The following is a 57,671-nucleotide window of genomic DNA, read 5'->3' as shown; positions in this document are numbered from 1 at the left end:
GGGCTTATACTATTACGGTATCGCATAAAGGAAGCTTGTCATCCGGGTCGCAGGCATACTCGCTTATTGTTACCGGGGTTGGGGGAACTGCTTACTGCGCTTCGGCTCCGCTCTCAAATGCCGACTCAAAGGTTGATAATTTAAAACTCGCTAATATTGATAATACCGCGGCTGCAGGCTGCACAGGCTATTCGGACTATACCAACCTTACCGTACAGCTTGAGCAGGCTAAAACGTATCCTTTGAGCATCACCCTTGGTACTTGCGGCAACAATTTTAATAAAGCTGCAAAAGTGTTTATAGACTGGAATGCTAACGGTGTGTTTGAAGATAATGAACTGGCAGCAACAACCGGGATCATTAATGGAACCGGTACCTATAATACCAACATTACCGTGCCGGGAACAGTAACTGCCGGGGCTTATAGCCTGATGCGGGTTGTGCTTACTGAAACCGGCGATGCATCAAGCATTAAAGCTTGCGGCAGCTATACCAAAGGCGAAACCCAGGATTACCGGGTGCAATTTCTGCAAACCAGTATTGACGCGGGCGTTATTTCCATTGTTAGCCCTGGTAGCAGTGGTTCGTGCTCGGCGAGTACACCTGTTACGGTGAGGCTTAAAAATTTTGGCAACGCGGCCATAAACAATATCCCGGTAACAGTTACCATTACCAATGCCAATAATGTTACAACTACTTACAACGAGATCTACAAGGCATCATTGCCCGCATTGGCCGAGGATAACTTTACCTTTAGCCAGGAGTTTAATGCGGTTGCAGGGGCATCCTATACTATTACCGCTACCAGTAAACTCACCGGCGATCCGGTTAGTAGCAATAATTCGGTTACAGCCAATATCACCATTAATTCGCCGGCAACTATTGGCGATCTGAGTGCTTATTATTGTACCACTACCAATCAATACGAGTTATTTGGCACCGGTGACGGTACTGTATTATGGTATCAGAATGCAACTGATGAATTGCCCATAGCCGCCGGAAGCGAAGCGTTAACAACTCAGGCGCCGGTTAATAATACTTATTATGCAGGCGTTAATGATTTTAGCGGAACAATCGGTCCGGCTACTAAAAGTGTGTTTACGGCTGGTGGTTATAATCAGTTTACCCCTTATATAACCGTAAACACTAAGGTGCCGGTATTAATTAAGAGCGCGCGTCTTTACATCGGTAATTCGGGTAAAATAACATTTAATGTATCTAATGCTAACGGGCAAATTGTATCGTCGGTTACCATAAATGCTGTTGCAACCCGTACCACCCCCCTGGCAGGCGCACAGCCCGATGACCCTAACGATCAGGGACAGGTGTATGATTTAAACCTGTCGTTACCAGGTGCCGGCAATTACCAGATTTCGGTTGATTTTGCTGATCAGGCTACAATATATCGTAACAACGGAGGGGTAACAGGTTATCCGTTTAAGATTGGTAATATATTTAGCATTACCGGTAACAGCGCCACTGCAACCAATGGCGATACAACCGCCTACAAAGGTTACTACTATTATTTTTACGATATGAAGGTGCAAAGCCTGGGCTGTGCATCGGCCGCACGTAAAGCGGTAACGTTAAGCAAGCCGCTTATTACCCAAACCAATAACACGCTTAACTCAAACTTTACCGATGGCAATCAGTGGCTGTTAAATGGTAATGTAATAAGCGGGGCTACCGCTGCAACTTACAACCCTGTACAAAGTGGAAAATACCAGGTGCAGGTTACACTGGCCAATGGCTGCGTGGCGCAATCAGATAATTATGTTTACGCACGCGAAGGCAGGGCCGGAAATAAAAATGAAATTGGGTTGAGCGTGTTCCCGGTACCGGTAAGTACTGATTTAAACGTGGTATTTGCGGCCAAAGAAGCCACCACCATGAAATTATCCCTCATTAATGCTTTAGGTGAAGCGGTTTACCAGGGTGGGCAGCAAAACATTGATCAGGGTAATTACAGCACTATTTTGAATGTGAGCAGGCAAACGCCGGGGGTATATGTGCTTAGGGTATTGCTTGGACAGAAGGTCTATTCGCAAAAAGTTATCATCACCCGTTAGGCAGGTGATGATAATCTCTTTTATTTTTTAGAAGGTATACTTCAATCCCAGTCCGGGTGCGATATCAAAAAATGGCCCTCTTGCCAGTTCAAGTCGCGGATTAAGGTCAAGGCTAATCGCAATTGGCGCCGAAGGGATAACATATTCCAAACCGATAACAGCATCGGCACCTATCAGGATGTGTTTGCCGTTGTAGTATTCGTCGTCGCCGCCAAAACGTTTGTAGTAGCCATTGCCTACCGAACCAAGGTGACCGCCGAAGCCATAATAAAAGCTCAGTTTATCAACATTAAAAGCTTGTTGGTTTAATTCATACAAGCCGGTTAATACTACGCCGTGATCGCGGATACCCAGGATGCCTTCAAGCGCGGTGCCTTTATCCATAAAGTATTTAACAGAGGGGCCAACCTCGTATGCGCCAAATTTTAAACCTACTGCTGTTTTATAGTCTTGGGCCTGTGAGTTTTTGCTGATCAATAAAAAGGATACGGAAAATAATAAAAGGTACGTTAGTTTTTTCATGCAGATGAATTTAATGATTGACAATAATGTAGCTGTAACAAAAAAGTGACCAGCTTGTTTAGCCCAATTTTGAGCTTTTTTATTTCATGCAAATAAACGCCGGAATTGCTTTTTTATGCTATCTGTGTTTAAAAAACATTGTGCTTTGATTGGTATTGAATTGGTTTTCAATAGAAAAGAATGGCTCCGAATTGTTAAATTAAGTGTCCAAATAAGTTATTTTAGTGAAAATTAAATTGCTGTAATGACTATAAATCGCCTTAAAATAAATAATCCGAAATGCCAGATCCTGTTTTTATCCGTAATATTTTTTGTTTTGTCGGGATGTGCACCGGGGCAGCTCGGGCTCAATAACAGCGGTCAGTACCGTAACGGAATGGTAGTTTGCGCATATCCCGATGCCGCACAGGTGGGGCTTGATATATTGAAGCGAGGAGGTAATGCAGTTGATGCCGCGGTAGCGGTGCAATTTGCTTTGGCAGTCACTTTGCCCGAAGCCGGGAACATAGGTGGTGGCGGTTTCATGGTTTACCGTGCAGGTAACGGTAAAACAAGCACACTCGATTTTAGGGAAAAGGGCCCGGGTGCAGCTAATGTTAATATGTATCTTGATTCGGCCGGTAATGTAATCCCCAATATGAGTTTGTACACTCACAAAGCATCGGGCGTGCCGGGATCAGTTGATGGAATGATTGAGGCTCATCATAAGTACGGCAAACTGAAATGGGCCGATTTGATTGAACCGGCCATTAAACTTGCCCGCAATGGTTTTAAAATAACCAAACATTTGGCCAGCGACCTTAACCGTACCGCCCAACAATTTAAAAAATTAAATCCAGGTAAAAATTATTTGGTAAAGGAAGGGGAATGGAAGGAAGGCGATTTATTGATACAGGAAGATCTGGCCAAAACATTTGAACAGATCCGGGATAAAGGCCGTGACGGTTTTTATGACGGGCCTGTTGCGGATTTGATTGTTGATGAAATGAAACTTGGTAATGGCCTAATCACAAAAGCCGATCTCAAAAACTATCATGCTGTTTGGCGTGATGCACTTGTTGGTAAATACAAGGATTACAAGATTATTACCATGCCGCCGCCTTCAAGCGGGGGGATTGCTTTGTTGCAATTGCTGAAATCGGTTGAGCCTTATCCGCTGAAAAGATGGGGCTACAATCAGGATTCTACCATCAGGCTTATTGTGGAAGCCGAGCGCCGGGTATACGCAGACCGTTCCAAATATCTTGGCGACCCGGACTTTTATAAAGTACCGGTTGATAGCCTGCTCCAGGCGGCTTATATTACATCGCGCATGAAAAGCTTTAACTGGGGCGCTGCTACGCCAAGTGCCAGTATTCAACCAGGCTCATTTGTTGGTTATGAAAGCGACCAAACCACGCATTATTCCATTGTGGACAGAGAGGGCAACGCGGTATCTGTTACCACCACATTGAATGATAGTTTTGGCTCAAAGATCTTTGTTGGAGGGGCAGGCTTTTTGCTGAATAATGAAATGGATGATTTTAGTTCCAAGCCCGGTGTGCCAAACATGTACGGGTTGGTTGGCGGCAAGGCTAACAGCATCCAGCCTGGCAAGCGGATGTTATCATCCATGACACCCACCATTGTTGAAAAGGGCGGTAAACTGTTTATGGTAGTAGGAACCCCCGGCGGTTCAACTATTATTACTTCTGTTTTCCAAACCATACTCAATGTAATTGAATTTAATCAGAGCATGCAGCAGGCCGTTGCTTCAAAACGTTTCCACAGCCAGTGGCTGCCCGACGAAGTAACTATTGAAAAGGACGGTGTTGACAGTACTACAGTTGGTAAGCTACAAAGCAAAGGATATAAGATTGTAACCGCCAAATCCATTGGCCGTGTTGATGCTATCCTCAAAACCAAATGGGGCTACTACGAAGGCGGGGCCGACCCGAGAGGGGATGATACCAAGATGGGTTTTTAGTAGCAATAGCAGTTTTTAGTGGCAGGTATAATAGGCAGCAGCAGCAATTTTTAGTTGAAGGATAAATATCCAAAAGCATAATCGAAGCCTATAGTAAGAAGTCTCAACTATTACTGTCACTGCAACTATTAGTGACGCTGCAACTATCGCTGCTACTGCCAGTGCTACTGCAACTAAATTTGCGTAATCAATAAGCATTTCTTACGTTTGGTATGCATGCATAATAATGTAAAACACCAGGAAACTATTGACTATTTTATAAAGATAGTGTGGCAAACCATGGCTAACCGTTATAACCAGTTGGTTACGGAGTTTGGCTTTACACAATCAATAGGTTACCTGCTCATTAATATCGACGAAAAGGAAGGTACTACCGTATCGCAGGCTGCTGCCTTGCTGGGGCTTAAATCAACCAGCTTGTCGCGCATGCTTAGTCAGCTGGAAACCACCGGGCTGATATATCGAGAAAGCAACGAGGGCGATAAGCGTTCGGTTAAAATTTACCTTACTGCGTTAGGTAAAGAAAAACGGCACCAGGCCCGTGTAATAGTGCGCCAGTTCAATAATTACCTCGATGCCAACATCAGCGAAGCCGATAAACAACATCTCATCGAAACGCTTAAAAAGCTGAACAAGCTTACGGTTAACTATAAACCCTGATTGGTCATTTTGCTTCGCGTCATTGCGCTGCGCTGTCATTTACTCCGTGTCATTGCACTGTGTCGTCATTAAGTCATTTGCCCGATGTTATGGGGGAACAACAATGACTTAATGACATTAAATAAATGACTGTGCAGCAAAATGACATTAATACACTTTTACTTAAAATTGAACGTTTTACCTTCGAAATATCCTTTATGGGGTATTTTAAACGGTGCCTGCTTTTTATTAATTGTTAAAAAGTGTTAAGCTGCCGTTTTTCTCTTTTAAAAGAATAAATTTGCCTTTTGAATTGATGAACAGGATACTGATAGTTTTATTGCTTTTAGGCGTTATTGCAGGTGGTTGCGTAAAATCATCCGTCAGTCCCTTAGTTCAATACAACAAGCAAAAGGAAATTGACGATAAGATCATAAGCGACTACCTGGCTGCCAATACATCTTTAAATGCGAAGCGGGTGGATACAACAGGCGTTTATTACATAGTAAACGATGGAGAAGGGGGAACAGGTAATGTGCTTTATACCAGTTCGACACAGGTTACAGTTGGTTATACCGGCAAAATACTAACATCGGGCGTTGTATTTGCCCAAACGGATAAGTTTCATCCCACCTATGTATTGGGGAGTGTAATAAAAGGCTGGCAATTAGGCATCCCGCAGATCAAACCGGGAGGTAAAGTTCGGTTGCTGATCCCATCGCGTTATGCCTATGGGCCGTATGCGCAGGATTCGATACATTTGCCGGCTAATTCAGTGCTTGATTTTCAAATTCAGCTGTATAATGTAACCAATTAATAAAGCCAGATAAAAGGACAATATAGGCCGGCGAGCAAAAGCTTAGGCGGTTAAAAAAGACAAATTATAATAAATGAAACAAACTATTTTTACGCTCTTAGTACTTATCTCTATAGGCCTTATATCATGCCGGAAAGACAGGAACGATCCGGACATTAAGCAATATGACGAAACCCAGATCAAGAATTATATAGCGGCAAACAGCATCACAGGCATGTTACGTGATACCACCGACGGTGATACAACCGGTATTTACTACAAGATCCTTTCACAAGGCCGCGGTACACCGATGGATTACTCAGATCAGATCTCATTTGTATTTACCGTTCGCACGCTCGATGGTAAGTTTGTATCTGTTGACTCGCTTAACACGAACCATTTTTACGGTTATTTGGGACATGTTAGCAACTCACTGCCCAAAGGTTTACAGACAGCTATCCACAACCTCATAAAATATAAAGGTACGGCGGCAAGGGTGATCATCCCATCGCATTTGGCTTATGGCGTTAACGGTTACGGATCGGGCAGCTCAAGTAATGCAAATACTCATATCGGCGGTAACCAAAGTTTGGATTATTATATTAATGTGGTTTCAAACCAGGAGCTGTATGATGACGCTGTTATTAAAAATTATATCAAAACTAAAGGGCTTACCGGGTTTACCAAAACGGCTGACGGAGTATATATAAAAGTAGCTACACCTGGTACCGGTTCTGATTTAATAGACCTCGATTCATACATAACTTGCACCTATTCGGGCAAATATTTAAATGATACAGTGTTTGACAGTACCTCCCTGCAAGGGACAACCTCTTCATCTTTTACAGTTAGCGGTTTGGTTAAAGGTGCCCAGGAGGGTTTAACCGGGCAAACAGCCGGGTCTGCAGTATCTATTATAATACCTTCGAGATTTGGTTACGGCAACACTGGCAGTGGTTCATCAATAGCTGCAAATGTGGTGTTGTATTTTGACTTTACGGTAGCCACGGTTACTAATTGATGTAATTATTTAGCCAGCGCCTTTTTAAACGCTGCTAAACAACGGTCACGGGCTTTGCCATGATCAACAATGGGTTTTGGATATTTGCTGAAGTCGGCATATTCCGGAACCCATTTTTTTATATATTGAAGCTCCGGGTCGAATTTTTTGGTTTGGGCATCGGGGTTAAAGATCCTGAAGTACGGTGCCGCATCGGTACCTGAACCTGTAGCCCATTGCCAGCCGCCTACATTGCTTGCCATTTCATAATCCAACAATTTGCGGGCAAAATACCGCTCGCCCCATCGCCAGTCAATCAGCAGGTCTTTGCTTAAAAAGCTGGCTGTTATCATGCGCACGCGATTGTGCATAAAGCCGGTTGTATTCAGTTCGCGCATCCCTGCATCAATGATTGGGAAACCGGTTTCGCCTTTGCACCATGCATCAAACTGTTTTTCATCGTTTATCCAATGGATGCGGTCATATTCCGGCCTGAAAGCCTGGTCCATAGTATGAGGGAAATGATGTAATATCATCATATAAAATTCGCGCCAAATGAGCTCATTAAGCCAGGTTTTATCATCATGACTATAGGCCGTAGCCGCCAACTCCCGGATGCTTACCGTACCAAAGCGCAAGTGCATGCCGATATGTGAGGTGCCTTTAACGGCGGGGAAATCGCGTTTATCTTTATAGTTTTTAATTACGCTTTCGTAATTTTTATCCGGCAGGGGGATGTCGCTTTTTTCAAAGCCCAGTTCGCTTAGTGCGGGAATGGGTAATGCTTCTGTTTTATATAGGTTTTTAAGATACTTTTTTGTTGGGTAGGCTTTTAAATAGAACGGCTTCAATGTGCTATACCATTTGCGCTGATAAGGGGTGTAAACAGTATAGGGTTTGCCGTCGTCCTTCAGCACTTCGTCTTTTTCAAATATAACCTGGTCTTTGCAGGTTTTGAAGGGGATGCCGCGCTCTTCAAGTTTTGCGCGTACCTCATCATCGCGTTTAGTGGCATAAGGCTCGTAGTCATGGTTGGTATAAACTCCGGCAATATTATATGTTTTGATGAGCTTGTCCCAGGCATCTACGGCTTTGTGGTGCAATACCATCAGGCTGCTGCCGTGTTTATGCAGTTCGGCACTTAAGCTTGCTATGGTTTGATGAATGAACGTAACCCGTGCGTCGTCTTTGTCTTCAAGTTTTTCTAATATTTCTTTATCGAAAATAAAAACGGGCAAAATCGGGTTCCCGCTTTTGAGGGCATGATAAAATCCCGCATTATCATCAAGCCGCAAATCGCGGCGGAACCAAAATAAAGTTACCGGTATTTTATGATCCATATATCGCGCTTAAAGCGGCCTCCAGGTTAGTAAATTTAAATTTGAACCCGGCGTCCTCAATTTTTTGTGCCGATACTTTAGTGCTTCCTAATACTATACTGCTCATCTCGCCCAATAAAAGTTTGAGCACAAAGCCCGGCACATTTGGCGCCCACAATGGTTTATGTAATTGTTTGGCAACGGCCTGGGTTAATTGCTTATTGGTGACAGGATTTGGTGCAACCATATTGTAAACGCCGCTAAGGTTCTTATTTTCGATCCCTAAAAGGTACATATTCACAACATCCTGCCAATGGATCCAGGGCACCCATTGTTTACCGCTGCCAATTGGCGAGCCAATATATAGTTTTATAGGTTTTGCAAGGGTTGGTAGTGCACCGCCATCCTTATCCAGCACAACGCCGGTACGAAATTTCAAAACCCGCATGCCAAGCTTTTCGCCCTCATCAACAGCTGCTTCCCATAAAACGCAACATCGCGATATAAAGTCGCCGGTAGGTGCATTGGTTTCATACATCAACTCATCACCCCGGTCGCTATAGTATCCAACTCCCGATGCCGAGATTACTGATGTAACCTGGTGTTGTTGATGTCTCAGCACATCGTATATCATTCCGATTGATTTTACACGGCTGTCTATCAGGTCTTTTTTACGGGCATCGGTCCATCGTTTTTCGGCAATACCTGAGCCGGCCAGGTGCACGATGGTATCAACCCCATCAATGCAATGCTCATCGATAGTCCCTTTATTAATATCCCATATAAAGGTTTTTACCTTATCATTATTACCTGCCTTGCGGCTTAAATGACTTACGGTATAACCTTTAGCCAATAAAGCTTTGGTAAGGTGCCTGCCCAATAGGCCCGATCCGCCGGTTAGTAAGATACTTTTGCTCATAATTTCAGTCCATGGTCGATGGACGATAGTCCATAGTGATTTTATTTAATAAGCTATTGCTATGGACTATGGCCTATTGTCCATGGTCCTCGGTTTTTCCTGGTAATTTACAATTTCCCTTGCCATGCCCTTGAATATGAACAGGTGGAAGGGCCACATGGCGTACCAGTAAAGCCGGCCCCACAAGCCGCTGGGCCTAAAGGTAGCTACCTGGCTTAAACTTTGCTTACCGTGGCGTTCAATTATTTTAAATTCAAAGCCAGGCTTCGCCTGGTAGCTTCATTTCGGCGTATAACAGCAGACGTTTATTTTCGCGATCTGCTAATAAAACCCGCCAAAAATCAATTACATCACCAGGGCTTATACCAATATTGCTGGTGCGCCCCCTGCGTAAGCCAACACCACCGAAAATCTTATCCAGGAAACCCCGGATGTTCCAGATCCAGTCCCAATAATACCAGCCACGGTTGCCGCCTATAGAAAGTACGTTGGTAAAAACTTCGTTGGCAGGGCGTTCAAAAGGTATTTTTACTTTATACTGCTGTGTGCCGTTTTGGGGTACTTTGATCTGGTCCATAAAACCGGGATTAAGGTAACCCTGGTTAAAAGCATCCTTCCAACTGGATACGATGGAGTTTTGCTCTATCTTCACAAAGGCAAGCTCCAGGCACTCTTCATAAGTCAGGCATTTTCGTGGCACTACATCATCAATGCTATGATCATGCATTATCGTTTCGTTCTTCATGCTGTTCACCAGGTTTTGGGCAAGGGTATAGCTTGTTGAAGTAACAAAATAAAGCCAGTATGATGATAGTTTGGGCGACAGGAAAGGTATGGTGATCATGTACCTTTTCAACTTACGTACTTTGGCATAGGTAAGCATCATTTGTTTAAAAGAAAGAATATCAGGCCCGCCAATATCGAAAGTGCGGTTAAACGATTTTTCGTTCAGCATTACACCTTCCAGGTAACCCAGTACATCGCGAATGCCAATCGGCTGGCATTTGGTGTTCACCCAGCGCGGAACGGTCATAACAGGAAGCTTTTCGGTAAGATCACGAATGATCTCGAATGAGGCGCTGCCCGAACCAATGATAATTGCAGCTCGCAAAACAGTTAATGCGGCTTTGCCTTCTTTCAGCACATCCTCTACGTGCCGGCGGGATTCAAGATGGCGCGAAAGATTTTCGTCGTTGGTAATCCCGCTTAAAAAAATAACATGTTTACAATTGGTTTTATCGAGTGCCTGTACAAAGTTATGCGCCGAGAGGGCCTCGAGCGCTGCAAAATCCTGTGTTTGCGCCATGGAATGCACCAGGTAATAAGCTGCATCGAGATCTTCAGGAAAAGCTTCGATATTTGATTCTTTAAGCAGATCGCCAGTAATGAGGGTAACCTGCCCGCTGAAATCGCTGTGCTCATGAAAACGACGTTTATCACGTACTAGGCAAACTACGTCGTGACCGTTCTCCAGTAAAACCGGGATAAGCCGTGTACCTATATAGCCGTTAGCACCAGCAAGTAATACCTTCATGCATAGTGAAACAACAAAAAAGGCAGGCGGTTTTAAACAACAGTGCCTGCCTTATAATATGTTACCAATTAGTTAGAGCCTATATGTTTACGCTGTCGACAACCACTACTTTGCTGCATAGCGGTTTTGCATATTCTTCGGCAAAGATGATATGGGTAGGGTCAACCTGGTAAGCTTCCTGGGCTTCGGGCGAATCAAATAAGATCAATAGTGATAAATCATATGAACGGTCGATCACATCGCGGTTGGTATTGGCCGGTACGCCGATATGTATATCGCGGATGTGCGGAATAGGAAGGAGGATGTTAAGCCCTTCAATCAGTTTATCTTTATCGGCTTTGTTGTTAAGCCAAAAATGTACGTGGTGGACGAATGTGTTTTGAAGTATTGGCATGGAGAAATAATGTGTTAAGTTGTAAAATTATTTTTAATGCATGCAGCCGGCGTAAACTCTTCCTTTAAAAACAAAGGCTGTTTTAAGCTTATTAATAACTTGTAAAGCGCTGTCGGCGCTGTTTTTGCTTTCGTAAATCCCGGCTACCAGAGCAATAGTTTTCGGACTTGTGTTATATTGGTAGGTATCAAGATATTCAAGGCTTAATGTTTTGGACGGAAATCTTCGGGGATAATACTCGCCGGCATAAATTTCGTCTTCGTCTTTATCCGATAGCGCAATGAGGTCTTTAGCTTTATTGTATCCCCGTTCCATCGTATCAATAGGAATGTCGGATGATTTATTCAAGTCAAACATTATATCTCTGAGCGTATAATAATTGATACCGGTATCGGCAACTAAAATATAATAATTTGCATAAGCAGCCTCGTTATCGGTATTAGATGTATCAATAACCGTTGCTTTAATCTTAGTTGCACTTTTATAGGATGCCGGCAAAACTTTAAGTTTTTTGATTTTAGAAGAATCGATATCTGGTTTTGTATGCTTTGACTTGCAGGCAACTAATAAACACGCTATTAAAAGCAGGTATTGCACTTTCATAAATGGTGACAGGTTTATCCAAATATAGCTAATTATAAACTGGTTCCACTGCAAACTCAGAACTGCCAACTGTTTAATACTCCAACACCACATGCGGCTTAAAAGTATCCGTTTTTACTTTAGCTTTCAGCTCATGCAAGATATTATATAATCCAAAGTTTGTACGGTTTACATAAATAAAGTGCTTTACGCCGCGGGCCTGTTTAAACTCGGGCATTTTAGATATACGCTCGCCAAAACCATACAACTGATCAAAAAATGCTGTTTGGCTAAAATCAAATGTATCGGTAATATATGGCTGCGCGAACAGGCTAATCATCTCTTTATACTGGGTATAATAAAATTCGATCTGCGCCGGGGTATCTCCTTTATGGATCATATCCAGCTGGCGGAATGCCTTGATGGTTTCCTCCTTGTTATCTAGTAAGTTAGTTGAAGTAAGGGAGAAGAAAGGATAATAAAAATCCTCGGGCATTTCCTTAATACAGCCAAAGTCAATGACGCCCAGTTTACCTTCTGGCGTGATCATAAAATTGCCGGGATGCGGGTCGGCATGCACGGCCCGGAGTTCATGTTGTTGAAAGTTGTAAAAATCCCACAAAGCCTGACCTATCTGGTTGCGAAGATCCTGCGATGGATTGGTGGCCAAAAACTCTTTCAGGTGTTTGCCTTCCAGCCAGTCCATGGTGATAATTCGCTTACTGCTTAGCTCGGGGTAATAATTAGGGAATACCACATTTTCAAGATTGGCACAGGCTTTAGAAAACTCAACAGAACGGCGTACTTCCAATTCGTAATCAGTTTCCTCGAGCAGGCGTTCTTCAACCTCTTTCATGTAAACATCCAGTTCTTTTTCGCTCATGCCCAGCATCCTGAAAGCAAAAGGCTTAACCAGTTTCAGGTCAGACGAGATAGAATCGCCTACACCAGGGTACTGGATCTTAACTGCAAGCTTTTTTCCATTTAGCTCGGCCTGGTGAACCTGGCCTATTGATGCCGCATTGGTTGATCGGATATTGAACTTATCAAAAATCTGATCGGGGTTTTTACCGAAATATTTCCTGAATGTTTGCACAATAAGCGGCCCCGAAAGCGGCGGCGCATTGTATTGCGATTGAGTAAACTTATCAACATAAGCTTGCGGCAGCAGGTTTTTATCCATGCTGAGCATTTGTGCTACCTTGAGCGCGCTGCCTTTAAGCTCGCTTAATGATTGATAGATATCAGCAGCATTATCCTCGTTCAACTCCGATTTATCCAGGTCAGGGTTGAATAGCTTTTTGGAATAATGCTTAATATAATTGCCGCCAATTTTAATGCCTGTTTTTACAAATTTGGCCGACCGCTGTACTTTGGTAGTGGGTATGCTATTTTGTTCGGGAGTGGCTCCCGGAGTTTCATCTGCCATAATTTTAAAATCCCATCTTATCCTTTATCCCGCCGTTTTGCACCAAAAACTTACCATATTCAAAAAGGTTGTCGATAGGCGAGCGCTGGAAAAGATCAAACGTTACATTTATTCCTTTTTCAATAGCCTCATCGGTTTTCTCAAAGCCGGCCGAATTATCGTTAATCCAGAAGTTAAGTACGAAAACGAACTGGATCCATAAGGCGTCTTTATACTTTTTGGAGAAGTATTTACGATCGCTTAGTTCGGTGCTTTCAATTCCTTCCTTCAAAATCTCATCTGCAAAGCCCTCAAAAATGTCTTTCAGCGGACTGAATACCCTGGGCGTAGTAAAACCTTTGGGCTGCTTTTTAATGCTGTAAACCGCGAAGCTGCGGCTGCTTTTCAACAACTCAAAAAAACCGTAAAAAAATGATAAAGCTTTTTCACGTGCTGTATAGCCTTCCCAAACTTCCTGTGCACGGATCTCGGCTAATGTTTTGGTTGCAAAGCCTGCCCAGATCCCCTGCTCAACCGCTTCAAATGAACCGTAGAACTGGTAAAATTCGGCTTCGCTCATTTCATTTTGCTTTGCGAAGATATAAACCGATTTAGGCTGTTCGCCTTCGGTTAACACATAATCGGTATACGCGGTCTGGATGCTTTCGATAGTTGCCATGTTGATTGGGATTTAAGCCTCACCTAAATCCTCTCCAAAGGAGGGGACTTTTGAGCTGATATGTTAAAATTGTAAAATCTCATAAATTATATAACTCCCTATCCATTTGAGGAGGGCTGGGGTGAAGTTATAAAAACTGCTCCACCACCTGTTGCAGCTGCCTGGCCTGTACCACACCGCTTTGGCGCCATTTGCTTTGCCCTTTTTGAAAGATCATAAGCGTAGGCACACTTTGAATACGGTACGCGCTGGCTGCCGCAGGATTTTTGTCGATATCTATTTTGATGATCTTTACCTTATCACCTAACGCTGTTTTAACATCGTGCAGTATAGGTGGCATCATTTTACAAGGCCCGCACCACTCGGCCGAAAAATCGACCAGTACCGGTGTTTCTGATGCTATTATTTCCTGGAAATTTGCCATAAGTATTTTATTAGTTCATGGGTCATGGTTCATAGATCATAGAACGAATCGCTTTATAGATGACAGGATATCAAATTATTACCTGTCAATCCATGAACTATTATCTATGAACCATGAACTATTCAAATTTAACCATTAACTCGTGTAAAAGTTTAGTGTATTAACCATGAACCCTCATCTATAAGTTATATTTACTTTATGCAAACAAAACTAAGCACTTACCTATTCCTGGTGTCCATTGTACTGCCTTTTGCGGGGGGCGCTCAGAACGCTGTTATACCGCTTTGGCAAAACGGAGCGCCGGGCTTCGAAAACCGCCGCAACGAGCCAGAGCAGGCTAAGGACTATTGGGTTAAAAATATCCATAATCCATCACTTACTGTTTTCCTGCCGCCGAAGGATAAAGCTAATGGCGCCGCGGTGGTGATATGCCCCGGCGGCGGCCATCGTTTGCTGGTATACACTGCCGAAGGCGTTGATCCTGCAAAATATCTTAATACTTTGGGTGTTGCCGTTTTTGTACTGAAATATCGTTTGGGCAGGGATACGCTATCACCATACAAAATTGATGTACATGCCAAACAGGACGGCTACCGGGCCATGCGGCTGGTACGCAGCAAAGCAGCTGAATATGGTTTGGATACAAACCGTATCGGGATGATGGGTTTTTCGGCAGGCGGCGAGGTAGTTGATATGGTTGCTTATGGCGAGAGTAAAGGTGACCCTGGAGCTGCTGATCCGGTCGACAGGTTAAATGCCCGTCCCTCGTTTTTGATTCAGATTTATCCGGGACCCCTTTATATTCCCGATAAACTACCTTATGACGCCCCGCCGGCGTTTTTGTTAGCTGCTAATGATGATGTTTGCTGCTCTCCATCGGTAGTAAAATTACTGCAGCGTTACCGGGAAGCAAAAATACCGGTTGAAGTACATATTTATACCCAGGGCGATCATGGCTTTAATATGGGTTACCGATCAAAGCTGCAAAGCATCAGCACCTGGCCCCAGCGCATGGCCGACTGGTTGAGCGATAATAATTACCTGCACCCGGCAACAGCCAAAAGGATGAAACTTCATTAAGTACAGTAAAAAAATAGGATTATAAAAAGAGAGGCATATGCATAACTTAACAGCATAGCCTCTTCTTTTAACAATAGCCCTTATTGTACCCCTACGTTCAGGACTAATGTATCTTGTACCAGCTTTCGGTAAAAGCTGTGCATTTTGTAATGAATCTCCCCGGTTCGTATTAATTCATTTTTATACAATTTTCCACTACTTCGGTACGCCGGCCAAATGAATAAGTGACGTCATTAACAAATTTGTAACTCAGCGTAGCTGTTTTTACTGAAGAAACCAATATCACGTCTGAAGCGTTATCAACCACAAGTACACCATTTGTATTACTGTTTTGTTCAGGTGCTGATGATGTACTGGTAAGCATCAGGTTAGTATACTTGTCAGGCTGTGTTAATTGGCTTACTGTATAAGTAGTATTTATCCTCTCATTACCCGAAGATATATCGCTCACCCAGCTTGCACCCGTTTTTAATGCTTCCGAGTTATCGGCAACCAGGTTTAAGCGTGTGCCGGTTATAAACTGATCCTGTTTAAAACCTGCGAATAATAACAGCGTATCGGTGGCGTATCGCTCATCAGGATCATTTACATCGGTTATGATCCCATTTTTATCAATGCTGAGCGTTACCGATTTGCCTATAAGACTTTGCAATGCCATCTGGATGTATGAGCTGGTATCGGCAGGCCTGTCTGAGCTGTATTCCATTTTTTTACCAAAGGCATCCATTGTATCGTTGATGTGACTTGTGGTAACGGTTAAAACAAACCCGCTACGGGTAATACCGGTAACCTTATAGATTTTTGATATTGATGATGTTGTATTGATATTGAATGTTTGCTTCCCTCGCTGCAATATACTTGCCGCACTTATATAGGTTGTTTTATTGTACTCATCGCCTTGCTTAAACGTAAGTTCGCGACGTTGGGCTTTGCAGACGCAGGCTGTGAACAGCAATAAAGCCATTAATGCCGTTTTTATATTGAAGAGGTGTGTTTTCATTTTTTTAATCGATTTATATTATCCCCTGTTGGATTGAAAAATTAAATCTAAATCACTGTTTATTAATGGTTTGGCATATGGGTCGGTGGTGGCATGTGCGTAGGCGGTGGCATATGCGTTGGGGGTGGCATATGAGTAGGCGGCGGCATATGAGTTGGTGGTGGCATATGGGTTGGCGGTGGCATATGTGGCCCCGGTCCCGGTGGCGGCGGAGTGGGCGGAATGTTAGGTGGTTTAATCGGTGGCACTGGTATTACCGGTTTATACGGCGGTGGAGGCAGTGGCGGCACTGTGGGTGGCGGAATTACCGGTGGCGGTGGCGTATAAGGAGGTATCGGTGGTGGTACATTCCAATCCGATTGATTGTTTCTGCTTTGGGCAGAAGTCCGCTTAGTGCTTATAATTAAAGTTGCGGACACGACTAATGCTGCTATGATTATCTTTTTCATAGATTTTATATGTTTTAATGAAATAATTAATTTTTTGCTGAGAAAGAATTATCGTCGGCTTAGGGAGAGCGGATAACCAATAGAGAACACCATATTGGCCTTATCATTGGTATACCGGGTAAGGTTTGCAACCCCCACAGCTAAACTCAAAGGCACGGGGAATGGCCTGATGCCTGCCGAAATACCAAAGTTCATGCCGGTCCATTCGGCATTTACGTTTACATGCTGGATAAGCTCATAGGATATACTGCCAAATACAGCGGTGCCGTGTTTCCCTCTTCCTGCAGCTATATCTTTCGGGCTTTTTTCATAAAACCTGCCGCTGCCAATACCAATTGTATAACTGAGCCTTGAGCAGCCTGGCGTTAATGATTTAATAGTTTGTACAGCGTGGCTTACAGCCACATAAAAGGTCGAACCTGATGCGTCTGATTGTCTTACATCGGCAAACATTTGCAATGCGCCGGCCGATATACTTGTTCCGGTAAATAATTTGCGGCTTACAATGAAGTTGCCTGAGAAATCCCTGAACCGGTGCACATCAGTTATATTTAAACTGGCGGCAAAGTTTATTGCTTTTACAGGGTTGCCAACACATGCACCCACCGAGGCAATCAGATCGGCTTTGTTGTCCCTGTACACTTCAGGGTAGGTAGCGCCAAGGCCTCCAAACAGATAGGTGCCATATCCCCCAAAGCCCGATGGAATTAATATGCCGCCGGGGGCATCGCTTGGGTAAAGCTCATTTTGTGTTGACATTGTTTGCTGGTTGGTTTGAGGGACAGGTGCCAGAAAGTTGTCTATTTTTTGCGTGAGTGCTTTTTCAAACTGGTTTTGGCTATAAGCAGCTTGTGTACTCAGACAAAATGCACCGGTAACACAGCAAATAATTGCCCATATTTTGGTTTTACAGATCATTTTAGTAAACGGATTAGGTGTGTTTTGATGATTGTGATGAACAGATCAACGCCAACAGGCAATGATCTAATGTATGCAATTTACCTGCAAAAAAACAACTGGTAATTTTTTGTTTTTGGGATAGAACGGCTGGTTTATTAACGGAGCTGCGGGGCTTGTCATAATAAAATTTAACGTGCTGCTGGCAGCAGGCGTTACACCAGAGGTACATGATTGTGGCTTTTTCATTGTGATTTGGATTGTTTTTATATCACAAGTTTACGGAGCCCTGAGAGGGTACACAATACAAAGTAGTTTGTATTTTGAGCTGATTGGGATGGGAAAGCTTAACCGCGATGTTTTTACAAGAGATACAAAGCAATAACGCCTCCTTGCAGTTAGTGCAGGGAGGCGTTATGAAAATTTCTAAATAATGAGCCAGGTTACTTCTTTTCATCAAGTACAACCCATCTGTTCGCTGTATTATTCAATCCTTCAATAACAACCTTATAAAATTTAGAGGGCATATTTTTAACATCAACCAGCACATGCTCATTAGTAACCGGTACAGTAGCTAACAGCTTATAATCATCGGCCTTACCTTCTTTAAAGGTATTATCGGCTGCTACCCACACCTTAACACTGCCTTTGGGGTCAAGTGCCTTCCAGGTGATATCCAATGAGCCCTGCACATAATTAGCGGCAGGCTCTGCCACTGATAGCGGACCGATAAGCGAGATCCCATCCATCTCACGTTGTTGTGCTTCGGGTACTTTTACATTTAAAAAACTATTGATAGAGGGTGTTATATCAACAATACCCGGGGTATAGAATTTAGCATAGTTATTAAGCGGGCGGTAGCTGGTAACCATCCAGGTTGAGCGCTGGCGGGTGCTTTGACCACCGTGATTTTTACCGGTTGCTTCGTCGCGGCCATGATCTGTTGTGATAAAAATCAGCCAGTCTTCTTTAAAATGTTGCTTCCTGTATTGTATTGCAGTCCAGATCTTGCCTACCTGTGCATCCATTTTTTCAATAGCATCATAATATTGCGGGCTATCGCCGTATTTATGCCCCATATCGTCGGTATATTCCAGGTATATCCATGAAAGGTTAGGAGCTTTATCTTTAATACAATCCACTGCCGCTGCTGCTACCTGCTCATCTATCAGGTGCATATAGTTCCCGGCTTTATCATGCGGAAATTTAACGGTATCCAGTTCATAACCATCATAAGCAAAATCAGGATGGATGTTACCTGCTGCGGATAACCGGTCCCCAATTAGCTTGGTGCGGTTATCTGTCCAGCTGCTAAATACAGCTGTCTTTTTGTTAGGATAAGTATTTTTAAACATCCGGAATATATTCCAGTAATTATAGTTTGGTGCCTTGATGTCGTTGCCCCAAACGTTGTGTTTGTTAACCCAGGTAGCGGTAAGTAAGCTGTTGTAGCCATTGGCCGATATGGTTGGCGTTTGCGAATAACCACCTTTTTCGCCGCCAACATGCGCACGAAGGTAGGTGCCCTGCTTAGCTATCAGTTTCAGGTTAGGGGTATTCAATTTTTCAATAACATCTGCTGGGATGCCGTCAGCAATAATAAAGACTGCTTTGCGGGTTTGGGCGGTGGTATTTAGCCCGGCCGATATCAGGAGGAAAAAAGCTGCGGTTTTAAGTAGATTTCGCATCGATATAAGTAAGTGTTTTTAAAGGGCTAAATTACGGTGTTTTAAAAGTGCAGGCGTTAAAAAATTGTTATGCTTTTTGAGCTGTTATATTTTTAACATGCTGTAGCGTAAATGATTTACAAGGCGTAATATAATTATAAACCTATCAGCCATGACGCGCAAACTAACCTTACTTTGTTTTGGGATTTTAGCTATAGCAGCCTGTAAAAAGGGAGGTATCAGCCCAGTTAATAAGGATCCGGGTAAAGACCTGGTGCTTTCCGCAACCGAACAGCAACAAATTGGGCCTGGTAATGCTTTTACCTTAAAGCTTTTCAGCGCTAATGTTAATAGCCTTGACGCTGATAAAAACCTCATCATTTCGCCATTAAGCGTAAGCTTTGCTATAGGTATGACCAGTAATGGCGCCAGCGGGCAAACCCTTACAGATATCCGCAAAACCATGGAGTTTAGCAGTTTTACCGAAGAACAGGTTAACAATTACTATCATAACCTCATCACAAACCTCCCCAATCTCGATCCAAATACTACGCTTAAAATAGCCAATTCCATTTGGTACGCTCATAATTTTACGGTGCTGCCGACATTCCTGAAAAGCAATACCGATTTTTATAGTGCCGAGGTGAAAGCCCTCGATTTTAGCAATGAATCAGCATCCCTAACTACTATTAATGATTGGGTAAGCCAGCAAACTAACAACAAGATTCCAAAGATCATCGATAAAATTTCGGACGGAGCCCGGATGTATCTCATCAATGCCATTTATTTTAAAAGCATATGGAAAACCCGGTTTGATGCAAAAGCAACTTTCAAGGCGCCATTTAGTTTGTCAAATGGAGGTACTGTACAAGCTGATTTTATGACCAATAGCCATGCCGAACTTAAAAGCGCGTATTATAACGGTACAAATGTGGTTGAATTGCCTTATAGCAACAGTAAATACAGCATGATATTGATGATGCCTGATGGAGATATAAAAAGCTTTGCACGGGGCCTCGATTCAAGTAAATGGAATTTACTGATGGGTAAACTCACCGCCGACAAATCGGACATTACCATGCCCAGGTTTAAATTTAGCTATGATATTACGCTGAATGATATTTTAAAATCATTAGGGATGAGCATTGCCTTTAGCGATATGGCTGATTTTAGTCGCATTAACGCGGGTAGTGGCCTTAGTATATCCGAGGTGAAACACAAAGCTTATATTGATGTGAATGAAGACGGTACTGAAGCCGCGGCAGTAACATCTGTTGGCATAGTGACTACGGCAGCCCCACCAACTCATGTTTTTAATAAACCTTTCATTTTTGCAATACGGGAAATGAAAACCGGGCTGATACTATTTGCAGGGATAGTGAGGAACCCGGCGCTGAGTGAATAAAATGCTCTCCGGGTTTACCCAAAATAGTTTTAATCGCTTCAACATACGTATGATACCAGCTTTAAGTATCCGGTGTTATTTTTAAGCATGGGAATGCTTTGCTTATAAGTCATGTAATTAATGCTTTTCTGTTGTTGTTTATCAGGCGTTTTTTGCTGACCTGGGCTAATGTTAATTTTGAAGTTTATCTATTTTGCCTTGAATAATGGCGTTATCAGCAGGTGTTTTTATCAGCGTTAGTGCTTTCTCAAAGTTTAGTTTTGCCTGTTCATTGTCAATGCCGGTATATAATTCGCCAAGCAAGGTATAGTAAAACTGGTTTCCGGTGAGTTTCAATTTTTCAGCCTCAATAATGGCTTCTTCGGGGCTGTTGGCTTTGGCAAGCGCAAAGGTGCGGTTAAGCGCCGCTATAGGGGAGTATGCTATTTGCAGCAGGCGATTATAAAGCTGCAATATGTTTTCCCATTTTTGTTTGGAATCGTTTTTTTGAGTATGCCAGTAGGCTATACTGGCTTCAATGTGATATTTTGATAATTGAGTACCGGTAGTGGCAAGGTTTAAATAAAAGGCACCTTTGGCTACAAGGTCATAGTTCCAAAGGTTGGTGTCTTGATCTTCATATAAAATTAGTCGGCCGTTTTGATCTGTGCGGGCTTCAAACCTCGAGGCATGAAAATACATGAGCGAAAGCAATGCGTTAACCGGCGGTTTGTTGGTGCCTTCGTTTTCAATAAGCATATGGCAAAGGCGCATGGCCTCAAAGCAAAGATCTTTACGCAAAACCTGGTTATCACTAACAGAATAATAACCCTCGCTAAACAACAGATAAATAGTAGTGAGCACGTTTTCGAGCCGGTTATCAATTTCAGCCGGACCAGGCATTTCGATTCCTATTTTTTCATTGCGGATCTTTTCCTTAGCCCTGAACAGGCGCTTGTTAATGGTTTCTTTATTGGTTAGGAAAGCTTCAGCCACTTCATCAATTCCGAAACCGCAAAGGATGCGTAACGAAAGCCCGATCTGTGCCTCGGGAGGGATGGCAGGGTGACAGATTGCAAACATCATTTGCAACTGGCTGTCGGTGATGTTTTGGAGCGAAAGATCGATTTCAGGGTCATAGGTCTTCAAGGTTTGGATTTCCGGGGATACTTTGTTTTCAAAAATGCTATTACGTTGCAAATGATTTTTCGCCTTGTTTTTGGCTACGCTATAAAGCCAGGCGGTTGGGTTAGGCGGGATGCCTTTATAACTCCAGGCCTGGGCTGCGGTAAGGAAGGTATCGCTGGCGATGTCCTCGGCAGTTTCCATCTGATCGAATCCAAAGCGGCGGCACAGCACCGATATTATTTTGCGATACTCGGTGCGGAATAGATGGGGAATGATTTTGGGGTTTTGCACGGTGCAAATGGAAAAATGTCATTGCGAGCGATAGCGCGGCAATCTCGTAGCTGTGCTTTGCCGCTTTGTATATCTCGCAGGCATAACGACGGGATTGCAACGTCGCGCTGGATACTCTTTTGCCCGGGCTGCTCCTCGCAATGACATGATTTATAAAATTATTTTAATGCACCCCATCATTCTTGGCAACCTTCCGCACTTCAACGGTATTGCCATCGCCCTGCAAAACAGGACAGCCTTTGGCAAATTCCACAGCTTCTTCAACCGATTCGGCTTTTACAGTGATGAAACCGCCTATCGTTTCTTTGATCTCGCCGAAAGGGCCATTGGTAACTACGCCGCCGTGTCCTACAATTTTGGCGTCGGCAAAAGGCAAGCCGGTGCCACTCACAAATTTGTTTTGAGCAGCTATGCCGCCAATCCAGTCCATAGTTTGTTTCATCCAGATTTGGATCTGTTCGGGAGAAGCTATTTTAGTGCCATCCTCGTGCCTGAAAATTAAAACGAATTCGTCCATCTTTTTAAATTTTAAAGGTTAATAAATATATGAATTACACCTCTATATCAAATGGAAATGGCTAAATAGGACAGGGCGGGTAATATTTATTTTGAACTTGAAATGTTCAATTTAGGAATTTTTCTGAACCGAGGTAATTTTTTGAATTACGGAATTCATACAATTAAGATGAAAAATTCAATAATGTCTTTCCATCGATTTAATCAGGAAGGCTGTTTTAAGAACGGAAGCGGATACCTGTCATATGGTTAAGGCCCGTGCAGTATGAACGCACGGCCTGGACCGCAGGCAATGCTATAAGTTAGAGAAAAGCGGCTCTTGCCTATTATCCCAAAAGAAGAGAATATCGATCTGATCTTTCTTTATTTGGTAAATACAGAACAATTTTTATGAATAATGCCCTTTCTTATTTGAGCTGAGTTTTTTATCCCTTGAAATATGAGTGGTGATATACTAATTATATCAATTACTTTAAGAGTTCGTTTTTCAAAGTCTTTGACTACTTTAGAGCCCCATTGTTCTTGTAATTGCGATTTTATAGCATCAAATGATTCAAGTGCACTTGAAGAAAAAATTATATTATAGCTCATTCAGATATCGTGAGCCGTTTTTTAAATTCTTCCAAACTTATACTGCGTCCAGCCTCAATATCTGCCTGCCCTTTAGCAATACCTTCGATTACATGAGGTGGTAATGTTTCTTCTTCTTTTTTTTCGAAAGGAATATTTAGCGCCTCAAAAAATGCCTTAATAACTTTTTCCTGGGCTTTTGAGGGGTATACAACGTATGCTTCCATATTTAAAGTTATCGCAAAATATCGTCAAAACCAAAAAAGGCCATCCGCTTAAGCAGATGGCCTTTTTTATTTTTTGATCCCACACCTTTCAGTGGGCCGGTCGTCTATCAAACTTTGATCTCAACCTCAACACCGCTTGGCAATTCAAGCTTCATCAGGGCATCTACAGTTTTTGAGTTAGAGCTGTAAATGTCTAATAAGCGCTTGTATGAGCAAAGTTGGAATTGCTCACGTGCTTTTTTGTTTACGTGTGGTGAACGTAATACGGTGAAAATTTTCTTTTCGGTTGGTAACGGAAGTGGTCCGCTAACTACAGCGCCTGTTGGCTTTACTGTTTTTACGATTTTCTCGGCAGATTTGTCTACCAGGTTGTAATCGTAAGATTTCAATTTGATCCTGATTCTTTGGCTCATTGTTAATTAATTTTTGGCGATTTCACTGATTAGAATGATTTCACCGATTTGATTTTGACCAACCATAAGAGCTATTTATTATGGCTGATCGGGTTATTATTATTTGAAATTTGAAGATGAGGCAATTTGATAATGTAATTTTCAAATTATCAAATCGCCCAATCTTCAAATTAAATTAGTCGATAGCAACTTGTTTGCGGCCTTTTGATTTGGCAACAACTTCGTCCTGTACGTTACGAGGTGCATCAGCGTAGTGGTCAAACTCCATAGTTGAAGTTGCACGGCCCGAAGTGATAGTACGTAATTGAGTTACATAACCAAACATTTCAGAAAGTGGTACCATAGCTTTGATTACCTGTGAGCCGTTACGGGTGTCCATACCTTGCAGCTGGCCACGACGACGGTTCATGTCACCGATAACGTCACCCATGTTTTCTTCAGGGGTTAAGATCTCGATTTTCATGATTGGCTCAAGCAATACCGGTTTACATTTTGGCAATGCTTCGCGGTAAGCAGAACGTGCAGCGATCTCGAATGATAACGCGTCCGAATCGACTGCGTGGAATGAACCATCAATCAAACGAACTTTTAAGCTTGTAAGCGGGTAACCTGCAAGTACACCATTGTCCATAGCGGCTTTGAAACCTTTCTCAACAGATGGGATAAACTCACGTGGGATTGAACCACCAACAATCTCGTTAACAAACTGCAAGCCTTCTTTGTTATCGTCGGCTGGAGAGATAACAACCTGGATATCCGCGAATTTACCACGACCACCAGTTTGTTTCTTGTAAGTTTCGCGGTGTTGGATAGTACCGGTGATAGCTTCTTTGTAAGCTACCTGAGGAGCACCCTGGTTAACTTCCACTTTAAACTCGCGTTTTAAACGATCCATCAAAATATCCAGGTGTAACTCACCCATACCAGAGATAACTGTTTGACCAGTATCTTGATCTGTTTGTACCCGGAAAGTTGGATCCTCTTCTGCCAGTTTACCTAAAGCGATACCTAGTTTATCAACATCGGCCTGAGTTTTAGGCTCAATTGCCAAACCGATAACCGGCTCAGGGAATACCATCGACTCAAGAACCAACTGATGTTTCTCGTCGCAAAGGGTATCACCTGTTTTGATATCTTTAAAGCCTACTACCGCAGCAATATCACCTGCACCCACGTTAGGGATAGGGTTTTGCTTGTTAGCGTGCATCTGGAAGATACGGCTGATACGCTCTTTGCTTTCTGAACGCATGTTGTACACGTATGAACCAGCATCAAGGTTACCAGAGTAAACACGGATGAAGCATAAACGGCCTACAAACGGGTCGGTAGCAATTTTAAATGCTAATGCTGCAAATGGTTCTTTTACATTTGGTTTAACCAAAATTTCGGCACCGGTGTCAGGATTAGTACCAACAACACCTTTTGAATCAAGAGGTGAAGGCATTAACTCCATTACATAGTCGAGCATGGTTTGTACACCTTTGTTTTTGAAAGATGAACCGCAAGTCATCGGAACGATTTTACCGGCCAAAGTAGCCTGACGTAAAGCGTCTAATACTTCGCGCTCAGTGATGGTTGTAGGATCTTCAAAGAATTTCTCCATTAAAGAGTCATCAAACTCAGCAACTGCTTCCAATAATTTCTCTCTCCACTCAGTAGCTTCGTCAAGCATATCGGCAGGGATTGGAACTTCGGTAAAGGTCATGCCTTTATCATGTTCATTCCAAACAATACCACGGAAGTTGATCAAATCAACCACACCTTTAAACTGGTCTTCAGCACCGATAGGTAACTGCAATGGGATAGCAACGCTGCCCAACATTTCTTTAACCTGTTTTACCACATTAAGGAAATCGGCACCAGAGCGGTCCATTTTGTTAACGAAACCAATACGCGGAACGTTGTAGTTATTAGCCAAACGCCAGTTAGTTTCTGACTGAGGCTCAACACCATCAACCGCGCTGAATAAGAACACCAAACCATCAAGTACACGTAATGAACGGTTTACCTCCACGGTAAAGTCCACGTGACCCGGGGTATCAATAATGTTCATGTGATAGTTGTGGTTGCGATATTTCCAGTTTACGGTTGTTGCAGCCGAAGTGATGGTGATACCACGTTCCTGCTCCTGGGCCATCCAGTCCATGGTAGCGGCACCTTCGTGTACCTCACCAATTTTGTGGCTTACACCAGCATAGTAAAGGATACGCTCGGTAGTGGTAGTTTTACCAGCATCAATGTGAGCGGCAATACCAATGTTTCTTGTATATTTTAGATCTCTTGACATGTCAATTATTGATTTATTGAATTAGTGAATTAGCGATTGAATAAAAACATGCGGATCAGGTCCTATTGTATCTTCAATTATTAATTCAATCCTTTTATTTGTTTTTTATGGGATGAATTGCCGAAATAATGAATTATTGATTAGTAAAATGTTACCAAATCAATAATTCACTAATTCAGTCATTCACTAATTAGAATCTGAAGTGTGAGAACGCTTTGTTAGCCTCAGCCATTTTGTGCGTATCTTCTTTCTTCTTAACAGCGGCACCTTCGCCTTTTGCAGCAGAGATGATTTCGCCGGCTAATTTCTCCATCATGGTTTTTTCACCACGACGACGGGCATAGCTGATTAACCATTTCATACCCAAAGCTATTTTACGCTCAGGACGAACCTCTGTAGGTACCTGGAAGTTAGCACCACCTACACGGCGGCTTTTTACTTCAACAGCAGGCATTACATTGTTTAAAGCTTTTTTCCAGGTTTCTAAGCCGTTTTCGCTTGTTTTTTTCTCAACAATTTCAACAGCGTTGTAAAAAATAGAGTATGCAGTTGATTTTTTACCATCATACATCATGTTGTTTACAAACCTTGTTACCAAAGTATCATTGAACTTTGGATCAGGAAGGATAATTCTCTTTTTTGGTTTTGACTTTCTCATTGCTTTCTATCCTCCTTAATTATTTCTTTTTACCTTTTGTTGGCGCTGCTGCTACCTGACCTGGTTTAGGACGTTTGGTACCATATTTTGAACGGCGTTGGTTACGGCCAGCTACACCTGATGTATCCAGTGCACCACGGATGATGTGGTAACGTACACCTGGTAAGTCTTTAACACGACCACCACGGATCAAAACGATAGAGTGCTCCTGTAAGTTGTGACCTTCACCAGGGATGTAAGCGTTTACTTCTTTACCGTTGGTTAAGCGCACACGGGCAACTTTACGCATTGCTGAGTTTGGTTTTTTAGGGGTAGTGGTGTACACACGGGTGCACACGCCTCTTCGCTGTGGACAGCTGTCCAACGCTGGTGACTTACTCTTGTCAACCAGAGCTACTCTACCTTTTCTAACTAATTGCTGAATAGTAGGCATTTCTTGCTTTTTTGTCTAATTATTTTATCCCGCATTTCGGGACTGCAAAAGTACGAACATTATTTTTGATTTTCAAGTAGTTGTGTGAAAGTTTTTTTGAGGGGAAGAAGTTGAGAGTGTGGGCCACATAACTCATTTGTTTTGCTGATAAATGCGATATTAGAATGAATTAGTAAGACGATGAAATATTACAAACGAAATTGGGACGAACCGAGAGGTGATGAATTTGATTTCTGGGGTACCTCATTATGGTACTTTGAATGTGGTGAAGATGATTATGCCTTGAGGCAGATAGAGGTATACGGTGATGGGACTGTTTTAAAATATGATGAAAATCACCCCGAGGATCAATACGGTAAATTATCCGAAGCACCTTTGGAGGCAGACGAATTTGCGGAGTTTGAGATTACTAAAGAGGAGTTTGAAAATATATGGCTAAATGAACAGTGAAATAGTAAAATTTCTTAAGTGTTTTTTAGTTGTCTGAACTCGGATTAAACGAATTTATAGAATTCGCTTGCATTTCGTTAATTCTTTAATTCGTTCAATTCGGGGTTCAGAAAAAGTAGTCAACGAAATCAACGTAATTATAAAGATCAACGGTAAAAAAGGGCCGGACACCGATGTAACCAGGTTTAGGTGACAGCGGGCCGGCCCGTAATGCTTTATATATCGATTTAATCAGGAGCTTATTCCTTTACCTTATTCCAGGTGTCGCGGTTAAAAGCCAATACTTTGGTTGGGTTGCCGCTCGCGTCTTTAGTGAACTTTAAGGGAAAGCCAAAGGCTTGATTTAAAAATAACACTTCAGACAATGGTTTAAAATTGATTTCCTTGCCATCCCATGATTGTTTGAGCGTTAATCCGTCGGGTATCGCGGTTATAGTCAGAAAAAGATCAGCCCTCTCATCCGACTGATATTTGCCCGCCAAAACTTTTATTTGTTCGGGTGTCAGTTGTACCTCTTTAGGTGGGGTATAGCTGTTTATCTTTGCCCATATTTGCCTGCCACCTAAAGTGATCTGGTTTATTTCGCCGGCTTCATTCTTTGAAAATACAACAGGGATCTTTTCATCGCCGTCATCATCTAAAAATTCAAATTCAAGATCTGATTTACGGGTTAAAGTTAGCTTTTGATCTCCGCCAAGTTGTTGGGCAATTAGTTTATCGCCATCTGCTGTTATTTTATATACTCTATACTCGTTATCCTTTTGCTGATAAATGCCTTCAAAAGCTTTGAGCTGGGTATCGGCAATAATTATTGTTGGCGACTTTGCAACTTTTGCGATAACTGGTGCAACGCCCAGGCCGGTTAAAGCAAATGCGGCTATAAATGCAAACCTGCATATATAGTTTGTGGTAGTTTTAATGCTGGTCATTTTTGATAGGTTGATAATGTATGAATCAAACTTACAAAAAAATATTTTGAACAACCAAGATTATCGGAATTAAATTTTGTTAAACTTTATTTTTATCGTTTTAAATTCTGATTTTCATCTATTTTTCATTTAAAGCCATAATAAAATTCGGCGCCGGATAAATCAGATGGGCATAAAAAGAGCGCCGGTAAAACCCGGCGCCCTCTTTCATCACTCACTAAAACTACTTATATAGAAAACTTAAATTAACAATTCTTAATAACCGCGGTCGTGATAATGACCGTGATCGTCACCGTCATGGTAACCATTACTATACCCGTTGTTATAGCCGTTGCGGTACCTGTGATGGTGACCATAATCTTCACGAACAACGCAACCTGAGGTTACGGATACTACTGCTGATATTAATAGTGCCAAAGCAACAAATTTCCTTTTCATGGTGTAAAATCTTTAATCATCATCTATATTGAAGATGTACACATGTATGACTAATGGAAATGGAAAAGGATTAATCGGGAGAGATTAATTTGGAGAGAAGAGAACTATTTGTTGTCAACAATGCTGGTTTATAATCATCAAACCAAGCCCATACTTTCCCGATACTCTAGCTGAATGATAAGCAAACAATTAGCGCACAAACACCCGTCATATAGCTCGCTCACATATTGCACCTCGTTAATAGTGAGCTGCACAGTACTGCACTGGCACTTGCTGAATGAATTGGCTTTACATTCAAAAGCTGTTTGGCAGCGTTCGCAACGGATGATTTCGTGTTTGGGCATTTTGTTTGGTCGATGGTTAATAGTCCATAGTCCATGGAAAAAGTTTACTAAGTTACCTAACCGCGGGATAGCTTGTAAAATATGAATGTCATTAAAATAAAAAGTCCATGAACTATAGCTTTTTGGCTATGGTCCATGGACTATCGTCTATCGACTAAAAAAACTTACGCCGAGCAAGTCACGCAGCCTTCTTCCATTGAGCAGGTTGGGCCTGCCGGAATTTCGTCGGCAACGGCGTCAACAACGGCCGGGATAACCGGATCCATGTTTTTACCGCCCTGGTTTTCAACTGTAAATTTAACAGCTTGCGATGCTGCTTGTGTACGCAGGTAGTACATACCTGTTTTCAAGCCTTTTTTCCATGCGTAGAAGTGCATTGAAGTTAACTTCGAAGCATTTGGTGAGTTGATGAACAGGTTCAATGATTGCGACTGGCAAATGTACGCGCCCCTGTCGGCAGCCATATCAATAATGCTGCGCATTTTGATCTCCCAAACAGTTTTGTACAATGCTTTGATATCAGCAGGGATCTCAGGAATTTCCTGGATTGAACCGTTTGCGCTGATGATCTTATCTTTCATGCTGGTGCTCCACAAGCCAAGGTTAACCAAATCACGCAGCAGGTATTTGTTCACTACAATGAACTCACCGCTCAATACACGGCGGGTGTAAATGTTTGAAGTATAGGGTTCAAAGCATTCGTTGTTACCTAAAATCTGTGATGTTGAAGCAGTTGGCATCGGTGCAACTAATAATGAGTTGCGTACGCCGTGGTTCATTACATCTAAACGCAGGTTTTCCCAATCCCACCTGCCGCTTTCTGGTTTTACACCCCACAGATCGAACTGGAATTTACCTTGTGACAATGGTGAGCCTTTGAATGTTTCATAAGCGCCATCTTTTATAGCCATATCTTTTGAAGCTGTCATTGCTGCAAAGTAGATGGTTTCGAAGATCTCGATGTTTAGTTTTTTAGCTTCATCGCTTTCAAACGGCATACGCAGTTGAATGAAAGTATCAGCCAAGCCCTGTACACCTAAACCAATAGGACGGTGACGCAGATTTGAGTATTCAGCTTCTTTAACCGGGTAGTAGTTACCATCAATGATCCTGTTAAGGTTGATAGTTGCCTGGTAAGTTACTTCGTACAGTTTATCATGATCAAAAGCACCATTGTTGATGTAACGTGGTAATGCTAATGAAGCCAGGTTACAAACAGCTACTTCGTTTGCATCGGTATACTCGATGATCTCGGTACAAAGGTTTGAGCTTTTAATGGTACCCAGGTTTTGCTGGTTTGATTTACCGTTGGCAGCATCTTTATATAATAAATATGGCGTACCGGTTTCAACCTGTGCATCAAGCACTGCAAACCAAAGTTCCTGTGCTTTTACTGTACGACGCTGACGGCCTTCTTTTTCGTATTTAACATACAGTTCTTCAAATTCTTTGCCCCAGCAATCGGCTAAGCCCGGTGCTTCGTGCGGGCAAAATAAGCTCCAATCCTCATTGGCTTCAACGCGTTGCATGAACAGGTCAGATACCCAAAGGGCATAGAACAAATCGCGGGCACGCATTTCTTCTTTACCGTGGTTTTTACGCAGGTCCAAAAATTCAAAAATATCAGCATGCCATGGCTCTAAGTACACAGCGAAAGCGCCTTTACGTTTACCACCGCCCTGATCTACGTAACGTGCGGTATCATTAAATACACGCAGCATTGGGATAATACCATTGCTGGTACCGTTAGTACCGCTAATGTACGAGCCTGTAGCCCTTACATTGTGGATGCTTAAACCAATACCACCTGCACTTTGTGAAATTTTGGCAGTTTGTTTTAATGTATCATAGATACCCTCAATGCTGTCATCTTTCATGGTTAACAGGAAACATGATGACATTTGAGGTTTTGGTGTACCTGCATTAAACAAAGTTGGCGTAGCATGTGTAAACCAACGCTCGCTCATTAAATGGTAGGTTTTGATGGCGCTTTCAATATCATCTTTGTGGATCCCTACCGATACACGCATAAACAGGTGTTGAGGGCGCTCGGCAATTTTACCGTCGATTTTTAGCAGGTATGATTTCTCCAGGGTTTTGAAACCGAAATAATCAAAGCCAAAGTCGCGGTCATAAATGATGGTGCTGTCAAGCAGTTCCGCGTTTTCTTTAATCACTTCATAAACGTCGTCAGCGATAAGCGAGGCATCTTTACCTGTTTTCTTGTCAACATACTCATGCAGGAGGCGCATGGTTTCTGAAAACGACTTAATGGTGTTTTTGTGCAGGTTTGATACCGCGATACGCGAAGCCAGCAAAGCATAATCAGGGTGCTTGGTGGTTAATGAAGCGGCGGTTTCGGCAGCCAGGTTATCCAGCTCGGAGGTGGTTACGCCATCAAATAAACCTTCAATTACCTTTTTAGCCACATCAATGGGGTCAACTAATTGAAACCCATAGCACAGTTTTTCAATACGTGCGGTGATCTTGTCAAATTTTACGGATTCTCTTCTTCCGTCTCTTTTTACTACGAACATTTTGCCCCTCCTTTTGCCCCGTTAAAAGCGAAGCTTTTTTAGTTAATATTATTGTGATTTGATTATTTTCTGAACCTTGATTTTTCTTGATTTTGGGATTGATTGGCCTGAGACTACCTAACCTCTAATCACCAATCTCTAACCTCTTCAATTAGAAATCATCATCAAGCGAAAAGCTTTTGCTTTCGGCCGACGCATTCAGTACACCACTTTTTTGATAATCGCCTACACGCTTTTCAAAAAAGTTGGTTTTGCCCTGTAACGAGATCATTTCCATGAAATCGAACGGATTGGTTGCGTTATAGAATTTATCGTAACCCAGTTCGCTTAGCCACCTGTCGGCCACAAACTCAATGTACTGGCTCATTAGCTTGGCATTCATTCCTATCAGGTTAACCGGTAACGCCTCGGTTATAAATTCTTTTTCTATCTCCACCGCATCGGTAATGATCTTGGTAACCTGTTCCTGCGGTAATTTGTTTTCAAGCATGCCATATAATAAGCAGGCAAACTCGCAGTGTGAACCTTCATCGCGCGAGATCAGCTCATTGCTGAAAGTTAAACCCGGCATCAGGCCGCGTTTTTTAAGCCAAAATATGGAGCAAAAGCTTCCTGAAAAGAAGATCCCTTCAACCGCCGCGAATGCAACCAAACGCTCGGCAAAGTTGCCGTTGTTGATCCATTTCAATGCCCACTCAGCTTTCTTACCAACACATGGTACGGTTTCAATAGCATGGAAAAGGCGATCTTTCTCGGCGGGATCTTTTACGTAGGTGTCTATCAGCAGGGCATAGGTTTCAGAGTGGATGTTTTCCATCATGATCTGGAAACCGTAAAAGCAGCGTGCTTCGGGCAATTGTACTTCGCTCATGAAGTTTACCGCCAGGTTCTCGTTCACGATACCATCGCTTGCGGCAAAAAAAGCGAGTACATGCGAGATAAAATGTTTCTCGCCCGAATTAAGACTTTCCCAATGTTTGATATCGTCCGACAGGTCGATTTCCTCGGCGGTCCAGAAGCTGGCTTCCGCTTTTTTATACATCTCCCAAATTGCGGGATACTTGATGGGAAGGATAACAAACCGGTCCTTGTTTTCCCGTAGTAATAATTCGTTTTCCAAACTCATTGGTGTCTACTTTATTAGTTTCTTTCTTCAATCAGGTATTCAGACACGAAAGCAAGCCCTACTTTTCAATAAAGCTTTAAATTTTGATGCCTTCGGATTTATTCCTTAGCAACTGTATTGTGTAACTTTCTGACAGTCAGTTATTTAATTAGAAGTTGACGAATGCTTCTGGCTGCCGGCTGAATGCCTTTTTTATTACCTTGCTGAGCAAAGTTAATGTTTGAGTTGTGTAGTTGTGAATGATAGTTTTTCACAAACCCCCGAGTTATCCACACTTTATCGGCACTTGTTATATTGATGAAAAATTAATGGACTTGAAAACAGCCGATTAAAAATTTGATTGAAATTTGGAGGCCTTTATACTTGCGGATTACGATAATTTAACATTATAAATTACTTGACTTAACACCGACAATTATTGCCAATAATGAAATGCTTTTGCTTGCAGCAGGTATCAATATTTAAATGCGAAATTAAAAGGTCTCTGCAGGTCGGTATGTGGAAAACAATTACGCCCGTTAATCATGAACCAACGGGCGTATTCCTGAAAGTTTTACGAATTATTTTGCGTCCTCAACCGGAACAAATTTCATCGATACTGAATTTACACAATGGCGGGTATTTTTAGCGGTCATGTACTCGCCCTCAAACACGTGGCCCAGGTGAGCGCCGCAATTTGCACACAGGATCTCTACCCTGCGGCCATCAGCGTCTACTTCGCGGCGAACAGCTCCTTCAATCTCATCGTCAAAACTCGGCCAGCCGCAAAACGACTCAAACTTATCTTCCGATCGATACAGCGGCGCATCACAGCGTTTGCAAACGTATAAACCTTGCGCCTTATTGTTCAGTAACGAGCCGGTGAACGGCCTTTCGGTACCTTTGTATAATATTACCCTTTCTTCTTCGGGCGTTAATTGATTGTACTCCATATATTTTGATTACTCCGATTTTTTTGATTTCACCGATCAAGAATCCTTTCCGGTTTTTCATCTATATAAAGATACGACAACTCGGGAGGATATAATGTTTTACCGGTTGATGTTTACACTGATTTGACGGGATTTTAGATGGGCAGATGTGCAAATTTCAAATGTGCAAATTACAAGCAACTGCCGCGGGTTTTCCCGCTTGTGGTTAAACATAGCTTTGGCTTTCAGCTGAACTTATTAACTTTAACTTGGTATTTATTAGTCTCTAACTATGCGCATTGCGATCTTATCCATATTCATTTTGCTGCAATCGGTTAACCCGCTTAGCAAACCAAACTCATTGTTTAAGTATCAGCACCTTCACGTTGTTGATATGTCGAAATACGCAGTCTTGCCTGTAAATCAGCAATTCATTGATTCATGGTTTGGAAAAGAGTATCGTACTACACAATTGGCTGACGCAGATTTTGTAGAAATAGACAACATTTTAATCAGGGCTGTTGAAGATCATAATAAAAGGAAAGAATATGGTGCGATATATAACCCCGATAAATACTATAAACAAGTATTAGCCATGATAAATGGAAAGGGAGAAAAAGAAGTGTATCTAAATTGTTTATGCGCAATACACTATCCTACAAACTGGAAGAAGCATTTGGTCAATGTTATGGACGGTGGCAACTGCTATTTTCAGGTAAGGATAAATCTTAAAACTAAACAAGTGATAAGTTTTTCAGTAAACGGCATTGCCTGATCTGCCGTCGTCGGCTTAATATCCCTCGTCCAGTTTTTTTAACAGATCGAGCCCTTTATCCCATTCGCCATAACCTGCTGATACATTGATATGGCCTGCATCACCCATACTAACTATCTCACTTCCCCAACTTTTTGCAAATAACAGGGCTCGTTCCGGGCTTACGTAGAAATCATTGTTACTAACCACCGTTATTGATTTGAATAGCAGTTTGCCTGATGGCATCGGCGTAAAGCCACTTGTGCCGGTTGGATAGCTATCCGCTTCGGTATCGCTCGGTGCAACCAGTAATGCACCCTTTATTGCAATGTTATATTGTTTTGCCCACGAGGCTATGGCAGCACAAGCCAGGCTATGACCAACTAAGATTACGTTTTCCGGATCATAGCGGTTTACATAATCATTTATAGTTTTTATCCAATCGCTGCAAACCGGGGTTTCCCAATCCTGTTGTTCAATACGGGTAAAATTGAACTGCTTTTCCCAAATACTTTGCCAGTGTTGTGAACCTGAATTGCCCAATCCCGGGTGTATAAGAATATCAGCGTTGAAAACCATAGTTTCGGTAAGATGTTAAATAACCTAATAAATGAAAGCTCAATATAGGGATTTTAACCCTCGGTCATGAGTTTGAACTACCTTCAGCCACCTGTTTAATCACTTTATTCCTCTTTACCAACAATTGTGTCATGTAGTTTGAGAGGAACAGAAAGTTTACCGCTTCTCCCAATATTCCGCCCGGCGATTCGAACGTGAAAATATCCCGCATCATGGTTTGGTTAAGGATAGGATAAAAATAATGCTCATGCGTAAAGTTTTTGAAAGCACCCTCAACCTGGATATCGGTAAAGTAATTTGGATAGTCCATTTCAGTGATCTTTGAGGTAAGGTTTTGCCATATGCCGAAATGCTTTGCCCGCCAGGTAACAGTTTCGCCGAGTTCAATCAAGCCGGTTGTACGCCCGGCAATAGCCCGTTCGCCAGTATGTTTTGTTGATTCTACATGTACATCAATGTTACGGGCAATGTCAAATACTTTTTCAACAGGCGCATTAATATGGGTAGCAAGCAGAATTTGTGATGGCATATAGTATAAAAAAGGCTGTCGTTTAGCGACAGCCCAAATATAGTGTTACGCATTACAAATAATCAGCGTAATCATCAAAATCAAAAAACAATCAACGGTTAAAATTCCGCATTCTTCGGAAACCTTGGGAAGGGGATTACATCGCGGATGTTGCCCATGCCGGTAACAAACAGCACCAACCGCTCAAAGCCTAAACCAAAGCCGGCATGCGGACAAGAGCCGAAACGGCGGGTATCTAAATACCACCAAAGTTCTTCGGTAGGGATGCCCATTTCGTTCATGCGCTGCTCAAGCTTGTCTAAACGTTCTTCACGCTGTGAACCACCTACAATTTCGCCGATGCCCGGGAACAGGATGTCCATAGCGCGTACAGTTTTGCCGTCATCGTTTTGGCGCATGTAAAACGCTTTGATCTCTTTCGGATAATCAGTCAGAATCACCGGTTTTTTAAAGTGTTTTTCAACGAGGTAACGCTCATGCTCGCTCTGCAGATCGGTACCCCAGCCCTCAACAGGGTAAACAAATTTTTTCTTTTTGTTCGGGGTAGATTCTTTCAGGATGTCAATCGCCTCGGTATAGGTTAGGCGCTCGAAATCGTTATTTAAGCAAAACTGCAGTTTTTCAAGCAGCGTCATTTCTGAGCGCTCGTTTTGCGGTTTGGTTTTTTCCTCTTCAGTTAAGCGCTGGGTTAAAAATTCAATGTCATCGGCATTTTTATCCAACGCGTATTTGATCACATATTTCAGCATGTCCTCGGCAAGGTCCATGTTGTCAACCAGATCGTTAAAGGCTACTTCCGGCTCAATCATCCAAAACTCGGCCAGGTGGCGTGTGGTGTTTGAATTTTCGGCACGGAAAGTTGGGCCGAAGGTATAAATATCACTCAGGGCCATAGCGCCAAGCTCACCTTCCAACTGACCGGATACGGTTAAGTTAGTGGCACGACCAAAAAAATCCTGTTTGAAATCAATCTCGCCGGTATCAGTTTTCGGAATGTTATCCAGGTCGAAGTTGGTAACGTGAAAAGTTTCGCCCGCGCCTTCAGCATCTGAAGCCGTAATTACAGGGGTATGCAGGTAAACAAAACCACGTTCCTGGAAAAACTGGTGCACCGCGAATGCCAGGCTGTTACGCACCCTGAAAATAGCGCCAAACGTACTGGTACGGAAACGCAGGTGGGCGTTTTCCCTCAAAAACTCAAGGCTATGCTTTTTAGGCTGGATAGGATATTTTTCAGGATCGCTATCGCCTAAAATCTCAATCTCAGTTGCAACAACCTCAACTGTTTGGCCTTTACCTAAAGATGCTATCAATTTACCCTGAACACTAAGTGCTGCACCAACGGTAATGCGTTTAAGTAAAGCCGGGTCGGTATTTTCAAAATCAACAACTAACTGGATGTTATTATTAGTTGAGCCATCATTCAAAGCAATAAAACGATTTGAACGGAATGCACGCACCCATCCTTTAACTGTTACATCAATTTCGGTTTGCTGGCTTTGCAGCAATGCTTTGATCTTAGTTCGCTGACTCATATCATGTAAATTTTTAGAGTCGCAAAAATACAATTAATTATGAAAGCGCACTTTGAAACATGAGCTAAAAAACATTAGCATGTTAACACGGAAAGATATATCAGGAGAAAGGGGAAAAGGAAACCAGCGACTAAAAATGTAGCCGGGAACATGAAGTATCCCGGCTATTTCTTTTTGACGCTTACTTGTTTGTAACCATGATTGTGTCACGGAGTAACGTGTTTGTCGTCGCGCCGCCTACCATAATAGTGTCTTTGCTTTTATTCAAGGACTGGTTGGTAATGCTTTTTTTTGCACTAACACTGTCTTGTTTTGGGGCTACACCATTTTTTTGGCAGCCAGCAAATAACAGAAGTGATACTGAGGCGGTTAATAATAGAGCTTTTTTCATAAAACAAATTTACAACTAATACGAATGATAATTAAGCTTAGTTACAATTAATATAAAAGTTAATATTTGAGCTTAGCTTTAAACTTGCCCTCGCTAAAAGTAACCTTGTCCGGATGACTTTCGGTTTGGCTATCAATTACTTTCAGAAAACGTAATTCGAACAATCCCTGCAGTATTTTATCGGCCTGGTTGTACGAAATTATAGTTACCGAACTAAGATGGGTAGGGTCAGGTTTGTATCCGGCTAACGGGGAGCCGTTTTTTGTAATGTGGTAATAGTTTTCGTTTGCTTTGAGGGTATAATACCCAACACCATCAAACACAATTTTAAAACCTACCTGCTCTTCTTCACCTCCAATGGTGCTTTTTGCTGATATGGTAATGGTATCACCCATTATATTCGAACCGGAAGGATTAGCCTCCCATTTGATGTTGTTTTTTTGCGCAAGCATAAAATCGGGTATGACCGGAAAATTACAACAGTCCTTTTTTTTGCAGGCTGAAAAAAGCAGGGCCACGGCTATGGCTAATATCAAACAGGGATATTTCATTGCTTTACTGATGACAGGTTAATAAATTGTACAGGAAATATAAAGATATTTAAAAGTAAAGCATATTATACGTGGTTTCAGTAAGTTTGCCGCTCATTTTGTTTTATCGCCCATGAATCCCAAATTGAGCCTCGTTATTGGCATTCTATGCATTTCTTTTTCGCCGATATTTGTAAAGCTTGCCGGGGTATCACCAATTGGTTCGGCATTTTACCGGGTGTTTATAGCCTGGATTTGTCTTGCCCCATTTTGTGTATTTAGGCAAAAACTTAAAATAGATAAAAAGCAATTGCTTATTTCCATAGCTGCGGGCATGGTTTTCGCCCTTGATATTGCGGTATGGAATATTTCGCTGTTAAAGATCAGCGCCACTGTATCAACCCTTATTGCCAACCTGGCCCCGGTTTGGGTGGGCCTGATGAGCTTCCTGTTTTTAAGAAAAGGATCAGGTCGGCTATTTTGGATAGGTACGCTTATTGCCATTGCCGGTATGGTTGTTTTGGTAGGTTATGAACATATTTTGCACATGGAACTTAATGCCGGCATACTGCTGGCTATACTTGCCAGCTTTTTTTATGCCACCTACATCATGATCACCAAAAATATTATGGCCGGAATTGATGTATTTAGCTTTATGTTTTACAGTATGCTGAGCGCCAGTATTTTTTTATTGGGGATAAATGGATATATGCATAACGATATTGTTCATCTTTCATTAAAAGTGTGGCTTTGCTTTGTTGGTATGGGGTTGATTTGCCAGTTAGCAGGATGGCTTACCATTAATTACTCTTTACGTTACCTTGAATCAACCAGGGTTTCCATTGCGTTATTGAGCCAAACGGTTTTTGCCGGGCTGCTTGCCGCTTTTTTACTTAACGAGCGCCTGGGCTTTAATGAGATTGTGGGCAGCATAATTGTATTGGCCGGGATAGCGGTAACATTTTTAAAACCCCGGAGTAAAAAAGCTGATACTTTGGCTTAAGCAATCTGTAAATGAAGCCATGCCATCTCATGAATTTAATATCGCCGGTCTGTTTCAATCATAATGATCGAAGTATGATCATATAGTTTTATTACCTTTCTACTATTTAATGGTAACCCCTGCGCTCTGATAAATAGTTGATTACAAGTGCTTTTGTGTTGGTGTTATTGAATTTATGTTAACCCTGTCAACCCCCCTTGTCGTGGTAATGAAACCGGCATATAGCGCAGGATCTTACCTAAAGCGTTAGCGGTAAACTTTTCACAAAGGGAGATTAAATTTTAAAACCCTCTTTATCAAACAAAACCGTATTTTAACGTTTTCGAATTACGGGCAACGATCTATCTTCCCTACATTTGCATTTTAACGCATGATCCAGAAATCCACTATCGACCGTATTATGGAAGCCACCGACATTGTAGAGGTGATAGGGGAATTTGTGCAGTTAAAAAAGCGCGGGGCTAACTATGTGGGCCTTTCGCCTTTTGCGAATGAACGAACCCCTTCATTCACGGTGTCGCCTGCTAAGGGTATTTTTAAAGATTTCTCAACAGGCAAAGGCGGTTCGGCGGTTACGTTTTTGATGGAGCTGGAGAAATTCAGTTATCCCGAAGCCCTGAAATGGCTGGCCAAAAAGTACGGCATCGAGGTTGAAGAAACCGTTGAGGCCCCCGAAAACCGGGAGGAGGAGCTTCGTCGAGAAAGCCTCATGATCGTATCGGCATTTGCCGCTAAGTTTTTTCATGAAACCATGCTTGATACGGAGGAAGGTCAAAGCATAGGCCTCAGCTATTTTAAAGAACGAGGGTTCACCGCCGAAACTATCAAAAAGTTTGAGCTGGGCTATTCGCCCGATCAATGGGAAGCTTTTACAGGTGCCGCCATCAGGAACGGCTATAAAGAACAGTTTCTGGTCGAGAGCGGTCTGTCGGTAAAGCGGGATAACGGGGCCTTGTTCGACAGGTACCGCGGCCGGGTAATGTTCCCGATCCATAGTTTTACTGGCAGGGTAATAGGCTTTGGTGGTCGTACGCTAAAAAAAGATAAGAACGTAGCCAAGTACGTCAACTCGCCCGAGTCTGAGATCTACCATAAATCAAACGTACTTTACGGACTTTACTTTGCAAAAAAGGCTATCCGCGAGCAGGATAACTGTTACCTGGTAGAAGGTTATGCCGATGTACTTTCTGTACACCAGGCCGGGGTTGAAAATGTGGTGGCCTCATCTGGCACATCGCTAACTACTGAGCAGATCAAACTCATAGCCCGCTTTACTAAAAACATTACCATATTATATGATGGCGACGCAGCCGGCATCAAAGCCTCGCTGCGTGGTTTGGATATGATCCTGGAGGAAGGGCTTAATGTAAAAGTAGTGCTGTTTCCGGATGGACATGATCCTGATTCATTTGTACAATCGAAAGGATCAAGCGCTTTTAAAAAGCATATTGAGGAAAATAAGAAGGACTTTATCCTGTATAAAACCCAGATCCTGCTTAAAGAAGTTGGAAACGACCCGATCAGGAAAGCCGACGTAATCCGTGAAGTGGTTGAAAGTATCGCCAAGATCCCGGATAGCATCAAGGCATCGGTATTTATAAAAGAGTGTAGCAGCTTATTGCAGATAGATGAGCGCGCCCTTTTATCCGAGCTCAATAAAATGCGCACGGCTAAGGCAAAAAAGGAAGAGCAACAGCGTCAGCAGCAAAACAACAGGTTTGCCGAAATGCCCGACGAACCCCACTTTTTTGATGAGCCTGTTGAACTTGAGCCACAAGTTGCTAAAGACGATGCTTTTCAGGAAAAAGAAATTGTGCGTTTATTGCTGCATTATGGAAGCCGTATGATTGACTGGGACGGGATTGCCAATACCTATATAGGCCCTTTCATTATAGCCGAGTTGAGTGATGTTACTTTTGATCATCCGGTTTGTAAGCAGATTACCGAAATTTACCGTCGCGAAGTAGAAAACGGTGTACTGCCGGATGAGGCTTATTTTATTCACCATAAGGACAAAGCTATAGTTGATTTAACTATTAACATGTTAGCCAGTAAATATTCGCTTAGTGAAAACTGGTACGAAATGCATAGGATCACGGTGAACGATGAGCAGGTTAATATGAAAGCAACTATTCTCGGTGCTATATTTCACCTTAAAAAGCACAAGGTTGGCAAGATGCTGGAAGACCTGCGCACCCAGCTTCAAAAAACCGATACTGAGGCCGACCAGGAAATACTGCTTAACCAGTACATGCGTATGAAAAAGGTAGAAAAATCAATATCTGACTTTTTGGGCTCCGTAATCATAAAATAATGGCCCAACACCTCGAACTTGGTCGTACCGGCGAAGCGTTAGCCAAAGCCCATCTCGAAAATGCAGGCTACGAGATCCTCGATGAAAACTGGACTTACGGAAAAGCTGAGATAGATATTATTGCTTATAAAGACAAGGTTATTATATTTACCGAAGTAAAAACCCGCACGGGCAATGGTTTCGGTGAACCGGAAGATTTTGTTGACAATCGTAAGCAGAAATTATTGGCCGAAGCTGCCGATGAATACATTTACCTCATGAACCACCAGGGCGAAGTGCGGTTTGATATCATCGCCATATTGTTTGACCGCAGTGGAAATTATATACTAAACCATATAGAAGATGCGTTTTGGCCTTCGGCCACATAACACTTATGAATAACAAAGTAAAACTATTTTTTGCCGCCTTTGCCTTAACGGCTTTGGGGTACTACGGCTGTAAACACAAACCTGATAGCTCGGCTACAGACTATACCATAACACCCGACGCCGGCGCAAACTACAAAGCCGGCGACAAGATCGACATTAAAGTAGGCTATCCCACAGGTAGTAAAGTTGATTCGGTAGTGTACCTGCTCGATTCGGTAAAGTTCGCATCCAGTAAGGATACTGCAGGTATCAGTCTTAAAACGGATACCATTGGCCTGGGCATCAGGATAATCACGGCTAAAGTTTACGAGGGCAGTAAAAGCAATGAGGTATCAACCAATGTCCTGTTATTAGCAGCAAAAGCCCCTGCCAGGTACACTTATAAAGTTGAAAAAGTTTTCCCTCATGATACTGCTGCCTATACTGAAGGTTTGCAGTATGTTGACGGCGTTTTATACGAAAGTACCGGAGACTATAAACATTCATCCATCCGTAAGGTTGATTTGAATACCGGAAAAATTTTGAATCAAACCAAACTTGATGAGAAATATTTTGGTGAAGGCCTGTCAGTTATTGGTGATAAGGTAGTACAGCTTACCTGGAAAGAAAAAGTAGGCTTTGTATATGATAAAAATACCTTGAAGTTGCTTAACAACTTCACCAACAACGTTGGCCCCGAAGGTTGGGGGATGTGCTATGACGGAACAAAATTATACATGGATGATAGCACCAACCGGATCTGGTTCCTGGATAAAAATGATTACCATCAGATAGGCCACATTGATGTGTGTGACGATAAACAACAGATAGATTCAATAAACGAACTGGAATACATCAACGGCAAGATATATGCTAATGTTTATCAAACCGATAACATATTGGTGATCAATCCTAAAACCGGTGCGGTGGAGCAGATAATTGATTTGAAAGAGATTTACCCGGTAGCAAGCCGTCCGCAGGACAGGGATTGGAATAATAATGTGCTAAACGGAATTGCCTGGGATGCCAAAGGTCAACGCCTGTTTGTTACGGGCAAAAAATGGCCGCACCTTTACCAGGTTAAGTTTGTGCCGGTTCCATAGCCCTGCCCCATAGCCCCCCGACAGGCAACCATAGTTTGAAAGGATTTTTTTATAATGCAAAATGCCCGAAAAATCCGGGCATTTTGCATTACAGTAGTATACTGCCGCGAGTTTAGCGGTAGCGTAACTCGTGGTTGGCATTATGTAAGCTTTCAGCTTACATTCCATCAGCTGAAAGCTGAAGTCATGCTTAACCACGGGCTACAAGCCCGCGGCAGTTATTATAAAACTTCCCCCCTTAGGAGGTTGGGGAGATTACCTCCAGGCTTTATATTGATTGATCAAGCCATTAGTTGATGAATCATGGCTGTTGATCTCTGCATTATCTTTCAGTTCAGGAAGGATTTTGCCGGCAAGTTGTTTACCAAGCTCAACACCCCATTGGTCAAAGCTATAAATGTTCCAAATGATACCCTGGGTGAAGATCTTGTGCTCATACATGGCAATCAGCGCGCCTAAAGTGTATGGTGTGATCTTTTTAATCAGGAACGAGTTTGTTGGACGGTTGCCTTCAAATACCTTGAACGGAGCTATTTTAGCTATTTCCTCATCAGATTTTCCGGCAGCTTTTAGTTCTTCAATAACTACCTCTTCGGTTTTACCGTTCATTAAAGCTTCGGTTTGAGCAAAGAAGTTTGACAGCAGGATGTTGTGATGTTCGCCCAGTGGATTGTGCGATTGTGCCGGGGCGATGAAATCGGCAGGGATCAGTTTAGTGCCCTGGTGAATTAACTGATAAAAAGCATGCTGACCGTTTGTGCCTGGCTCACCCCAAATGATCGGGCCGGTTGAGTAGTCAACATCTTTACCATTACGGTCAACATGTTTACCATTACTTTCCATATCGCCCTGTTGGAAATAGGCCGAGAAGCGGTGCAGGTACTGGTCGTAAGGCAAAATTACGTTTGTTTCGGCTTCAAAGAAGTTATTATACCAAATACCGATCAAACCTATAATAACAGGGATATTTTGATCAAACTCGGCAGTTTTAAAATGATTGTCAGTCGCGTGGGCACCGGCAAGCAAATCGGCAAAGTTTTCAAAGCCAATGCTCAGGGCAATTGACAAACCGATAGCGCTCCATAAAGAGTAACGGCCACCAACCCAATCCCAAAATTCAAACATGTTTTTGGTATCGATCCCAAATTTTTCAACAGCTGCTACATTGGTTGAAAGAGCGGCGAAATGTTTAGCTACATCGGCCTCAGTAGCACCGCTGGCCAGGAACCAGTCGCGGGCGCTGTGGGCGTTGCCCATGGTTTCCTGGGTAGTGAAGGTTTTTGAAGCTACCAGGAACAATGTAGTTTCAGGATTAACTGCTTTCAGAGTTTCAACTATGTGTGTGCCGTCTACGTTACTTACAAAGTGGAGGTTTAAATGATTTTTGTATGCTTTTAAAGCTTCGGTAACCATTACCGGGCCAAGGTCTGAGCCGCCGATACCGATATTTACCACATCGGTAATAGCTTTGCCGGTGTAACCTTTCCATTCGCCGGAGATAATAGCTTCGCTGAAAGATTTCATCTGGTCAAGCACTTTATTTACATCAGGCATAACATCTTTACCATCAACATAAATAGGAGTGTTGCTGCGGTTACGTAATGCGATGTGTAATACCGGCCGGCCTTCCGTAACGTTAATTTTTTCGCCGGAATACATGGCGTCTATCGCCTCTTTTAATGAACATTCTTTGGCCAGCTGTATCAATAAAGCAATGGTTTCATCATCGATACGGTTCTTTGAATAATCAAGCAGGATATCCTCAAACTGGATCGAGAACTTATTAAAACGCTGGTCGTCAGCATCAAACATTTCCTTCAGGTTTTTTGATACAATATCAATGTAATGGTCTGTAAGATATTTGTAAGCCTGGGTTGTTGTAAAATCAGTAGTTGGCAGCATAATTGTGTTGTTTTTCAACAAAAGTAAAAAGTTAATTGTTAGATAGTCATTAAATAAATTATTAGCCTGTCTTAGTGTTGTTTAAACACGGCCGGCATAGTGTTGATTTTACACTTGAAAATTATGAGAATTACAAAATAATTACAAATATATTTTGAAGTTTAAAATTTTTATTTAATATATTTGTGTCGGTGGTAATCAAATGAGGTATTTATCATCAATTTGTAAATTTACTTTAAAAGCACGTATTACTATGTTCGAAAAACTGTTTTTGCTTGTAAAAGATAACGCCGGGACGGCTGTTATCAACAATCCGGTGATTCCTGCTAAATATCATGAAGCGGTGATCAATGAAGCTTCAAGTTCAATCATTGAAGTGTTAAAAGGCCAGCTTGAAAGCGGCAAGGTGAAGGAACTTATAAAGTACTTCCAGTTCTCGGGTAGTTACAACAATTCATTAGTATCGAGCATAACCAACCGCTTTGCAAATAAGCTTAACACTTTTTACAGTGTCGATCCGGAACATGCTTTGGCTACTGCAAAAGCTTTGATCCCTGCCGTGATGAATGAGCTGGTTAAGGAAACTAAAAGTGGTGAGGCTAAAGAATTTGCTTTGGGTACTATGTTAACTAAACTAAACGGTAATCGTACCGATCTGAACCCGCTTGTGAACAACCTGATGGTTGCCTAACATACTATTACATCTGCCTAATGAACGGGCCTGCCGATTGTTAAACAATTTGCAGGCCTTTTTATTTATAGCAATTTTTCAAATTATATATATTTGCCGCATGACTAAAGAACAAGTTCAGGATTTAAGGGATAGAGTAACTTCCCTGAGGAGGCATCTTTGACATTGATAAGAAGCTGGAACTATTAAAAGAGGAACAGGAAGTAACCATTGGTCCGCATTTTTGGGATCACCCCAAAGAGGCCGAAAAGGTGCTGGCATCCATCAAAGTAAAAAAAGTATGGACGGATGCTTTTCAGAAGGTAGTATCGGTTGTTGATGACGCCGGCGTGCTTTTTGAATTTTACCAGGGCGGCGACGCCACCGAGGCTGAAATGCAGGAGCAATATAATGCAGCTATAAAAGCCGTTGAAGAGCTTGAGTTTAAAAATATGCTCTCGGCCGAAGAAGATCAGTTGAATGCCGTTCTTCAGATTACGGCGGGTGCCGGTGGCACCGAAAGCTGCGACTGGGCTGGCATGCTCATGCGTATGTATATTATGTGGGGCGAAAAGAACGGCTATAAAGTAACCGAGCAGGATTACCAGGAAGGCGATGTGGCCGGCGTAAAAACTGTTACCCTGCAGTTGGAAGGCGAGTTTGCTTATGGCTATCTGAAAGGTGAAAATGGGGTACACCGCCTGGTGCGCGTATCGCCTTTTGATGCTAACGCCAAACGCCATACTTCGTTTGCTTCGGTATATGTTTATCCCCTGGTTGATGATACTATTGAAATTGAGGTAAACCCTGCCGATATTGAATTTGAAACCTTTCGCTCGGGCGGTGCCGGCGGTCAGAACGTGAATAAGGTAGAAACGGCCGTACGTTTATACCACAAGCCATCGGGCATCATCATCAAAAACCAGGAATCGCGTTCGCAATTGCAAAATAAAGATAACGCCATCCGCTTGCTGAAATCACAGTTATACGAAATTGAGATGCGCAAACGTATGGAGCTGACCAATGCTATTGAGGGCAACAAAAAGAAGATAGAGTGGGGCTCACAGATCCGTAACTATGTTTTACACCCCTATAAACTGGTAAAAGACCTCCGTACCGATCACGAAACTTCCAACGCTGCGGCAGTGCTCGATGGTGATCTGAACGATTTCCTGAAAGCCTACCTGATGGAATTTGGCGGGCCAAAAAGTTAAAAATAAAAAAGTAAGGTCATGCCGAATTTATTTCGGCTCCCCACATACCGGTATACCGTCTGTATGGCGTAGGCCAGGCAAGTGGGCCTCTGAAACAAGTTCAGGATGACGGATAGTTTAAAAAACGGAGTATCATTTCTGATGCTCCGTTTTTGTTTTCGGGAGATTAATTGTATTTTGGACACATCCAATTTTACATTTAATAAATATGAGATCCATTTTATCTGCCTTAGTTTTGACAGCTATAACATTTGCTTCCTTTGCACAGGAAAAACCGATGCCGCTTTATCCCAAAGGAGTGCCAAATTCTAAAAAGGCGCCTGCTACCTATACAGAAAAAACTAATAACGGAAGCTGGATCACCATGGTTACAGAACCAACGCTAACGCCGTATCTTCCGGAAAAAGGGAAAGCCAACGGTGCCGCGATAGTTGTTTGCCCCGGCGGTGCATATGCCGGACTTGCATCGGATCATGAAGGAAAGGCCGTAGCACAGGCTTTTGCCAATATTGGTGTTACTGCGTTTTTGCTAAAATACCGCTTGCCAAGCGATGATATTATGACAGATAAATCTATCGGTCCGTTACAGGATGCACAAATGGCCATATATACCGTACGCAAAAATGCTGCCGATTGGAATATTAACCCTTCAAAGATAGGAATTATCGGTTTTTCGGCAGGCGGGCACCTGGTTTCAACAGAAGGTACGCATTTTGATAAACCGGTTATTGAAGATAAAGAAAACATCAGCGTACGCCCTGATTTTATGATGCTGATCTATCCTGTAATTTCTTTTGGTGAATATGCCCATGTTGGTTCAAGGGAAAACCTGATAGGTAAGAGCCCATCGACAGAGCAGTTGGATCTGTATTCGAACGAAAAACAGGTTACTGCCAATACCCCGCCAACATTTTTAGTGCATGCTGAAGATGATAACGTAGTGCCTGTGCAAAACAGTCTGTTGTTTTACGATGCACTTTTAAAAAATAAAGTAAAGGCAGAGCTGCACCTGTTCCAGGAAGGTGGCCATGGCTTTGGAATGTATAACTCTAAAAATAAAGGCAAATGGTTTGAATGGGCTGCCGCGTGGCTGGAGGAGAATGGGTTTTTGAGCGGGAAGTGATCCGGCACAACTAATTTCTTCTTCTGTAAAACAGTAGGCTAATTTTATTGTTGAGGTAAACAGTCTTTTTTTGAAAGCTTGAAGTTCGACCTTAATGATGATTTTATGTTGAAAAGAATACTGTTAGCAGGGGTGTTTGTTGTCGGCGCCTGCTTTAATGTTATCGCCCAATCAATCAAATATAAAAGCGTATCTAATCAGGACCTTACATATGTTTTAAATAATCTACAAAAACGTTATGTATATACTGATCACAAAACGCTGAATATTGCGGTGTACCTTGTAGTCGATCAGCAGGGTGACGTTGATGCCCCTGCAGACTGTAAAACACCGGGTTCTATTTATATAGCGGTGTCAGAAGTTAAGCCTCAGCCTCAACAATACGTTTACAAACTGAACCCGGTATGTGATCCTAAGTTCGTCAACTGGATCAAATCAAAAAAAATGTATAAGATAGCATTCAGCTACGGGGCGTCGGCTAAAAGGAAAACAGCTACTATTGGAATTACGTTAAAGAAGTTGGTAGTGGAGTAAAACGTTGATGTTTAAAAATGGGTGTCATCATGAGTGATTTAAATCCGGGCCTCTGAAGGTAAAATGACATCTGCGTCACGTCATTGCTATAAGGAATAAAGCAACCCCCGACAGGCTGCTAACGGGCTTCATTAGTATTTGACTTACATCGTCGCGCTCTTGGCCGCGCGGGGCCAGTTACTTTTGTCGCCACAAAAGTAACCAAAAAGGCTTGCAGCAGAGAGGCTTCTTTGCTCACAACCTGGCCCCATAGCCATCGGCACAGCCTTCACCCTGCAAAACGAACAGAACCACGGGCTGCAATTATTTTGCCCCGATTCGCACGCAATGCCTCCGCTTCTGCAAAAACTTGCTATGCCCCTGCAGCCGCACCGCCCAGCATCGTTCTGTTCGCTTTCACCCGAAGCTGATCTGCTGCGAAAAACCACATTTTTTTTGTCATGGGTAGCCCGTCGAAGCATAGTGGGTAGGGCCTCTGCGCTCAAGTCTTCGACAGGCTGCCATTGACAAGTCTGCAATATGCTGATTATCAGACGCGAAAAAATGTCATCTGCAGTGCGATCATTTGTGCGCAAATAAACCCCTACTCAGACTGACAGGCCTCTTTTGTAGTCACATCTTCATGTCCGCCGGACTTTCAAACTTAGCATGAGTTTTATCAACTAATATCCATTATCCCGACAATTTTATCTCCGTCAAAAGCGAAAATTGAATGCCCTTTCAGATTTAACTCATCACCTTTCTTTAATCCATTTGGCAGGTCGGCGGCTAAAATTGCGTTATAGTCAATAGCTATTTCGGTTTTGTTGCCGGTGTGTTTAAAAGACCGGATAATTTGCTCGCGGCGTTCAAAAAGCTCAGTTGCCTGTTCGGCCTGACTCCTGAACGCTTCTATACCATCAAGCTCCATATCCACATCACCGTTTGATATGTTTTGAAATTTAACGGATGGTGCGAGGTTTTTAAGCATGTCTTCAACATCAAAGTTGTTATAGGCCTTTACATAATTGCTGATGATAAGTTCACGTTGCTGCATAAGCTAAAGATAATGATTATGCCAACGTATAAACGATCTGTAAAGGATTATTTAATCATTCCCAAATTCGGCACATAAGCGCCGCCTACAGGCAGCAAAAATCCATTTACTGTTACCTGATGGCGTTCTATCTTATCAATTTTATTTACAGCGGCAATAAACGACCGATGGATCCTGACAAACTTCTCAGCCGGCAGTAGCGCCTCAACTTCAGTGATGGTCATGCGGGTAAGCACTTTGCTATCCTTTAATATAAAATTTACATAATTACCTGTGGCTTCTAAATGATAAATGTCATCGAAGTTAACGCGCACCTGCTCATAGCCGGTTTTCAGGAATATGTAATCCTTAACCTCGGCAGTGTTCCTAAAACTGTAAAGTTCATAAGCTTTGTTGCAGGCTTTTATGAACCGGGTAAGCGCAAAGGGTTTCAATAAATAGTCTACCGCGTCCAGTTCAAAGCTGGTAACAGCGTGTTCGGTGTAGGCGGTGGTAAATATTACCAGCGGTTTTTTATTGAGACATGTTAACAGATCGATGCCCGAAATATCGGGCATCTTAATATCCAGGAACAATAGGTCCACAGGTTCGCGCTGCAGATAGTCCATTGCTTTAAAGGCATCGGTAAACTCGGCTTTGAAGTCAACAAAAGGCACTTTTGCAGCATGCGAGCGGATCACATCAAGTGCTATAGGTTCGTCATCAATGGCTATGGCAGTAATCAAAGCTTATTGCAATTGTATGGTTAAATGTATGAAAAAATCTTTCGCACTTTCGCGGATCACCAATTCGTGTTTGTTAGGGTATAAAAGTGCCAGTCGCTGTTTAACGTTCTCGAGGCCGATGCCATTGTTGTATTTTTCGGTGTCGTTAACCACTTTAGGATGGATACTGTTATGCACATCAAAGTAAAGTGTGTTTTCTTTGGTTTGCAGGCTGATGTTGATGTGTGACGGTTCGCGCAGGCTGATGCCGTGTTTAAATGCGTTTTCAATAAAAGGGATCAGCAACATTGGGGCTATCTGCAGGGCATTAACATGCTCTTCAATTTGCAGCACGATGCTGATGTCCGGCGAGGTTTGAGTGCGCAATTTTTGCAGGGCGATATAGTTATTAAGATAATCGATCTCGCGTACCAGCAGTATTTTTTCCTGCATGTTTTCTTGTAGCATAAAACGCATCATATCGCCCAGCCGTTGCACGCCTTCGGCGGTGCGTTCGGCATCTTCCTGTAAAGCTGTTCCGTAAAGTGTATTTAATGCGTTAAACAGGAAATGCGGGTTAATTTGTGAGCGAAGGAAATCCAGATCGGCAGTGGAGCGGCCGAGGGCAGTTTTTAGGTAGGTGATCTCCTGATTACCCGCCAGTTTGCGTTTGTAAACTATCCAGGCAAAAGGCGCCGTAATCAGGATTTGTATCCCGCAATTAAAACCAAAAATAATGAATACAGGATCCTTTTGGTCAAAAATAAGTGCGGTTATAAAACCTATCGGAATTCCGATAATTATCATAATACCGGCAACTTTAAGCAGGTAATTAAAAATGCCGCGGTTTTTGGCAAGTGTTTGAGGTATTAAGCTATAAAATGATAAGGCATAAATACCAATGGCTGTTGGACCTATAATTACGCAAGTGGTGATCAACTCTATTGGGCCGTCAACAAGTGCCATTAAAAACACAATGATCATCAAAACAACGATAGCAATGATGCAATCATGAGTAAGCACCCGGTATTTTGCCTGGATCTTGTCGACATTTCCCAACAGGAACCTTGCCGAATATTTGATCATGCTGTAAAAAGTAAGCATCATCATTACCCATAGCGCATACAATACATTTGTTTTGAAAACGATGTTGTATACATAATCGGCTGATCTGTGGTAAAACAGGTATCCTTTTAACCAGGTATCGGTAATGCCAAACAATCCCCAGAGGATGATAAGCAATGCTAATCCTAAAATGATATTCCATACTACCTGCTTTTTCCCGGCAAGTGCGGGTATAATCACAAAGTTCCAGAGTAAAAAAGCTCCGTAATAGCCGGTATACCTAAACACCTGTGGAAAGAAATAATATTTAGAGTAGGAGTAATGCAGATGATAGTTATTAAACATATACCTGTATGGGGTCCATATTTCGTTGTCGGCACTGTTGGCTACTTTAGCCAATAGCAGCATAACAGCAAAAGCGTAAATGGTGCTTGCGGTCCAAAATTCAATTTTGCCAAGGTTAAGGTTTTTTTTCAGGAGATCGTTCATCGTATTTTGAATTATGCCCGCAAGGTATAATGCACAATACTACTGAATAAATAAATGGGATGAAACCGGTTCCTCGTGGGATGGGATTGGCTTTTTAGTAACAGTGGCAGATTTTAGTAGCAGCAGCGATTTGGAATCACATACTATACTAATTTGAAGGAGTAGAATTACTGCCATCGCCACTATCTTGCTGCTACTAAATCACTCCCCACGGCCTTCATCCATAATTTGGAGCAACTCATTTAGCTCCCTAACCTTTTCGGCCGAACCCAGATTTTCGTAGGCACTGATGAGGTTGCGAAGCACACGCTTAATAATATCTGTATTAGAGCATGGCTCGTAAAACTGTTTGTCAAATTTGAGGTTAAGTTGTTTCAGGAACATATCTACATCGCGCCTGCCAAACAGGAAACCCTTATTAAAGGCGTTGATATAAAACAGGATCCCGCTTTCAAACTCGCTTTGCATACTCTCGTCAAGATAGGCGAGGATAAAATGCTGGGGAAGGTTTACGCCGTAAACAGGGATATCCAGCTTTTGTGCAATGATAGAGTAGATAATCGCCAATGAGATCTGGTTGCCTTTTTTAGTTTCCAATACCTGGCTCAGATAGCTGTTTTGCGGATCGAGGTGATTGGCTGTATTGCCGCTGAAACCGTAGATATTGTAAAACACATGGTTAATGAGCTTGATCTGCTCTTTCGGGCTGGCTTCGTTCATCATCTGGATCCAGATATCTCGTTTAATAGCTTCTATCTGGTTAATTACCTTTTGCTCATCAAGATCGGGATATTGGTATCGGTTAATGATGAGGATGCCCTGCAACAAGTCGAACGCGCCGCTTTGATTCCAGAGTTTTAAATCGTTTTTAAGATTACTAAACTGAATTTCATGTACCAGGTTGGCAATGCGTTCTTGTTGAATAGGGTCAAAAGCCTGTTCAAAGGCCGACTCGAGATAAGTAATAGCCTCTGCTCCATATGAAAACAATTTGTTATACACATGCTCAAAGATCTCGCTGTCCGGATCATCCAGCAGGCGGATCAATGAATTTACTTCAGTTGGATTTATCATACGCTGTAATGCTAAAATACTAAACCTTTTCTATTTTTACAGCAATGTATAATATAAGGTATGGGCTTAATTACCTGCGGCACCGTTTTAGGGCTAACAACAGGCACGGCATACACTCTCCATTTGTTTACAAGCTGATTGATACGGTTATCTACGATTATCGAGGCCAAAAAGTGTACCGCGATATTAAAAAAATCGCCCAAAAACAACATTCTGACAAGGGTGTGATAAATACACTGCCGTTAAAATTTTACCGTCTGCTTTATAGGTTTTGTGTTTACTTTAAGCCCCAAACGATATTGTTAGCTGATGCGGAGGATTACATTGCCGAATTTGTTATTAAACAATCTAACCCCGAGGTTCAAAGTGTTTCATCAACAACATCAGGCATTCACCAGGTTGACATGATACTGGCAGATGCCTTAAAACAACGACCTCTCAGTTATCTTGAAAAGATTATTCCATCTATCCATGATGACAGCGTTATCATATTTACAAACATCTATCGCAATGCATCCACCAGGCAATCATGGGAGCAGCTTAAACTAAACCAGCAGGTTAGAGCCACTATTGATTTATATTTTATCGGCATGGTATTTTTTAAGCCGGGGATGAGTAGGGAAGATTTCAGGGTGAGGTATTAACCGTTGGTTAGTTCATGGTTAATAGATCATAGTTCATGGCCGAAGTGTGGTTGTATTACACCACTCAATCCATTTACGATAATTTGCTATGAACCATCAACTATGAACTTAAAGATCAAAACGACTGTCCCAATGCAATATAAAAACCGGTTAATCTTTTCTCGTTAGGAATCTTCTGACCTACACCATAATCAACACGTACGGCAAGCCCTTTTTCCACATCGAAAAAGTAACGGATGCCGCCGCCATAGTTGGGTTTCAGTTCGGATGTGCTAAAGCTGCTTTTAAAAACTTCGCCTCCGCCAACAAAACCGGCAAATCCAATGCGGTCGCTTAGGCGGTAGCGTAGTTCGGCCTGGCCGGCAACCATGTTACGATCGCGGAAACGGCCATTGTAATATCCCCGCATCAACTCATCGCTTCCCAGGTCGGGCAATAAATAAAATGGGGAAGTACTGCCGGTAAGGCTTTGCTCCTGTACATCAAGGCCGAGCACCCATTTAGGCGCCAATAAAAAAAACTGGGAATATTCGATGTTGAAGAAGCCTCCTTTGTAATCGTTATTACCAAACATGCCATGTATAGCCTGGAAATAAGTGTTTACGATGAGTCCTTTGGTGGTATAAGTATTATTGTTCCGGTTATCGAATACAATGGTAGGACCTAAATAGACACTTGGTCCGCCGCCGCGGTTTTCCACGCGCGGATCGGTGTAAAATATGCCTGTTTTATCATCGTCTCTGAATTTGTAATCCCAGGCACCACCGATTATGCCGGCGTACAGGTTATTGGAGATCTTTTTTTCGGCAGTAAAATTTACCTTGAAACGCTTTTGACCAAGCCTATCAGAGTTAGCCTTTAAAGTATTGTTGCCAATACCGTAAAAGTCAAAAGGGAAATTAATGTAGCTGATGCCTGCGGTAAGATGGTAATTGTTTCCGGGAGTCCAATAACTGGTGGTAAGGCTTAAATGGCTTTGGCCTTTGGTAGTTATAGAAGCATAACCAAAAACGTTAGACACGCGCGTATTAAACTTGGACGTATCGGTGTAAAAAGATAGTAAACCGGCGCCGCCAACTTCAAGGCCGGTTTCCGGGGCAGAGCTTAATACAGGCAAAATAACAAAACTACTTTTGCGGGTGGTATCTTTATCAAAATACATTCGCTTTACAATGCGGGAGATTTGTGAAAAGGCACTGGTTGAAAAAGCGCAGACCAGTATTAAGGTAACAAGTTTCTTCATAGATGTTTGTCGTGGCTAATATAACCCATTTTGTTTTATAAGGTTCGGCGAACGGGCATTTTTAAAATTAGGATGACAATACGCTGAGGGGGTAGGGGACAGGATGCTAATTTTAGGTATGAAATGGTTATAAAAAGATAAAGGTTCATTTAAAATTCAATTTAACTAAAATGTCTACTTTTGCGGCTGAAATTTTATTGAAATATTATGAGCACTACAAGAGGACCTATTTCGCAGTTTATTGAAAGAAATTATCTGCACTTTAACGCCGCGGCATTAATGGATGCAGCTAAAGGCTATGAAACACACCTTGAAGAAGGCGGTAAAATGATGGTAACTTTAGCCGGTGCCATGAGTACAGCTGAGCTGGGTATTTCACTGGCCGAGATGATCCGCCAGGATAAAATTGCTATCATTTCATGTACAGGGGCCAACCTTGAAGAGGATATCATGAACCTTGTGGCACACTCACACTACAAAAGGGTGCCTAACTACCGTGACCTGAGCCCCCAGGAAGAGTGGGACCTGCTCGAAAATCACTATAACCGTGTTACCGATACCTGTATCCCGGAAGAAGAAGCTTTCCGCCGTTTGCAAAAACACATTCATAAAATCTGGAAAGATGCTGATGACAGTGGCGAGCGCTATTTTCCGCATGAGTACATGTACAAAATATTATTGAATGGCGAGCTGGAGCAATACTATGAAATTGATCCTAAAAACTCATGGATGCTGGCTGCTGCCGAAAAGAACCTGCCTATCGTAGTACCAGGCTGGGAAGACTCAACCATGGGCAACATCTTTGCTTCATACGTAATTAAAGGTGAGCTTAAAGCATCAACCATGAAAAGCGGTATCGAATACATGGCATGGCTGGCCGACTGGTATACTAAAAATTCATCTGGCAAAGGCATCGGCTTTTTCCAGATAGGTGGTGGTATAGCCGGCGACTTTCCGATATGTGTTGTGCCGATGCTTTACCAGGATATGGAAATGCATGATGTACCTTTTTGGAGCTACTTCTGCCAGATCTCCGATTCAACTACTTCATACGGTTCATACTCGGGCGCAGTTCCAAACGAAAAAATAACCTGGGGCAAGCTTGACATCCACACACCTAAGTTTATTGTAGAGAGTGATGCTACGATTGTTGCACCACTTATTTTTGCCTGGTTATTAAAACAATAGATAAAATTTTATAATTAAAGTTGGATAATAATTATTCCCCAAAAATGTCAAATGACATTAATATGCATTTAGCAGCGTTTAAACGCAGTTTTTTGTCTATTTAGAACGATTATAAATTATAGGTTGGTGTCATTTATGTGTCACCGATAGTGTATAAAATTATACTTTTGTGCCTGTAATTATCCGATGAAACATACATCTTACAACAGTTTCAATCATTAATATAAAAATTATTTAGCATAAATACACTGTATGAGAAGTTTCTCATTGATTCTTAAACAATTCTCAAGGTCGGTTTTACTGATTGCCGGGTTTGCTTTTTGGAGTTTATCAACTGCGTACGCGCAAACTGACGCTGCTAAAGGCGAGGCCATTTTCAAATCAAAATGTACTACCTGTCACAAAATCGACACCCGTTTAATTGGTCCGGCATTAGGCCCGCAGCTTACTCAAGAAACCGACGATAAATATCTTATCCAGTGGATTCAGAATAACCAGGCGCTGATTGCTGCTAAAAACCCTAAGGCACTCAAAATTTATAATGAGTATAACCAGTCGGGCATGACCGTATTCGCTGACCTTAGCGATGCCGACGTAGGCAACATTATTACCTACGTTCGTACTACCTGGAAGGACATGCAGGCAAAACCTGCTGGTGGTACTACCGCTGCTCCGGGTGCGAAAGTTGAAAGTGGCCCAAGTGATATGGTTGTTTACGGTTTGATCGGTATCATCATTATCGCCTTCATCGTTATCCTGGTACTAAACAGGGTAGTAGGTTCTTTAGAGCGCATTTTGCTTAAAAACAAAGATCTTATTATTGAGGACGAGGTTGTTACTCCGGAAGGTGCCGTAGCGGTTGATGCTAAAAAGGAATTTATCACTAAGATCCTTAAAAACAAAAAACTGGTATTCTTTATATTGGTTGCCGGTACTGTTGCAATGTGCAGCTGGGGTTGGGTTACTTTATGGAACACCAATGTTCACCAGGGTTACCAGCCGGTGCAACCTATTAAATACTCGCACGAGTTACACGCCGGTATCATGAAAATTGATTGCCAGTACTGTCACTCAGGTGCATACAAGTCAAAAAATGCTTCTATCCCTTCATTAAACGTGTGTATGAACTGCCACAAGGTTGTTAAAACCGAATCGGAAGAGATTCACAAGATTTATGACGCTTTGGGTTACGATCCAAAAACACAGAAGTATGACAGCACCGCGGCTAAACCAATTCAGTGGGTACGTATCCACAACCTGCCCGACCTGGCTTACTTTAATCACTCACAACACGTAAAAGTTGGCGGTATTAAATGTCAGCAGTGCCACGGCCCGGTACAGGAAATGAAAGAGGTTTACCAATACTCTCCGCTTACCATGAAATGGTGTATCCAATGCCACAAACGTACCGAAGTTAACGGTAAAGGCAATGCTTACTATGACAGCATCCTGGCTGCACACGATAAGATCAAGAAAGGTGAGAAAGTTACAGCCGCCGTATTGGGTGGTATCGAGTGCGGTAAGTGTCACTATTAATAAAAAGAATTTAGCATTACAGTTTATACAGCTTAAATGGACAGCAATAAAAAATACTGGAAAGGTTTAGAAGAACTAAACAGAACACCAGAATTTGTTGAGAAAAATAAGAACGAATTTGCAGAGCCAATTCCTATCGAGGAAGTGCTTAGCGGATCTGGTTTATCAGCTAAAACTC

The 57,671-nt window shown here is 42.4% G+C and carries 59 protein-coding genes (2 of these 59 only partly in view); 21 read left to right on the top strand and 38 right to left on the bottom strand.

The window, feature by feature from the left end; translation table 11 throughout:
* Positions 1 to 2,069, top strand: partial view of a S8 family serine peptidase gene (locus tag ABID99_RS22470; protein ID WP_373615171.1) — the 3' portion only. Its footprint begins 1,672 nt before the window's first position; only the last 2,069 of its 3,741 coding nucleotides appear in the window; its start codon lies off the left edge, out of view; the stop codon is at positions 2,067 to 2,069.
* A gap of 27 nt (positions 2,070 to 2,096) precedes the next feature.
* On the opposite strand, the gene ABID99_RS22465 is transcribed toward ABID99_RS22470, so the two are convergent.
* Positions 2,097 to 2,591: a hypothetical protein gene (locus ABID99_RS22465; RefSeq protein WP_090530302.1), complete on the bottom strand. Its 495-nt coding sequence runs from the start codon at positions 2,589 to 2,591 to the stop codon at positions 2,097 to 2,099.
* Between the two features lie 244 nt (positions 2,592 to 2,835).
* On the opposite strand from ABID99_RS22465, the gene ggt reads away from it, so the two are divergent.
* The 4 genes from ggt to ABID99_RS22445 all read left to right on the top strand — a co-directional run bounded on the left by ggt (position 2,836) and on the right by ABID99_RS22445 (position 7,013).
* Positions 2,836 to 4,557, top strand: a complete 1,722-nt coding sequence (gene ggt, locus ABID99_RS22460; RefSeq protein WP_176625285.1) for a gamma-glutamyltransferase — start codon at positions 2,836 to 2,838, stop codon at positions 4,555 to 4,557.
* A 216-nt stretch (positions 4,558 to 4,773) separates the two neighbouring features.
* The gene (locus tag ABID99_RS22455; RefSeq protein WP_090530294.1) at positions 4,774 to 5,217 is read left to right on the top strand and encodes a MarR family winged helix-turn-helix transcriptional regulator; all 444 of its coding nucleotides are present in this window, start codon (positions 4,774 to 4,776) and stop codon (positions 5,215 to 5,217) included.
* 295 nt (positions 5,218 to 5,512) lie between these two features.
* Positions 5,513 to 6,013: an FKBP-type peptidyl-prolyl cis-trans isomerase gene (locus ABID99_RS22450; RefSeq protein WP_176625283.1), complete on the top strand. Its 501-nt coding sequence runs from the start codon at positions 5,513 to 5,515 to the stop codon at positions 6,011 to 6,013.
* Between the two features lie 73 nt (positions 6,014 to 6,086).
* The gene (locus tag ABID99_RS22445; protein WP_373615170.1) at positions 6,087 to 7,013 is read left to right on the top strand and encodes an FKBP-type peptidyl-prolyl cis-trans isomerase; all 927 of its coding nucleotides are present in this window, start codon (positions 6,087 to 6,089) and stop codon (positions 7,011 to 7,013) included.
* Positions 7,014 to 7,018: 5 nt separating this feature from the next.
* Here ABID99_RS22445 and ABID99_RS22440 read toward each other — a convergent pair whose 3' ends face one another.
* The 9 genes from ABID99_RS22440 to trxA form a co-directional block, all read right to left on the bottom strand.
* The gene (locus tag ABID99_RS22440) at positions 7,019 to 8,332 is read right to left on the bottom strand and encodes a deoxyribodipyrimidine photo-lyase (RefSeq protein ID WP_373615169.1); all 1,314 of its coding nucleotides are present in this window, start codon (positions 8,330 to 8,332) and stop codon (positions 7,019 to 7,021) included.
* The gene (locus tag ABID99_RS22435; protein ID WP_373615168.1) at positions 8,322 to 9,230 is read right to left on the bottom strand and encodes a TIGR01777 family oxidoreductase; all 909 of its coding nucleotides are present in this window, start codon (positions 9,228 to 9,230) and stop codon (positions 8,322 to 8,324) included. Before ABID99_RS22435 ends, ABID99_RS22440 begins: the two co-directional genes overlap by 11 nt.
* Before the next feature lie 66 nt (positions 9,231 to 9,296).
* Positions 9,297 to 9,473, bottom strand: a complete 177-nt coding sequence (locus ABID99_RS22430) for a DUF2867 domain-containing protein (protein ID WP_373615926.1) — start codon at positions 9,471 to 9,473, stop codon at positions 9,297 to 9,299.
* Positions 9,474 to 9,483: 10 nt separating this feature from the next.
* Positions 9,484 to 10,764 (bottom strand): DUF2867 domain-containing protein, encoded by a 1,281-nt coding sequence (locus ABID99_RS22425; protein ID WP_373615167.1) that lies wholly within the window; start codon positions 10,762 to 10,764, stop codon positions 9,484 to 9,486.
* 79 nt (positions 10,765 to 10,843) lie between these two features.
* Positions 10,844 to 11,158, bottom strand: coding sequence for a Dabb family protein (locus tag ABID99_RS22420; protein WP_090530282.1), 315 nt, complete (start codon positions 11,156 to 11,158; stop codon positions 10,844 to 10,846).
* 33 nt (positions 11,159 to 11,191) lie between these two features.
* Positions 11,192 to 11,761, bottom strand: coding sequence for a hypothetical protein (locus tag ABID99_RS22415; RefSeq protein WP_373615166.1), 570 nt, complete (start codon positions 11,759 to 11,761; stop codon positions 11,192 to 11,194).
* Between the two features lie 73 nt (positions 11,762 to 11,834).
* The gene (locus tag ABID99_RS22410) at positions 11,835 to 13,169 is read right to left on the bottom strand and encodes an ABC1 kinase family protein (RefSeq protein WP_373615165.1); all 1,335 of its coding nucleotides are present in this window, start codon (positions 13,167 to 13,169) and stop codon (positions 11,835 to 11,837) included.
* Between the two features lie 4 nt (positions 13,170 to 13,173).
* Positions 13,174 to 13,827, bottom strand: a complete 654-nt coding sequence (locus ABID99_RS22405) for a TetR family transcriptional regulator C-terminal domain-containing protein (RefSeq protein WP_373615164.1) — start codon at positions 13,825 to 13,827, stop codon at positions 13,174 to 13,176.
* 127 nt (positions 13,828 to 13,954) lie between these two features.
* Entirely contained in the window at positions 13,955 to 14,251 is a 297-nt protein-coding gene (trxA, locus tag ABID99_RS22400) for a thioredoxin (protein ID WP_090530271.1), read from the bottom strand.
* A 198-nt stretch (positions 14,252 to 14,449) separates the two neighbouring features.
* Here trxA and ABID99_RS22395 point away from each other — a divergent pair, with 198 nt between their 5' ends.
* Positions 14,450 to 15,331, top strand: coding sequence for an alpha/beta hydrolase (locus tag ABID99_RS22395; protein ID WP_373615163.1), 882 nt, complete (start codon positions 14,450 to 14,452; stop codon positions 15,329 to 15,331).
* 169 nt (positions 15,332 to 15,500) lie between these two features.
* Here ABID99_RS22395 and ABID99_RS22390 read toward each other — a convergent pair whose 3' ends face one another.
* From ABID99_RS22390 to ABID99_RS22380, 3 genes are all read right to left on the bottom strand, one after another.
* Positions 15,501 to 16,331 (bottom strand): DUF6263 family protein, encoded by an 831-nt coding sequence (locus ABID99_RS22390; protein ID WP_373615162.1) that lies wholly within the window; start codon positions 16,329 to 16,331, stop codon positions 15,501 to 15,503.
* A 497-nt stretch (positions 16,332 to 16,828) separates the two neighbouring features.
* Complete coding sequence (locus tag ABID99_RS22385) at positions 16,829 to 17,698, bottom strand: hypothetical protein (RefSeq protein WP_373615161.1); 870 nt, start codon at positions 17,696 to 17,698, stop codon at positions 16,829 to 16,831.
* Positions 17,699 to 18,120: 422 nt separating this feature from the next.
* Positions 18,121 to 19,365 (bottom strand): alkaline phosphatase family protein, encoded by a 1,245-nt coding sequence (locus ABID99_RS22380; protein ID WP_373615160.1) that lies wholly within the window; start codon positions 19,363 to 19,365, stop codon positions 18,121 to 18,123.
* 151 nt (positions 19,366 to 19,516) lie between these two features.
* Between ABID99_RS22380 and ABID99_RS22375 the strand changes: the two genes are divergently transcribed.
* Entirely contained in the window at positions 19,517 to 20,749 is a 1,233-nt protein-coding gene (locus ABID99_RS22375) for a serpin family protein (protein WP_373615159.1), read from the top strand.
* 171 nt (positions 20,750 to 20,920) lie between these two features.
* On the opposite strand, the gene ABID99_RS22370 is transcribed toward ABID99_RS22375, so the two are convergent.
* From ABID99_RS22370 to rpsL, 8 genes are all read right to left on the bottom strand, one after another.
* Complete coding sequence (locus ABID99_RS22370) at positions 20,921 to 22,147, bottom strand: RNA polymerase sigma factor (protein WP_373615158.1); 1,227 nt, start codon at positions 22,145 to 22,147, stop codon at positions 20,921 to 20,923.
* Positions 22,148 to 22,310: 163 nt separating this feature from the next.
* Positions 22,311 to 22,664: a YciI family protein gene (locus ABID99_RS22365; RefSeq protein WP_354486855.1), complete on the bottom strand. Its 354-nt coding sequence runs from the start codon at positions 22,662 to 22,664 to the stop codon at positions 22,311 to 22,313.
* 362 nt (positions 22,665 to 23,026) lie between these two features.
* Positions 23,027 to 23,254 carry a hypothetical protein gene (locus tag ABID99_RS22360; RefSeq protein ID WP_373615157.1) on the bottom strand — a complete coding sequence of 76 codons (228 nt, stop codon included), beginning with the start codon at positions 23,252 to 23,254 and terminating at the stop codon, positions 23,027 to 23,029.
* The gene (locus ABID99_RS22355) at positions 23,251 to 23,460 is read right to left on the bottom strand and encodes a DUF2683 family protein (RefSeq protein WP_090530246.1); all 210 of its coding nucleotides are present in this window, start codon (positions 23,458 to 23,460) and stop codon (positions 23,251 to 23,253) included. Before ABID99_RS22355 ends, ABID99_RS22360 begins: the two co-directional genes overlap by 4 nt.
* 107 nt (positions 23,461 to 23,567) lie before the next feature.
* Complete coding sequence (gene rpsJ / locus ABID99_RS22350) at positions 23,568 to 23,873, bottom strand: 30S ribosomal protein S10 (RefSeq protein ID WP_022830652.1); 306 nt, start codon at positions 23,871 to 23,873, stop codon at positions 23,568 to 23,570.
* Between the two features lie 175 nt (positions 23,874 to 24,048).
* Complete coding sequence (gene fusA, locus ABID99_RS22345; protein ID WP_373615156.1) at positions 24,049 to 26,160, bottom strand: elongation factor G; 2,112 nt, start codon at positions 26,158 to 26,160, stop codon at positions 24,049 to 24,051.
* 190 nt (positions 26,161 to 26,350) lie between these two features.
* Entirely contained in the window at positions 26,351 to 26,818 is a 468-nt protein-coding gene (gene rpsG, locus ABID99_RS22340; protein WP_022830654.1) for a 30S ribosomal protein S7, read from the bottom strand.
* 19 nt (positions 26,819 to 26,837) lie between these two features.
* Positions 26,838 to 27,251: a 30S ribosomal protein S12 gene (gene rpsL / locus ABID99_RS22335; RefSeq protein ID WP_073405808.1), complete on the bottom strand. Its 414-nt coding sequence runs from the start codon at positions 27,249 to 27,251 to the stop codon at positions 26,838 to 26,840.
* Positions 27,252 to 27,431: 180 nt separating this feature from the next.
* On the opposite strand from rpsL, the gene ABID99_RS22330 reads away from it, so the two are divergent.
* On the top strand, positions 27,432 to 27,701 hold the full coding sequence (locus ABID99_RS22330; protein WP_354486858.1) for a hypothetical protein: 270 nt from the start codon (positions 27,432 to 27,434) through the stop codon (positions 27,699 to 27,701).
* Between the two features lie 239 nt (positions 27,702 to 27,940).
* Here ABID99_RS22330 and ABID99_RS22325 read toward each other — a convergent pair whose 3' ends face one another.
* From ABID99_RS22325 to ABID99_RS22300, 6 genes are all read right to left on the bottom strand, one after another.
* Positions 27,941 to 28,630: a hypothetical protein gene (locus tag ABID99_RS22325; protein ID WP_354486859.1), complete on the bottom strand. Its 690-nt coding sequence runs from the start codon at positions 28,628 to 28,630 to the stop codon at positions 27,941 to 27,943.
* A 255-nt stretch (positions 28,631 to 28,885) separates the two neighbouring features.
* Positions 28,886 to 29,068 carry a hypothetical protein gene (locus ABID99_RS22320; RefSeq protein ID WP_373615155.1) on the bottom strand — a complete coding sequence of 61 codons (183 nt, stop codon included), beginning with the start codon at positions 29,066 to 29,068 and terminating at the stop codon, positions 28,886 to 28,888.
* Between the two features lie 137 nt (positions 29,069 to 29,205).
* Complete coding sequence (locus ABID99_RS22315; RefSeq protein WP_373615154.1) at positions 29,206 to 29,412, bottom strand: cysteine-rich CWC family protein; 207 nt, start codon at positions 29,410 to 29,412, stop codon at positions 29,206 to 29,208.
* Between the two features lie 164 nt (positions 29,413 to 29,576).
* Positions 29,577 to 31,949 (bottom strand): ribonucleoside-diphosphate reductase subunit alpha, encoded by a 2,373-nt coding sequence (locus tag ABID99_RS22310; protein ID WP_090530228.1) that lies wholly within the window; start codon positions 31,947 to 31,949, stop codon positions 29,577 to 29,579.
* Between the two features lie 151 nt (positions 31,950 to 32,100).
* Entirely contained in the window at positions 32,101 to 33,075 is a 975-nt protein-coding gene (locus ABID99_RS22305) for a ribonucleoside-diphosphate reductase small subunit (protein WP_176625252.1), read from the bottom strand.
* 560 nt (positions 33,076 to 33,635) lie between these two features.
* Entirely contained in the window at positions 33,636 to 34,007 is a 372-nt protein-coding gene (locus ABID99_RS22300; protein ID WP_090531310.1) for a methionine-R-sulfoxide reductase, read from the bottom strand.
* A gap of 271 nt (positions 34,008 to 34,278) precedes the next feature.
* Between ABID99_RS22300 and ABID99_RS22295 the strand changes: the two genes are divergently transcribed.
* A complete protein-coding gene (locus ABID99_RS22295) occupies positions 34,279 to 34,761 on the top strand; it encodes a hypothetical protein (protein WP_188834489.1) in 483 nt (160 codons plus the stop codon).
* A 15-nt stretch (positions 34,762 to 34,776) separates the two neighbouring features.
* Here ABID99_RS22295 and ABID99_RS22290 read toward each other — a convergent pair whose 3' ends face one another.
* From ABID99_RS22290 to ABID99_RS22270, 5 genes are all read right to left on the bottom strand, one after another.
* Positions 34,777 to 35,319 (bottom strand): RBBP9/YdeN family alpha/beta hydrolase, encoded by a 543-nt coding sequence (locus ABID99_RS22290; protein ID WP_373615153.1) that lies wholly within the window; start codon positions 35,317 to 35,319, stop codon positions 34,777 to 34,779.
* Between the two features lie 64 nt (positions 35,320 to 35,383).
* A complete protein-coding gene (locus ABID99_RS22285) occupies positions 35,384 to 35,848 on the bottom strand; it encodes an SRPBCC family protein (RefSeq protein WP_176625248.1) in 465 nt (154 codons plus the stop codon).
* A gap of 98 nt (positions 35,849 to 35,946) precedes the next feature.
* A complete protein-coding gene (gene asnS, locus ABID99_RS22280; RefSeq protein ID WP_373615152.1) occupies positions 35,947 to 37,383 on the bottom strand; it encodes an asparagine--tRNA ligase in 1,437 nt (478 codons plus the stop codon).
* Between the two features lie 181 nt (positions 37,384 to 37,564).
* Positions 37,565 to 37,774, bottom strand: coding sequence for a hypothetical protein (locus tag ABID99_RS22275; protein ID WP_090530211.1), 210 nt, complete (start codon positions 37,772 to 37,774; stop codon positions 37,565 to 37,567).
* 59 nt (positions 37,775 to 37,833) lie between these two features.
* On the bottom strand, positions 37,834 to 38,325 hold the full coding sequence (locus ABID99_RS22270; protein ID WP_090530207.1) for a DUF6252 family protein: 492 nt from the start codon (positions 38,323 to 38,325) through the stop codon (positions 37,834 to 37,836).
* 112 nt (positions 38,326 to 38,437) lie between these two features.
* Between ABID99_RS22270 and ABID99_RS22265 the strand changes: the two genes are divergently transcribed.
* The 4 genes from ABID99_RS22265 (at position 38,438) to ABID99_RS22250 (ending at position 43,071) form a co-directional block, all read left to right on the top strand.
* The gene (locus ABID99_RS22265) at positions 38,438 to 39,307 is read left to right on the top strand and encodes a DMT family transporter (protein WP_373615151.1); all 870 of its coding nucleotides are present in this window, start codon (positions 38,438 to 38,440) and stop codon (positions 39,305 to 39,307) included.
* A 370-nt stretch (positions 39,308 to 39,677) separates the two neighbouring features.
* On the top strand, positions 39,678 to 41,621 hold the full coding sequence (gene dnaG / locus ABID99_RS22260; protein WP_373615150.1) for a DNA primase: 1,944 nt from the start codon (positions 39,678 to 39,680) through the stop codon (positions 41,619 to 41,621).
* On the top strand, positions 41,621 to 41,989 hold the full coding sequence (locus ABID99_RS22255; protein ID WP_188834484.1) for a YraN family protein: 369 nt from the start codon (positions 41,621 to 41,623) through the stop codon (positions 41,987 to 41,989). The genes dnaG and ABID99_RS22255 overlap by 1 nt, the downstream gene beginning before the upstream one ends.
* 5 nt (positions 41,990 to 41,994) lie before the next feature.
* Complete coding sequence (locus tag ABID99_RS22250) at positions 41,995 to 43,071, top strand: glutaminyl-peptide cyclotransferase (protein ID WP_373615149.1); 1,077 nt, start codon at positions 41,995 to 41,997, stop codon at positions 43,069 to 43,071.
* Between the two features lie 255 nt (positions 43,072 to 43,326).
* On the opposite strand, the gene pgi is transcribed toward ABID99_RS22250, so the two are convergent.
* Positions 43,327 to 44,973, bottom strand: a complete 1,647-nt coding sequence (gene pgi, locus ABID99_RS22245) for a glucose-6-phosphate isomerase (RefSeq protein ID WP_373615148.1) — start codon at positions 44,971 to 44,973, stop codon at positions 43,327 to 43,329.
* A 253-nt stretch (positions 44,974 to 45,226) separates the two neighbouring features.
* On the opposite strand from pgi, the gene ABID99_RS22240 reads away from it, so the two are divergent.
* The 4 genes from ABID99_RS22240 (at position 45,227) to ABID99_RS22225 (ending at position 48,514) form a co-directional block, all read left to right on the top strand.
* Complete coding sequence (locus ABID99_RS22240; protein WP_373615147.1) at positions 45,227 to 45,664, top strand: hypothetical protein; 438 nt, start codon at positions 45,227 to 45,229, stop codon at positions 45,662 to 45,664.
* A 100-nt stretch (positions 45,665 to 45,764) separates the two neighbouring features.
* A protein-coding gene (prfB, locus tag ABID99_RS22235) for a peptide chain release factor 2 (RefSeq protein ID WP_373615146.1) occupies positions 45,765 to 46,857 on the top strand; the annotation gives its coding sequence in 2 pieces (ribosomal slippage) (positions 45,765 to 45,824 and positions 45,826 to 46,857; 1,092 coding nt in all).
* 208 nt (positions 46,858 to 47,065) lie between these two features.
* A complete protein-coding gene (locus tag ABID99_RS22230) occupies positions 47,066 to 47,980 on the top strand; it encodes an alpha/beta hydrolase (RefSeq protein WP_373615145.1) in 915 nt (304 codons plus the stop codon).
* Positions 47,981 to 48,085: 105 nt separating this feature from the next.
* Positions 48,086 to 48,514, top strand: coding sequence for a hypothetical protein (locus tag ABID99_RS22225; protein WP_176625231.1), 429 nt, complete (start codon positions 48,086 to 48,088; stop codon positions 48,512 to 48,514).
* Between the two features lie 658 nt (positions 48,515 to 49,172).
* Here the strand turns inward: ABID99_RS22225 and ABID99_RS22220 are convergent.
* The 4 genes from ABID99_RS22220 to ABID99_RS22205 form a co-directional block, all read right to left on the bottom strand.
* A complete protein-coding gene (locus ABID99_RS22220) occupies positions 49,173 to 49,550 on the bottom strand; it encodes a nuclear transport factor 2 family protein (protein WP_373615144.1) in 378 nt (125 codons plus the stop codon).
* Positions 49,551 to 49,597: 47 nt separating this feature from the next.
* Entirely contained in the window at positions 49,598 to 50,275 is a 678-nt protein-coding gene (locus ABID99_RS22215; protein WP_373615143.1) for a LytR/AlgR family response regulator transcription factor, read from the bottom strand.
* A gap of 3 nt (positions 50,276 to 50,278) precedes the next feature.
* Positions 50,279 to 51,808 (bottom strand): sensor histidine kinase, encoded by a 1,530-nt coding sequence (locus tag ABID99_RS22210; RefSeq protein WP_373615142.1) that lies wholly within the window; start codon positions 51,806 to 51,808, stop codon positions 50,279 to 50,281.
* A gap of 201 nt (positions 51,809 to 52,009) precedes the next feature.
* On the bottom strand, positions 52,010 to 52,882 hold the full coding sequence (locus tag ABID99_RS22205) for a transglutaminase family protein (RefSeq protein ID WP_373615141.1): 873 nt from the start codon (positions 52,880 to 52,882) through the stop codon (positions 52,010 to 52,012).
* Between the two features lie 44 nt (positions 52,883 to 52,926).
* Here ABID99_RS22205 and ABID99_RS22200 point away from each other — a divergent pair, with 44 nt between their 5' ends.
* Entirely contained in the window at positions 52,927 to 53,526 is a 600-nt protein-coding gene (locus ABID99_RS22200; protein ID WP_373615140.1) for a hypothetical protein, read from the top strand.
* A gap of 115 nt (positions 53,527 to 53,641) precedes the next feature.
* Here the strand turns inward: ABID99_RS22200 and ABID99_RS22195 are convergent, their stop codons facing one another.
* Entirely contained in the window at positions 53,642 to 54,769 is a 1,128-nt protein-coding gene (locus tag ABID99_RS22195; protein WP_373615139.1) for a polymerase, read from the bottom strand.
* Between the two features lie 207 nt (positions 54,770 to 54,976).
* Between ABID99_RS22195 and ABID99_RS22190 the strand changes: the two genes are divergently transcribed.
* From ABID99_RS22190 to ABID99_RS22180, 3 genes are all read left to right on the top strand, one after another.
* Entirely contained in the window at positions 54,977 to 55,957 is a 981-nt protein-coding gene (locus tag ABID99_RS22190) for a deoxyhypusine synthase family protein (RefSeq protein WP_373615138.1), read from the top strand.
* A gap of 252 nt (positions 55,958 to 56,209) precedes the next feature.
* Entirely contained in the window at positions 56,210 to 57,493 is a 1,284-nt protein-coding gene (locus tag ABID99_RS22185) for a cytochrome c3 family protein (RefSeq protein WP_373615137.1), read from the top strand.
* Between the two features lie 36 nt (positions 57,494 to 57,529).
* Positions 57,530 to 57,671, top strand: partial view of a TAT-variant-translocated molybdopterin oxidoreductase gene (locus ABID99_RS22180; protein ID WP_176625225.1) — the 5' portion only. Its footprint extends 2,921 nt past the window's final position; only the first 142 of its 3,063 coding nucleotides appear in the window; its start codon is at positions 57,530 to 57,532; its stop codon lies beyond the right edge, outside the window.

Source organism: Mucilaginibacter sp. OAE612 (assembly GCF_041806395.1).
Taxonomy (GTDB): domain Bacteria; phylum Bacteroidota; class Bacteroidia; order Sphingobacteriales; family Sphingobacteriaceae; genus Mucilaginibacter; species Mucilaginibacter rubeus.
Note: the sequence above shows the minus strand (reverse complement) of the source record. Positions and strands in the feature narration are given on the sequence as shown.

Bases quoted from the DNA above. Each gene is read 5' to 3' on its own strand.
- ABID99_RS22195 (WP_373615139.1), bottom strand. From the start codon at position 54,769: ATGAAGAAACTTGTTACCTTAATACTGGTCTGCGCTTTTTCAACCAGT.
- ABID99_RS22355 (WP_090530246.1), bottom strand. From the start codon at position 23,460: ATGGAAGCATACGTTGTATACCCCTCAAAAGCCCAGGAAAAAGTTATT.
- ABID99_RS22220 (WP_373615144.1), bottom strand. From the start codon at position 49,550: ATGCAGCAACGTGAACTTATCATCAGCAATTATGTAAAGGCCTATAAC.
- ABID99_RS22305 (WP_176625252.1), bottom strand. From the start codon at position 33,075: ATGAGTTTGGAAAACGAATTATTACTACGGGAAAACAAGGACCGGTTT.
- ABID99_RS22240 (WP_373615147.1), top strand. From the start codon at position 45,227: ATGTTCGAAAAACTGTTTTTGCTTGTAAAAGATAACGCCGGGACGGCT.
- dnaG (WP_373615150.1), top strand. From the start codon at position 39,678: ATGATCCAGAAATCCACTATCGACCGTATTATGGAAGCCACCGACATT.
- ABID99_RS22360 (WP_373615157.1), bottom strand. From the start codon at position 23,254: ATGAGCTATAATATAATTTTTTCTTCAAGTGCACTTGAATCATTTGAT.
- ABID99_RS22410 (WP_373615165.1), bottom strand. From the start codon at position 13,169: ATGGCAGATGAAACTCCGGGAGCCACTCCCGAACAAAATAGCATACCC.
- ABID99_RS22300 (WP_090531310.1), bottom strand. From the start codon at position 34,007: ATGGAGTACAATCAATTAACGCCCGAAGAAGAAAGGGTAATATTATAC.
- ABID99_RS22365 (WP_354486855.1), bottom strand. From the start codon at position 22,664: ATGGACGAATTCGTTTTAATTTTCAGGCACGAGGATGGCACTAAAATA.
- ABID99_RS22310 (WP_090530228.1), bottom strand. From the start codon at position 31,949: ATGTTCGTAGTAAAAAGAGACGGAAGAAGAGAATCCGTAAAATTTGAC.
- pgi (WP_373615148.1), bottom strand. From the start codon at position 44,973: ATGCTGCCAACTACTGATTTTACAACAACCCAGGCTTACAAATATCTT.
- fusA (WP_373615156.1), bottom strand. From the start codon at position 26,160: ATGTCAAGAGATCTAAAATATACAAGAAACATTGGTATTGCCGCTCAC.
- rpsL (WP_073405808.1), bottom strand. From the start codon at position 27,251: ATGCCTACTATTCAGCAATTAGTTAGAAAAGGTAGAGTAGCTCTGGTT.
- ABID99_RS22255 (WP_188834484.1), top strand. From the start codon at position 41,621: ATGGCCCAACACCTCGAACTTGGTCGTACCGGCGAAGCGTTAGCCAAA.
- ABID99_RS22415 (WP_373615166.1), bottom strand. From the start codon at position 11,761: ATGAAAGTGCAATACCTGCTTTTAATAGCGTGTTTATTAGTTGCCTGC.
- trxA (WP_090530271.1), bottom strand. From the start codon at position 14,251: ATGGCAAATTTCCAGGAAATAATAGCATCAGAAACACCGGTACTGGTC.
- ABID99_RS22205 (WP_373615141.1), bottom strand. From the start codon at position 52,882: ATGATAAATCCAACTGAAGTAAATTCATTGATCCGCCTGCTGGATGAT.
- ABID99_RS22270 (WP_090530207.1), bottom strand. From the start codon at position 38,325: ATGAAATATCCCTGTTTGATATTAGCCATAGCCGTGGCCCTGCTTTTT.
- ABID99_RS22385 (WP_373615161.1), bottom strand. From the start codon at position 17,698: ATGATCTGTAAAACCAAAATATGGGCAATTATTTGCTGTGTTACCGGT.
- ABID99_RS22285 (WP_176625248.1), bottom strand. From the start codon at position 35,848: ATGCCATCACAAATTCTGCTTGCTACCCATATTAATGCGCCTGTTGAA.
- ABID99_RS22200 (WP_373615140.1), top strand. From the start codon at position 52,927: ATGTATAATATAAGGTATGGGCTTAATTACCTGCGGCACCGTTTTAGG.
- ABID99_RS22390 (WP_373615162.1), bottom strand. From the start codon at position 16,331: ATGAAAACACACCTCTTCAATATAAAAACGGCATTAATGGCTTTATTG.
- ABID99_RS22230 (WP_373615145.1), top strand. From the start codon at position 47,066: ATGAGATCCATTTTATCTGCCTTAGTTTTGACAGCTATAACATTTGCT.
- ABID99_RS22445 (WP_373615170.1), top strand. From the start codon at position 6,087: ATGAAACAAACTATTTTTACGCTCTTAGTACTTATCTCTATAGGCCTT.
- ABID99_RS22395 (WP_373615163.1), top strand. From the start codon at position 14,450: ATGCAAACAAAACTAAGCACTTACCTATTCCTGGTGTCCATTGTACTG.
- ABID99_RS22425 (WP_373615167.1), bottom strand. From the start codon at position 10,764: ATGAAGGTATTACTTGCTGGTGCTAACGGCTATATAGGTACACGGCTT.
- ABID99_RS22295 (WP_188834489.1), top strand. From the start codon at position 34,279: ATGCGCATTGCGATCTTATCCATATTCATTTTGCTGCAATCGGTTAAC.
- rpsG (WP_022830654.1), bottom strand. From the start codon at position 26,818: ATGAGAAAGTCAAAACCAAAAAAGAGAATTATCCTTCCTGATCCAAAG.
- ABID99_RS22455 (WP_090530294.1), top strand. From the start codon at position 4,774: ATGCATAATAATGTAAAACACCAGGAAACTATTGACTATTTTATAAAG.
- ABID99_RS22435 (WP_373615168.1), bottom strand. From the start codon at position 9,230: ATGAGCAAAAGTATCTTACTAACCGGCGGATCGGGCCTATTGGGCAGG.
- ABID99_RS22190 (WP_373615138.1), top strand. From the start codon at position 54,977: ATGAGCACTACAAGAGGACCTATTTCGCAGTTTATTGAAAGAAATTAT.
- ABID99_RS22420 (WP_090530282.1), bottom strand. From the start codon at position 11,158: ATGCCAATACTTCAAAACACATTCGTCCACCACGTACATTTTTGGCTT.
- ABID99_RS22440 (WP_373615169.1), bottom strand. From the start codon at position 8,332: ATGGATCATAAAATACCGGTAACTTTATTTTGGTTCCGCCGCGATTTG.
- ABID99_RS22330 (WP_354486858.1), top strand. From the start codon at position 27,432: ATGAAATATTACAAACGAAATTGGGACGAACCGAGAGGTGATGAATTT.
- ABID99_RS22375 (WP_373615159.1), top strand. From the start codon at position 19,517: ATGACGCGCAAACTAACCTTACTTTGTTTTGGGATTTTAGCTATAGCA.
- ABID99_RS22275 (WP_090530211.1), bottom strand. From the start codon at position 37,774: ATGAAAAAAGCTCTATTATTAACCGCCTCAGTATCACTTCTGTTATTT.
- ABID99_RS22290 (WP_373615153.1), bottom strand. From the start codon at position 35,319: ATGGTTTTCAACGCTGATATTCTTATACACCCGGGATTGGGCAATTCA.
- rpsJ (WP_022830652.1), bottom strand. From the start codon at position 23,873: ATGAGCCAAAGAATCAGGATCAAATTGAAATCTTACGATTACAACCTG.
- ABID99_RS22450 (WP_176625283.1), top strand. From the start codon at position 5,513: ATGAACAGGATACTGATAGTTTTATTGCTTTTAGGCGTTATTGCAGGT.
- ABID99_RS22210 (WP_373615142.1), bottom strand. From the start codon at position 51,808: ATGAACGATCTCCTGAAAAAAAACCTTAACCTTGGCAAAATTGAATTT.
- ABID99_RS22315 (WP_373615154.1), bottom strand. From the start codon at position 29,412: ATGCCCAAACACGAAATCATCCGTTGCGAACGCTGCCAAACAGCTTTT.
- ABID99_RS22225 (WP_176625231.1), top strand. From the start codon at position 48,086: ATGTTGAAAAGAATACTGTTAGCAGGGGTGTTTGTTGTCGGCGCCTGC.
- ABID99_RS22185 (WP_373615137.1), top strand. From the start codon at position 56,210: ATGAGAAGTTTCTCATTGATTCTTAAACAATTCTCAAGGTCGGTTTTA.
- ggt (WP_176625285.1), top strand. From the start codon at position 2,836: ATGACTATAAATCGCCTTAAAATAAATAATCCGAAATGCCAGATCCTG.
- ABID99_RS22320 (WP_373615155.1), bottom strand. From the start codon at position 29,068: ATGAAAAGGAAATTTGTTGCTTTGGCACTATTAATATCAGCAGTAGTA.
- ABID99_RS22405 (WP_373615164.1), bottom strand. From the start codon at position 13,827: ATGGCAACTATCGAAAGCATCCAGACCGCGTATACCGATTATGTGTTA.
- ABID99_RS22325 (WP_354486859.1), bottom strand. From the start codon at position 28,630: ATGACCAGCATTAAAACTACCACAAACTATATATGCAGGTTTGCATTT.
- ABID99_RS22250 (WP_373615149.1), top strand. From the start codon at position 41,995: ATGAATAACAAAGTAAAACTATTTTTTGCCGCCTTTGCCTTAACGGCT.
- ABID99_RS22465 (WP_090530302.1), bottom strand. From the start codon at position 2,591: ATGAAAAAACTAACGTACCTTTTATTATTTTCCGTATCCTTTTTATTG.
- asnS (WP_373615152.1), bottom strand. From the start codon at position 37,383: ATGAGTCAGCGAACTAAGATCAAAGCATTGCTGCAAAGCCAGCAAACC.
- ABID99_RS22380 (WP_373615160.1), bottom strand. From the start codon at position 19,365: ATGCGAAATCTACTTAAAACCGCAGCTTTTTTCCTCCTGATATCGGCC.
- ABID99_RS22265 (WP_373615151.1), top strand. From the start codon at position 38,438: ATGAATCCCAAATTGAGCCTCGTTATTGGCATTCTATGCATTTCTTTT.